53 protein-coding genes, 3 tRNA genes and 1 pseudogene (1 of these 57 running past the window's edge) are annotated in these 55,608 nt (G+C 68.7%); 22 read left to right on the forward strand and 35 right to left on the reverse strand.

The genetic code is table 11. The features are described 5' to 3' along the window. Positions 1–1,027 carry the 5' portion of an ice-binding family protein gene (locus tag ACZ4YY_RS08915; RefSeq protein WP_468285576.1) on the reverse strand. Its footprint begins 236 nt before the window's first position, so 1,027 of the gene's 1,263 nt are visible here — the first part of the coding sequence; its start codon is at positions 1,025–1,027; the stop codon falls past the left edge of the window. Positions 1,028–1,471: 444 nt separating this feature from the next. On the opposite strand from ACZ4YY_RS08915, the pseudogene ACZ4YY_RS08920 reads away from it, so the two are divergent. Beyond that, a pseudogene (locus ACZ4YY_RS08920) lies at positions 1,472–1,639 on the forward strand (site-specific integrase); the annotation flags it as partial. 284 nt (positions 1,640–1,923) lie between these two features. On the opposite strand, the gene ACZ4YY_RS08925 reads toward ACZ4YY_RS08920, so the two are convergent. From ACZ4YY_RS08925 to ACZ4YY_RS08935, 3 genes are all read right to left on the reverse strand, one after another. Beyond that, positions 1,924–5,502: a DEAD/DEAH box helicase family protein gene (locus ACZ4YY_RS08925; protein ID WP_468285579.1), complete on the reverse strand. Its 3,579-nt coding sequence runs from the start codon at positions 5,500–5,502 to the stop codon at positions 1,924–1,926. A 194-nt stretch (positions 5,503–5,696) separates the two neighbouring features. After that, positions 5,697–6,923 (reverse strand): restriction endonuclease subunit S, encoded by a 1,227-nt coding sequence (locus tag ACZ4YY_RS08930; RefSeq protein ID WP_468285581.1) that lies wholly within the window; start codon positions 6,921–6,923, stop codon positions 5,697–5,699. Then, entirely contained in the window at positions 6,920–8,440 is a 1,521-nt protein-coding gene (locus ACZ4YY_RS08935) for a type I restriction-modification system subunit M (RefSeq protein ID WP_468285584.1), read from the reverse strand. The genes ACZ4YY_RS08930 and ACZ4YY_RS08935 overlap by 4 nt, the downstream gene beginning before the upstream one ends. A 320-nt stretch (positions 8,441–8,760) precedes the next feature. Here ACZ4YY_RS08935 and ACZ4YY_RS08940 point away from each other — a divergent pair, with 320 nt between their 5' ends. After that, on the forward strand, positions 8,761–9,705 hold the full coding sequence (locus ACZ4YY_RS08940; RefSeq protein ID WP_468285587.1) for a DUF3800 domain-containing protein: 945 nt from the start codon (positions 8,761–8,763) through the stop codon (positions 9,703–9,705). A gap of 67 nt (positions 9,706–9,772) precedes the next feature. On the opposite strand, the gene ACZ4YY_RS08945 is transcribed toward ACZ4YY_RS08940, so the two are convergent. Further along, positions 9,773–10,243 (reverse strand): NUDIX domain-containing protein, encoded by a 471-nt coding sequence (locus tag ACZ4YY_RS08945; protein ID WP_468285589.1) that lies wholly within the window; start codon positions 10,241–10,243, stop codon positions 9,773–9,775. A 2-nt stretch (positions 10,244–10,245) separates the two neighbouring features. Then, complete coding sequence (locus tag ACZ4YY_RS08950; protein ID WP_468285592.1) at positions 10,246–10,989, reverse strand: XRE family transcriptional regulator; 744 nt, start codon at positions 10,987–10,989, stop codon at positions 10,246–10,248. A 107-nt stretch (positions 10,990–11,096) separates the two neighbouring features. Between ACZ4YY_RS08950 and ACZ4YY_RS08955 the strand changes: the two genes are divergently transcribed. The 3 genes from ACZ4YY_RS08955 (at position 11,097) to ACZ4YY_RS08965 (ending at position 12,937) form a co-directional block, all read left to right on the forward strand. Next, complete coding sequence (locus ACZ4YY_RS08955) at positions 11,097–11,339, forward strand: hypothetical protein (RefSeq protein WP_468285595.1); 243 nt, start codon at positions 11,097–11,099, stop codon at positions 11,337–11,339. A 247-nt stretch (positions 11,340–11,586) separates the two neighbouring features. Continuing rightward, positions 11,587–12,030, forward strand: a complete 444-nt coding sequence (locus ACZ4YY_RS08960) for a glycine-rich domain-containing protein (RefSeq protein ID WP_189818398.1) — start codon at positions 11,587–11,589, stop codon at positions 12,028–12,030. A gap of 70 nt (positions 12,031–12,100) precedes the next feature. Continuing rightward, positions 12,101–12,937 carry a protein kinase domain-containing protein gene (locus ACZ4YY_RS08965; RefSeq protein ID WP_468285599.1) on the forward strand — a complete coding sequence of 279 codons (837 nt, stop codon included), beginning with the start codon at positions 12,101–12,103 and terminating at the stop codon, positions 12,935–12,937. Positions 12,938–14,352: 1,415 nt separating this feature from the next. Here the strand turns inward: ACZ4YY_RS08965 and ACZ4YY_RS08970 are convergent. After that, positions 14,353–14,769, reverse strand: a complete 417-nt coding sequence (locus tag ACZ4YY_RS08970) for a GntR family transcriptional regulator (protein ID WP_468285602.1) — start codon at positions 14,767–14,769, stop codon at positions 14,353–14,355. A 181-nt stretch (positions 14,770–14,950) separates the two neighbouring features. Here ACZ4YY_RS08970 and ACZ4YY_RS08975 point away from each other — a divergent pair, with 181 nt between their 5' ends. From ACZ4YY_RS08975 to ACZ4YY_RS09000, 6 genes are all read left to right on the forward strand, one after another. After that, the gene (locus tag ACZ4YY_RS08975; protein ID WP_468285606.1) at positions 14,951–15,310 is read left to right on the forward strand and encodes an SCO3933 family regulatory protein; all 360 of its coding nucleotides are present in this window, start codon (positions 14,951–14,953) and stop codon (positions 15,308–15,310) included. Positions 15,311–15,512: 202 nt separating this feature from the next. Then, positions 15,513–16,925 carry an FtsK/SpoIIIE domain-containing protein gene (locus tag ACZ4YY_RS08980; RefSeq protein WP_019324612.1) on the forward strand — a complete coding sequence of 471 codons (1,413 nt, stop codon included), beginning with the start codon at positions 15,513–15,515 and terminating at the stop codon, positions 16,923–16,925. 52 nt (positions 16,926–16,977) lie between these two features. Continuing rightward, a complete protein-coding gene (locus ACZ4YY_RS08985) occupies positions 16,978–17,697 on the forward strand; it encodes a DUF2637 domain-containing protein (protein WP_468285609.1) in 720 nt (239 codons plus the stop codon). Between the two features lie 148 nt (positions 17,698–17,845). Further along, positions 17,846–19,330, forward strand: a complete 1,485-nt coding sequence (locus ACZ4YY_RS08990) for a replication initiator (RefSeq protein ID WP_468285612.1) — start codon at positions 17,846–17,848, stop codon at positions 19,328–19,330. Continuing rightward, positions 19,327–19,509, forward strand: coding sequence for a helix-turn-helix domain-containing protein (locus ACZ4YY_RS08995; protein WP_402593536.1), 183 nt, complete (start codon positions 19,327–19,329; stop codon positions 19,507–19,509). The genes ACZ4YY_RS08990 and ACZ4YY_RS08995 overlap by 4 nt, the downstream gene beginning before the upstream one ends. After that, positions 19,509–20,792 (forward strand): site-specific integrase, encoded by a 1,284-nt coding sequence (locus ACZ4YY_RS09000; protein ID WP_468285616.1) that lies wholly within the window; start codon positions 19,509–19,511, stop codon positions 20,790–20,792. The genes ACZ4YY_RS08995 and ACZ4YY_RS09000 overlap by 1 nt, the downstream gene beginning before the upstream one ends. Before the next feature lie 102 nt (positions 20,793–20,894). Here ACZ4YY_RS09000 and ACZ4YY_RS09005 read toward each other — a convergent pair. Together ACZ4YY_RS09005 and ACZ4YY_RS09010 are read right to left on the reverse strand one after the other, a co-directional pair. After that, a tRNA-Arg gene (locus ACZ4YY_RS09005) sits at positions 20,895–20,967 on the reverse strand. A 208-nt stretch (positions 20,968–21,175) separates the two neighbouring features. Next, positions 21,176–21,266: transfer RNA gene (locus ACZ4YY_RS09010), tRNA-Ser, on the reverse strand. A gap of 387 nt (positions 21,267–21,653) precedes the next feature. On the opposite strand from ACZ4YY_RS09010, the gene ACZ4YY_RS09015 reads away from it, so the two are divergent. Together ACZ4YY_RS09015 and ACZ4YY_RS09020 are read left to right on the forward strand one after the other, a co-directional pair. Continuing rightward, a complete protein-coding gene (locus ACZ4YY_RS09015; RefSeq protein WP_468285618.1) occupies positions 21,654–22,094 on the forward strand; it encodes an SSI family serine proteinase inhibitor in 441 nt (146 codons plus the stop codon). A gap of 477 nt (positions 22,095–22,571) precedes the next feature. Beyond that, on the forward strand, positions 22,572–27,296 hold the full coding sequence (locus ACZ4YY_RS09020; RefSeq protein WP_468285621.1) for a hybrid sensor histidine kinase/response regulator: 4,725 nt from the start codon (positions 22,572–22,574) through the stop codon (positions 27,294–27,296). Between the two features lie 93 nt (positions 27,297–27,389). On the opposite strand, the gene ACZ4YY_RS09025 is transcribed toward ACZ4YY_RS09020, so the two are convergent. The 5 genes from ACZ4YY_RS09025 to ACZ4YY_RS09045 all read right to left on the reverse strand — a co-directional run bounded on the left by ACZ4YY_RS09025 (position 27,390) and on the right by ACZ4YY_RS09045 (position 32,623). Next, a complete protein-coding gene (locus tag ACZ4YY_RS09025; RefSeq protein ID WP_468286553.1) occupies positions 27,390–29,033 on the reverse strand; it encodes a long-chain fatty acid--CoA ligase in 1,644 nt (547 codons plus the stop codon). Between the two features lie 154 nt (positions 29,034–29,187). Continuing rightward, positions 29,188–29,736, reverse strand: a complete 549-nt coding sequence (locus tag ACZ4YY_RS09030) for a SigE family RNA polymerase sigma factor (RefSeq protein WP_468285624.1) — start codon at positions 29,734–29,736, stop codon at positions 29,188–29,190. 330 nt (positions 29,737–30,066) lie between these two features. Beyond that, positions 30,067–31,233 carry a lipid-transfer protein gene (locus ACZ4YY_RS09035; protein ID WP_468285627.1) on the reverse strand — a complete coding sequence of 389 codons (1,167 nt, stop codon included), beginning with the start codon at positions 31,231–31,233 and terminating at the stop codon, positions 30,067–30,069. Further along, positions 31,230–31,691, reverse strand: coding sequence for a MaoC/PaaZ C-terminal domain-containing protein (locus ACZ4YY_RS09040; protein ID WP_468285630.1), 462 nt, complete (start codon positions 31,689–31,691; stop codon positions 31,230–31,232). The genes ACZ4YY_RS09035 and ACZ4YY_RS09040 overlap by 4 nt, the downstream gene beginning before the upstream one ends. Further along, positions 31,688–32,623, reverse strand: coding sequence for a bifunctional MaoC family dehydratase N-terminal/OB-fold nucleic acid binding domain-containing protein (locus ACZ4YY_RS09045; RefSeq protein ID WP_468285633.1), 936 nt, complete (start codon positions 32,621–32,623; stop codon positions 31,688–31,690). Before ACZ4YY_RS09045 ends, ACZ4YY_RS09040 begins: the two co-directional genes overlap by 4 nt. Before the next feature lie 396 nt (positions 32,624–33,019). Here ACZ4YY_RS09045 and ACZ4YY_RS09050 point away from each other — a divergent pair, with 396 nt between their 5' ends. Then, positions 33,020–33,928, forward strand: coding sequence for a bifunctional DNA primase/polymerase (locus tag ACZ4YY_RS09050; protein WP_468285636.1), 909 nt, complete (start codon positions 33,020–33,022; stop codon positions 33,926–33,928). 75 nt (positions 33,929–34,003) lie between these two features. Further along, complete coding sequence (locus tag ACZ4YY_RS09055) at positions 34,004–34,405, forward strand: hypothetical protein (RefSeq protein WP_468285641.1); 402 nt, start codon at positions 34,004–34,006, stop codon at positions 34,403–34,405. A 30-nt stretch (positions 34,406–34,435) separates the two neighbouring features. Here the strand turns inward: ACZ4YY_RS09055 and ACZ4YY_RS09060 are convergent, their stop codons facing one another. From ACZ4YY_RS09060 to ACZ4YY_RS09140, 17 genes are all read right to left on the reverse strand, one after another. Next, on the reverse strand, positions 34,436–35,161 hold the full coding sequence (locus ACZ4YY_RS09060) for a hypothetical protein (RefSeq protein ID WP_468285644.1): 726 nt from the start codon (positions 35,159–35,161) through the stop codon (positions 34,436–34,438). 361 nt (positions 35,162–35,522) lie between these two features. Further along, entirely contained in the window at positions 35,523–36,701 is a 1,179-nt protein-coding gene (locus ACZ4YY_RS09065) for a tyrosine-type recombinase/integrase (RefSeq protein WP_468285647.1), read from the reverse strand. After that, positions 36,701–36,919, reverse strand: a complete 219-nt coding sequence (locus tag ACZ4YY_RS09070) for a helix-turn-helix domain-containing protein (protein ID WP_468286556.1) — start codon at positions 36,917–36,919, stop codon at positions 36,701–36,703. The genes ACZ4YY_RS09065 and ACZ4YY_RS09070 overlap by 1 nt, the downstream gene beginning before the upstream one ends. Next, a complete protein-coding gene (gene repSA / locus ACZ4YY_RS09075; protein WP_468285650.1) occupies positions 36,913–38,301 on the reverse strand; it encodes a replication initiator protein RepSA in 1,389 nt (462 codons plus the stop codon). Before repSA ends, ACZ4YY_RS09070 begins: the two co-directional genes overlap by 7 nt. Before the next feature lie 4 nt (positions 38,302–38,305). After that, positions 38,306–38,539, reverse strand: coding sequence for a hypothetical protein (locus ACZ4YY_RS09080; protein WP_468285653.1), 234 nt, complete (start codon positions 38,537–38,539; stop codon positions 38,306–38,308). Positions 38,540–38,544: 5 nt separating this feature from the next. Further along, complete coding sequence (locus tag ACZ4YY_RS09085; RefSeq protein WP_468285656.1) at positions 38,545–38,727, reverse strand: hypothetical protein; 183 nt, start codon at positions 38,725–38,727, stop codon at positions 38,545–38,547. A gap of 91 nt (positions 38,728–38,818) precedes the next feature. Continuing rightward, a complete protein-coding gene (locus tag ACZ4YY_RS09090) occupies positions 38,819–38,995 on the reverse strand; it encodes a hypothetical protein (RefSeq protein ID WP_468285659.1) in 177 nt (58 codons plus the stop codon). Position 38,996: 1 nt separating this feature from the next. Beyond that, entirely contained in the window at positions 38,997–39,302 is a 306-nt protein-coding gene (locus ACZ4YY_RS09095) for a SpdD protein (protein ID WP_468285662.1), read from the reverse strand. Positions 39,303–39,320: 18 nt separating this feature from the next. Then, complete coding sequence (locus ACZ4YY_RS09100) at positions 39,321–39,476, reverse strand: hypothetical protein (RefSeq protein ID WP_468285665.1); 156 nt, start codon at positions 39,474–39,476, stop codon at positions 39,321–39,323. 14 nt (positions 39,477–39,490) lie between these two features. Then, a complete protein-coding gene (locus ACZ4YY_RS09105) occupies positions 39,491–39,679 on the reverse strand; it encodes a mobile element transfer protein (RefSeq protein WP_468285668.1) in 189 nt (62 codons plus the stop codon). Between the two features lie 5 nt (positions 39,680–39,684). Next, on the reverse strand, positions 39,685–39,870 hold the full coding sequence (locus tag ACZ4YY_RS09110; RefSeq protein WP_468285671.1) for a hypothetical protein: 186 nt from the start codon (positions 39,868–39,870) through the stop codon (positions 39,685–39,687). 19 nt (positions 39,871–39,889) lie between these two features. After that, a complete protein-coding gene (locus ACZ4YY_RS09115; protein ID WP_468285673.1) occupies positions 39,890–40,549 on the reverse strand; it encodes a DUF2637 domain-containing protein in 660 nt (219 codons plus the stop codon). A 78-nt stretch (positions 40,550–40,627) separates the two neighbouring features. Further along, positions 40,628–40,750: a hypothetical protein gene (locus ACZ4YY_RS09120; RefSeq protein ID WP_468286605.1), complete on the reverse strand. Its 123-nt coding sequence runs from the start codon at positions 40,748–40,750 to the stop codon at positions 40,628–40,630. A gap of 50 nt (positions 40,751–40,800) precedes the next feature. Next, positions 40,801–41,019, reverse strand: a complete 219-nt coding sequence (locus ACZ4YY_RS09125) for a hypothetical protein (RefSeq protein ID WP_468285676.1) — start codon at positions 41,017–41,019, stop codon at positions 40,801–40,803. 82 nt (positions 41,020–41,101) lie between these two features. Continuing rightward, complete coding sequence (locus ACZ4YY_RS09130) at positions 41,102–42,442, reverse strand: FtsK/SpoIIIE domain-containing protein (RefSeq protein WP_468285679.1); 1,341 nt, start codon at positions 42,440–42,442, stop codon at positions 41,102–41,104. A gap of 2 nt (positions 42,443–42,444) precedes the next feature. Next, positions 42,445–42,771: an SCO3933 family regulatory protein gene (locus tag ACZ4YY_RS09135; protein ID WP_468285681.1), complete on the reverse strand. Its 327-nt coding sequence runs from the start codon at positions 42,769–42,771 to the stop codon at positions 42,445–42,447. A gap of 187 nt (positions 42,772–42,958) precedes the next feature. Further along, entirely contained in the window at positions 42,959–43,696 is a 738-nt protein-coding gene (locus ACZ4YY_RS09140) for a GntR family transcriptional regulator (RefSeq protein WP_468285684.1), read from the reverse strand. A gap of 461 nt (positions 43,697–44,157) precedes the next feature. Between ACZ4YY_RS09140 and ACZ4YY_RS09145 the strand changes: the two genes are divergently transcribed. The 4 genes from ACZ4YY_RS09145 (at position 44,158) to ACZ4YY_RS09160 (ending at position 48,458) form a co-directional block, all read left to right on the forward strand. Continuing rightward, positions 44,158–44,331, forward strand: a complete 174-nt coding sequence (locus ACZ4YY_RS09145; RefSeq protein WP_468285687.1) for a hypothetical protein — start codon at positions 44,158–44,160, stop codon at positions 44,329–44,331. Positions 44,332–44,968: 637 nt separating this feature from the next. Next, on the forward strand, positions 44,969–46,153 hold the full coding sequence (locus ACZ4YY_RS09150; protein WP_468285689.1) for an S-4TM family putative pore-forming effector: 1,185 nt from the start codon (positions 44,969–44,971) through the stop codon (positions 46,151–46,153). 92 nt (positions 46,154–46,245) lie between these two features. Next, positions 46,246–47,079 carry an SMODS domain-containing nucleotidyltransferase gene (locus ACZ4YY_RS09155; protein WP_468285691.1) on the forward strand — a complete coding sequence of 278 codons (834 nt, stop codon included), beginning with the start codon at positions 46,246–46,248 and terminating at the stop codon, positions 47,077–47,079. Positions 47,080–48,272: 1,193 nt separating this feature from the next. Then, the gene (locus tag ACZ4YY_RS09160; protein WP_468285693.1) at positions 48,273–48,458 is read left to right on the forward strand and encodes a hypothetical protein; all 186 of its coding nucleotides are present in this window, start codon (positions 48,273–48,275) and stop codon (positions 48,456–48,458) included. Positions 48,459–48,636: 178 nt separating this feature from the next. Here the strand turns inward: ACZ4YY_RS09160 and ACZ4YY_RS09165 are convergent. Both ACZ4YY_RS09165 and ACZ4YY_RS09170 read right to left on the reverse strand, forming a co-directional pair. Next, positions 48,637–48,726: transfer RNA gene (locus ACZ4YY_RS09165), tRNA-Ser, on the reverse strand. 87 nt (positions 48,727–48,813) lie between these two features. Further along, complete coding sequence (locus tag ACZ4YY_RS09170; protein WP_468285694.1) at positions 48,814–50,388, reverse strand: trypsin-like peptidase domain-containing protein; 1,575 nt, start codon at positions 50,386–50,388, stop codon at positions 48,814–48,816. Between the two features lie 330 nt (positions 50,389–50,718). On the opposite strand from ACZ4YY_RS09170, the gene ACZ4YY_RS09175 reads away from it, so the two are divergent. The 3 genes from ACZ4YY_RS09175 (at position 50,719) to ACZ4YY_RS09185 (ending at position 53,773) form a co-directional block, all read left to right on the forward strand. Then, positions 50,719–51,558, forward strand: a complete 840-nt coding sequence (locus ACZ4YY_RS09175; protein WP_468285695.1) for a glycerophosphodiester phosphodiesterase — start codon at positions 50,719–50,721, stop codon at positions 51,556–51,558. Between the two features lie 189 nt (positions 51,559–51,747). Further along, positions 51,748–52,386, forward strand: coding sequence for an ATP-binding protein (locus ACZ4YY_RS09180; protein WP_468285698.1), 639 nt, complete (start codon positions 51,748–51,750; stop codon positions 52,384–52,386). Between the two features lie 421 nt (positions 52,387–52,807). Further along, positions 52,808–53,773 (forward strand): DUF5926 family protein, encoded by a 966-nt coding sequence (locus ACZ4YY_RS09185; protein ID WP_468285701.1) that lies wholly within the window; start codon positions 52,808–52,810, stop codon positions 53,771–53,773. A 275-nt stretch (positions 53,774–54,048) separates the two neighbouring features. Here the strand turns inward: ACZ4YY_RS09185 and ACZ4YY_RS09190 are convergent, their stop codons facing one another. Together ACZ4YY_RS09190 and ACZ4YY_RS09195 are read right to left on the reverse strand one after the other, a co-directional pair. Then, positions 54,049–54,627, reverse strand: coding sequence for a hypothetical protein (locus tag ACZ4YY_RS09190; RefSeq protein ID WP_468285705.1), 579 nt, complete (start codon positions 54,625–54,627; stop codon positions 54,049–54,051). 56 nt (positions 54,628–54,683) lie between these two features. Beyond that, positions 54,684–55,349, reverse strand: a complete 666-nt coding sequence (locus ACZ4YY_RS09195) for a bifunctional DNA primase/polymerase (RefSeq protein WP_468285711.1) — start codon at positions 55,347–55,349, stop codon at positions 54,684–54,686. Between the last annotated feature and the right edge of the window lie 259 nt (positions 55,350–55,608).

Here is a 55,608-nt window from a genome sequence, read left to right on the forward strand (position 1 = left end):
CGGAGGTGTTCCCGGCCGTGTTGCCCATGGTGTTCCCGGAGGTGGTGTTCCCGGCGGTGTTGCCCTCAGTGTTACCAGCGGTGTTGCCTGCGGTGTTGCCCGAGGAGGCGCCGGGCGAGAGGATCGGCCCGCCCAGGACGCCACCGGTGACGAGGCCGCCGTTGAGCAGCCCGCCGGTCGTGGCGCCTGCGACCGTTCCGGTCGTGGCGCCGGTGGTCGTTCCGGTCGTGGCGCCGGTGGTCGTTCCCGTCGTGGCGCCGGTGGTCGTTCCACCAGTGGTGGAGGTGGCGCACCCGCCGAGGAAGATCCTGTTGTTGTCGAGCGTCACGGAGCCGTTGCGGGCCAGCGCCCGCCCCTCGATGTTCGCCCCCGTCGTCACGCTGATCGAGGTCAGAGCCATGATGGTGCCCACGAACGTGGAGTTGGTGCCGAGCGTGGCCGAACTCCCGATCTGCCAGAAGACGTTGCACGCCGAAGCCCCGTTGGTGAGGAGCACTCGACTGGAGGACGCGGTCGTCAGAGCTTCAGGAATCTGGAACACCCAGACGGCGTTCGGGTTCCCCGCGGCGTCCAGGATCAGGTCACCGGTGAGTCCGACACCGGAGACGGCGGTGTGGACGCCCGGAAGCAGCGTCTGGCCGTTGCCGATTGCCGACGCGAGTGCGAAGTCCGTGGCCTGGCCGGCCGCATTGTTGTACGCCGTGACCAGGTCGGACTTGGCCTGGAGCGCGACAGCGTCCGCCGCGTGTACGGCGCCGAGTACCTGGCCGGGCGGGAATCCGGTGATGGACGGATTCGGGTGCGTCCCGAGGTCGTGGGAGATCAGCGAGGGGCCGGTATTGGTGACTCCCTGACCCGCCAGAACGGAGAAACTCGCGGCCGTGGCCAGAGGCACAGGCGTAGCGATGGCCAGCGCCTGCGTCGGCGTCAGGGCGACCATCACGGCGGCAACCGTCGCGGCAAGGGCCGAGGCCAGAATGCCGGACAAGGAACGACGGCGAGCCGCTTGAGGGATCTTCAGCTTCATCGAAAGCCATTTCCTGTGGGGGGCCGTGGCGTACCGGGCTACCGATAACCCGGGAAGCCTTGCTGCTGTTACTTCCGCCGCATATTACGCAGAAATATCTTTGAACCGACCCAGACAGGACAGGGGGAATTTCCCGCTCATTCGAACGGCGCACGGCGCTGGGAAAATAATTCATTCATAAGTCTGACTATCCCAATACATTCGAAAGGCGGACTCCCCAGCAACGTGATTTTCGAGCCACGCACCGCACAGTCGGGTACGTCAGTCGGGCGGTTGGGTGCGGTCTTCGTGATTGAGCCGGTTCAGGCAAGGTTGCCGCGCGGGCCGGAGAGGGAAGGACCGCCATGCCCACGCCAAGGGCCGTGGAACTCCTCACTTCGTCGCGGAGTTGCAGCCGACTGCGGATACAGCACAGCACCGAAGCCCAGCAACCACCCCGGCCACAGCCAACTGCTCGTCGCTCTCAAGGTCCACCCGAAGGTGGCTCAGCGCATCCTCCGGCACTCGCAGATCGCAATGCCGATGGAGGTCTACGCGGAAGCGAGCGAGAAGGAGGTGCGCGCCGCGCTCGCCAAGCTGTCGGCCGCTAGGAGTGGGAGCGCCACCGACTAGGCGAAAGCCTGTTGCTGTACTTCGCTGCTGTACGCCCCCGCAACGCAAGAGGCCCCGGATCTCTCCGGGGCCTCTCATCTGTGTGCACTCGGCAGGATTCGAACCTGCAACCTTCTGATCCGTAGGATCGGGCAGGCCGTTGGGCGGGGGCTCCGCTTTCTTCCCGGCTGATCGCTGATCGTCGCGATCAACAGCCTCTGTGTGCCGTCGTTGCCGTCAAGGTTGCCGTCAGCTTGGGCCAGTGGGACCGGCTCGCAGCCTAGGCTATCGCCGCGACGCCGCGCCTAGGCTGCCAAGGTGGTGGGCCTGGCTGTCCGCTCCAGTTCCTTGAAGATGACGTTGAGGACTTCGAGTTCTTCACCGGTGAACAGGTCGTCGGGACCGCCCGGGGCAAGATCGGCAAACGAATCCTCGTAGAGGTCACCCAAGCCCAGGATTCCGCGCTTTGTCACCGTATCGATGATCAACGTAAGGAAGTCGATCTGGCGGGAGCTGAGCTGCTTACCCGTGCAGAAGACCTCGAACGCCTTCTGTGCGGCCTGTCGATCCAGCCCGCACAGCCCGCGCACGAACAGGCCGAGGCCGCCCGAGGACCGAACCTCGTCGAGGTCCTCCGGGGAGGCGATGGCCTCTGACAGGAAGATCTCCTCCAGGTCCGCTAGATCGAGTTCGGTGATCTGCTCGTTGAGACGCAGTTTGCGCACCACCGGCTGGTTCTCGTGGCGCAGGAGGTAGGCGCGGGCCTTCTGCTTGAAGCGCTGCTCGTCCGTACCCTGAGGCATCCCCTGGATCTCGGCCTCGGTAATGTCGCCGAGCGTGTCGACGAAGTCGGTGTAGACGACGTTTCGCTTGATCTTGGGGTCGGTGAGACGGGCGAGGCCGCGCATACGGCGTCGCATGTCCTCCAGCATCGGGAGCGTCACGTCGTTCCACCACTCCTCGCCCGCTACCGCTTCCAGAAGCTCCATCTGTTCACCGACCACCCAGATGTTGGTCTTGGTGAGCAGGTTGGAAGCGATGTCCTGGATCTTCGCGCGCAGCTTGGCGAACTCCTTGCCGCCTTCCAGCGCGGCGAGCTGGAGACCGTACGCCATCAGATCGAACCGCTTGGCCTCCTCGCCCGTCTCCTCGTCGTCCGGGCGGTACTCGCTGGGCAGTCCAAGCAGGTGTTCACGGATCGTGGTGTCCGCCTCGTCGTCCACCCTGTGCCAGCTGCCGAAGTCGCTGAAGACCTCGATCTCCCGGCGGTGCGGGCGGACCAGGAAGTTGTCCAGGTTCATGCCGGTGACGGTGTGGTGCAGCCGATGGGTCAGCGACCAGCGGATCTCCGCCTCGGTGCCGATCGCGTCGGGGCCGGCGTCCCGTGCCGGGTCAGGCTGCTGCCGCTTGTCCAGGACGCGGACGAGGTCGAGCTGGCGCTGGAGGAGCTTTTCTGTGAGGGTGGCGGCCCTGCGCCCCTCCGACCGATCGAAATGACTGTTGAAGAAGTCGATGTTGCCGCAGAAGTCGAAGACGTAGAAGTTCTGCTTGCTGTGCTCGGGGTTGCCGGGGTCGGGGCCGTAGAGGGCGGGGCGCAGGCGGGTGCCGCGGCCGATCATCTGCCAGAACTTGGTTTTGGAGAAGACCGGCTTGGCGAAGACCAGGTTCACCACCTCGGGCACGTCGATGCCGGTGTCGAGCATGTCGACGGAGATGGCGATGTCGGGGGCGTTCGGCGGGTTCTTCGGGTTGGAGAAGTCGTCGATGAGGGACTGGGCGTACGTCTCCTTGTACGTGATCACGCGTGCGGTGTGGCCGGCGCCCTGCGGGTAGTTCGCGTTGTAGCGCTCCTCTATGTACCGGGCGTGGTCGTTGTTCTTGGCGAAGATGATCGTCTTCCCAAGCCGGTCGCCGCCCTCGACGCGGTGGCCGCGCGTCATCAGCGTCTCCAGCATCTTGTCCACGGTGTCCTCGTTGAAGAGGAACTTGTTCATGTCGTGGCGGCCGACCGCGTCCGGGATGTCGCCGTCCTCGGTCCACTCCTTGGCGTCCCACTCCGCCTTCTCCTCCTCCGAGAGGTCGGCGTAGCGGATGCCCTGCTCCATGAACTTCAGCGGCACCTTCACCGCCTTGGGGAGGACGAGGTAGCCCTCGGCGGCGGCTTCCTGAAGGTCGTAGGAGTCGGTCGGGACCCCGTCCTCCATGGCGAAGAGCTTGTACGTGTTGTGATCGATCTCGTCCTTGGGCGTGGCGGTCAGGCCGAGCAGCAGCGAGTCGAAGTAGCGGAACAGCTCGCCGTACTTCGCGTACACGGAGCGGTGCGCCTCGTCGATGACGATCAGATCGAAGTGACCCGGCCCGAAGCGGCGACGGCCCGCACCGTCGATGACGTCGATCTGTTTCATCATCGTCTGGTACGTGGAGAGGTAGACACGGGCCGAGGCGGCCTTGTCGTCGAGGAGGCTTGCCGCAGGAGTGTTCGGCAGGTTCTCCTTGAACGCCTTCATCGCCTGGGTGACCAGCGCCTGCCGGTCGGCGAGGAACAGCACCCTCTGCGCCCAGCCCGCCTTCATCAACTGGTCCACGAGGGCGACGGTGGTGCGGGTCTTGCCGGTGCCGGTCGCCATGACGAGCAACGCCTGGCGGCCCCGGTCCCGCTCGAAGGTCTCGCCCACCCGTTTGATGGCGCGGAGCTGGTAGGGACGGCCGGCGATCTTCTCGTTCACCGGTGTGGACGTGAGGGAGAGGCGTCCGGCGCGCTGGCGGATGCGCCAGTGCAGTTCGTCCTTGGTGAAGAAGCCCTGCACCTGGCGGGGCGGGTAGCCGAGGCCGTCGTCCCAGAGGTAGGTCTCGTAGCCGTTGGTGTAGAAGATCACCGGGCGGCGGTTGAACTGCTTCTCGAGCGCGTCGGCGTACAGCTTCGCCTGCTGCTGCCCGTCGCGGGCGTCCCGCTGGGTCCGCTTGGCCTCGACGACGGCGAGGGGCTTGCCGTCGTCGCCCCAGAGCACGTAGTCGACGTACCCCTTGCCCGTCTTGGTGGGCATCCCAGTCGTTATCGGGTACTCGGTGTCCTTGCCCCGGATGAGGAGGTCCCAGCCCGCTTCCTTGAGGAGCAGGTCGATGAAGGCGTCACGGGTCGCCTTCTCGTCGTAGTCGTGGGTGTCCCGCACGGCCTGGTTGGCAGCCTTCGCGGCGGCGATCTGCGCCTTGAGCTCTTCGAGCTGCCGAGCGAGGTCCGCATTCTGGGCACGCTCGGCGGCCAGTGCCTCGGCCTGCTGCTTGAAGCGTGCCTCGTCCTCTGCCTCCTTGGCCTTGAGCTCGGCCTGCTTCAGGGCGCGGGCCTGCGGCGAGAGAGGGCGCGGTACGGCGCTGGTGTCGAACTCCAGCCCGGCGGGCGGCAGCGCGGCGGCCTGGCGGGTGTAGGTGCGGGCGAACCAGTAGAGGGAGTGAAACAACTCCTTAACGCTGGCCTCGGCGACGGTCTTCGGGACCGGGGCGGCCTTGTGCACGGCGTTGTTGCCGTGCCGGCGGATGAGATCCATCTTGGCGTTGACCGTCGGCCCGACGAGCTGCCGGAAGCTCGGCTCGTGGAGCATCGCCGCGAGGTCCTTCTTGTACGGCTCGCTGAGGCTGCTGTCCTTGTCGTACATCCAGCGGGCCGTGATCTCGATGGCACGGCGGGCGTAGAAGCAGGCGGCGCGGGGGTCGTGGTGGATCAGCCGTTCGGCCCGGATCGCCTCGTCGTAGAGGGCGGGCCACTCTGCGCGCAAGAAGGCGAAGTTGCCGTTGGCGGTATGGCCCACGTTGCCGACTGCAGCGCGATCGCGGGCATGGTTGTCTTGGCTGCTCTGGCCCTGGTCGTCGCTGTTCTGGTCGCTGCCCATGGTGGTGCGGTGTCCCTCTCCCCTATGGCGACACTGTCGTACGAGTCCGAGACTTGGCGTCCCGGGCCCGACGAGGCCGACGTTCCTGTCCGTCTCCTACGGCAAGACCACCCAGGGACCGGGCTCCCCTGCCCGGCCCGCACGGGCGGCGAGTGGTGCGGTCGGTGCTGCGCACCGAGTATGGCGGGAACGGCTTACGCCGCGTCGCCGGTGGCCTCATGATCCCAGAGAGTGCCGGAAAAGGCACGGCGTTGCAGGGAAGTGAAGAGTTCGTCGAGGGTAGCGAGATGGGCGCGGTGGACATCTTTTTCCACTTCGAGGCCCTCGATGCGCTGCGCAAATTTTTGCTGCAACGCCAGTGGAGGCACTTCACACACGAAGTCCATAAGCTTAGACTTTGAAATATTGACCATAGAGGCAGCGCTTCCGGATGCCAGCTTCTGAAGCTTTCGACGCTTACCTGGATAAGTAAGCAGCGCATGCAAATACACCTTGTCGACCGATGCATTATCAGCCACGATGAGCCGAAACACTAGGTCCGGCATCAGCAACCTTGAGCGCGTGGAACGTACGTAGGCAGAAGCAGCCACAAGGTCAGGAGTATTCTTCCGTGTGAAAAGTAGATCTCCCGCCTTAACCTCCTTCCGAGTATCTGGAAGAACCCCAGGAGGCAGGGCCTTGTTTTCGTCTTGCAGATATACACATCGCGTAACGGCTCCGAGTTTTAGCACTCCCCATTCGTCACCTTCTGCTCGCCGGTCCAGGCACTGGGGACTCTTCCCACTCTCGATACCCGAAAGGAAATCACTCATCTTCACTCGGTTCCAGTTTCGACTGTTGACGATTGGATCGCCGAACATGTCGAAGAAGATGGACTGAGCAAGATCATCAAACAGGGAAATAGCCTCGCGGCGCTTCGCTCGAAGGATGTCCATCTGATCGAGGACAGCAGCGATGCGCCTCTGCTCCGCGAGCTGCGGAAGCGGGATGAGAAGCGGCGCGAGATCCTTCTTATTCAACTGCGGGATAGAGCTACCGTTTGCGAGCCGCCGCAGGTCAATCGTACGAAACCACTGATGCAGGTAGTCAAGATCCAACACTTCTTCTCGAGGTTTAACGGCCATAAGGTTCGGGTCCAGTACAGCTGCACGCCTCAATATGCGCTTTTTATTAGTTCCGATGGCACCACCTCGCTTAGGGAAGACGACTGCACCACCAGGACAAGTTGCCGACTTTTGACCAGGATCGGCACTCCAATGCTGAGCAGATTGGATACATCTCTCGTTCCCAGCACGATTCATATCTGACACTCGCGCCAGCAGGTAACCTCCTTTTTGATTCGCCCAAACCTCACCTGCCTTCAAAGACGCCCCGGCATAGAAATCCGCAACGTCTCCTAGAAGTGCTTGCGAAACCGTCACGCCAGCATCCCTTTCAGCTCCTCCGTACCCTTAGCGATCTCATCGTTCAACCGCTCTAGATCCGCCAGAATCTCAGCCGGAGAACGCGTCTTGATCTCTTTATGAACAGTCTCCTTGTAACTGTTCATAGACAGGTCGTAGTCCTGGGCTGCGATGTCCGCTTTGGGTACGCAGAAGCTCTGCTCAGTCCGCGCCCTGCCCCTCTCCGCGCCGTCTCGTTCCTGCCAGCGAGCCAGGACATCCGGAAGATTGTTCTTCGACAACTCCTCCGACGTCAGAGGATCGCCCTGCGGGCGGACTCCCAGGCGCTCCTCAGAAAGCAGCGGGCTGCGCTTGTCGTCCAAGCTGAGACCGTCCGCCTGCACGTCATAGAACCAGACGTGGTCCGTGCCGCCTGACTCCGTCTTCGTGAAGAACAGGATTGCCGTCGAAACAACGGCGTACGGCTTGAAGACTCCGCTCGGAAGCTTGACCACCGCCTGGAGCTGCTGGTCCTCTACCAGCATCCGACGCAGCTCTCTGTGTGCATTCGATGAATTGGAGAGAACTCCGTCCGGCACAACAACGGCGGCCCGCCCACCAGGCTTAAGCAGCCTCAAAAACAAAGCCAGGAAGAGGAGTTCCGTCTTCTTTGTCTTGACGATGCGCTGAAGATCTGCCGCCGTGGTCTCGTAGTCCAAGCTTCCTGCGAAGGGGGGATTGGCGAGGATCAGGGAGTAGCGCTCGGCCTCATCGGCCGCGTTCTCCGCGAGCGAGTCGCGGTAGCGGATGTCCGGGTTCTCAATGCCATGCAGCAGCATGTTCATCGAGCCGATGCGGAGCATCGTGGAGTCGAAGTCGAAGCCGTGGAACATGGACTCGTTGAAGTGCTTGCGCTGCTCTACCCCGAGCAGCGCGTCGCGGTGTACCCGCTGTACGTACGACGCCGCCTGCACCAGGAAGCCGGCCGTGCCGCACGCCGGGTCGCAGATTTCGTCGCGCGGCCCAGGCTGAGTCATCTCAACCATCAGGTCGATAATGTGGCGTGGTGTGCGGAACTGGCCGTTCTGGCCGGCCGTGGCGATCTTCGCGAGCAGGTACTCGTAGATGTCGCCCTTGGTGTCACTGCTGTCCATGGAGATGTCGTCGAGCAGGTCGACGACCTTCGCCAGCAGATTGGGCCCCGGAATGGTGAACCGGGCGTCCTTCATGTGGTGGGAGTACGTCGATTCGCCCCCGCCCATGCGACGCAGGTACGGAAAGACGCCGTCGGTGACGATCCCGTACATGATCTCGGGGTCCTTGATCTTGAAATGCTGCCAGCGCAGATCCTGCTGGCCGTCCGAGAAGAAGGGGTCCGGGTCAGGCTTGCCCGTTGCGGTCGCCTTGCGATCCTTGCGGGTTTGGATCTCGTCCAGCCGCTTGATGAAGAGCAGGTACGTGATCTGCTCCATCACCTCCAGCGGATTGGAGATGCCACCCGACCAGAACGCGTCCCAGACGCGTCCCACCTTGCTCTTCAGCTCGCCCGTAATCACACGGAGGATCCTACGGCCCTCGAACCCCGCGCCATCCAGACTCGACAAGTCTGAGACTCCAGCACCTTGCGGCTCAGGCGTCGACCTCTATGCACACCATCCAGCAGCTTCGCCATCGTGCCGTCCGCCTGGACGGCGTTCCTCGGCTTCGCCCGTCAAGGTTGACCGAAAGCGCTACCACCTAACGTGCTCTCGACTTGACTGACCGTAGCCGTTCTCGGCAGGATCGGACTCAGCAAGCAAAACATCGCGCATATGGCTGCGCAGACCCTGTGGCCGTCCCTTCGGGGGCGGCCACAGACGCGTCTCAGGGAGGTTCGGTGCATCTGTGCTACATCGACGAGGCGGGCAACGGGCAGACGCTCGATCCCATGAGGCCTGACGCCCCTCCAGCCCTCGTCGTCGGCGGATTCACCGTGCCTCGGGCTCAGGTCAAGTCGCTTACCTGGGCCTTCCTCGATGTCAAGAAGCACTACAGGCCGCAGTTGCGGAACGCTGACCAGCTCTCCGAGGTGATCCAGCACGAGATCAAGGGCTCAGACGTTCGCAAGAACCTCCGTGCCGGCAATCACGGCTGGCGACGTGCGGCTATGGCGCTGGTGGCTTCACTGCTCGACACATTGGAATCCCACGAAGCCCGCATCCTCGCCCGCGTGTGGATCAAAGAGGAGGGGCTGGCGTTTGACGAGTCCGGGGTGTACCCGGCCTCCGTCGCCGCACTGAACGAGACCTTCCAGGCTCAGCTCGCCCACGAGCACTCACGCGGCATGATGGTCCTCGACAGCCGCACGAAGGTGAAGAACGCTCCCAATGTGCACTGCGTGACCACCCGCAAGTACCGCACGGGCGGTGACAGCCTCCGCGGGGTCATCGAGTCGCCGGTCTTCGGCCACAGCGACACCCACACGCTGCTCCAGCTCGCCGATCTCGTGGTGTCATCCCTGCTGTTCCCCATCGCGTGCCACGCCTACCTGGGCGACGTGACGTGGAACGTGCACTGTGACGACGCTTACCGGCCATTGCGGGAGCAGTTCGGGGCGCGGCTGAAGAAGCTGCAGTTCCGGTACCAGGACCCGACGGGGAAGTGGCGCGGCGGGATCGTCGTGTCCGACCGGCGGACGCAGCAGCCGTCCAGCCTGATGTTCGAACCTAAGAAGACGGTCACCGTGCCGACTACTGCGATCCCTGGACAGCCGGACGCTTCAACCCCCGAGCGGCGCGAGGCCGAGCCGAACGGCAGCGCGGTCGAGTCGCCGGCAGGCTGACCCGGTGTTGAAGCCCCAGCTCTAGATCACGAGCCCTCTGTCGGTAAAGCTGGTGTCGCGGGTTCGATCAGCCGAGATACGGCCGCTCACGATGTTCCAGGAAGTGGCGAATCCGGAGCCGCTGCGTGTGGTGCATGGGCAGCTGATCCATCTCCTCCGGCTGGACGAACCGCAGCTCTGTGGACTCGTCCGAGATCGCGAGCCGGCCCCCGACCACACGGGCGGTGAAGCAGACGTTGAACTGCCTGCGCACCTCACCGTCCGAGTAGGCGATGACGTGGCGAGGGTCGGTGTACGTGCCCACAAGACCAGTGATCTCTACATCCAGACCGGTTTCTTCCTTCACCTCGCGGACGGCCGTTCCCGGGAGTGAGTCGGTCATCTCCATGCCGCCACCTGGCAGCGCCCAGAGACCGTTGTCCCGTCGACGCTGAAGGAGAATGCGCCCTTCGTCGTCGGTGACCACGGCGGACGCTGCGACCACCAGGCTGTTCGGCTCCGGTGCCGCTGGGTCGTCGTAGTACTCGGTTCGCGCCATGGTCACCCTTCTCGTACCGGCGTCGCGGTTTCCCACACCGCGTCGAAGCTGCTGGCGTAGGTGTCGAACATGCCGCCCTTGCCGCTGCGCCGGAGATGCCACACGGGAGCACCGTAGGCGTTCACGCCCCAGACATGGGCATTGACCAGTGCCTGGTCATCCGCACGATAGATCGAGTTGTAGAGCGTGGTGGCATGGGTCCGCACCTCGATGCCAGGTACCCCGGCAAGGGGGCGGTAGTGCATCAGGGCGAGTCGGCAACGAGACTCGATACCGTGGCCGAACCTCTCCTCCTGGCCGCGCTGTTGGACATGCGTACTGTCCGGGTCGCCGATCGCGATACGGACCGCACACCCGTCGTCCGCTCGCTCTCGCAACAAGTCGTTGAGCCGCGGGTACGCCTCGTGCAGGAAGACGGCGGCGTACACCAGCACGTCGATGCGCTCACGCGCCTGGGTCAGCATGTCCACGAAGGTGGACACGGGGATGTCCGCCCGTTGATCGTAGAGAGCCACAAGTTCCGGACTGACAGCGCGGGCAGGGCGTGCCTGCCGGAGCGCGGGCCATAGAGCGTGCACGTCTTCTCCTAGTATTTCCGCTGCCAGCATGGCCGTGGCCCGGCGCGGCGTACGCCCCAGATTGACCCATCGTTCAACGGACTTGGGGTCGACTTCGACCTTCTCCGCAAGGGCGGCGTAAGTCCAGCCGCCGGCCGCCATGGCAGCACGTAACCTCTCGTTCGGCATCCCAATCTCTCCTAACAGCCGGGGACGGCACTAGGGACGTTCTACCCGACGCGGGACGTCCCGAAGTGGGGTTTGTCGGAGGTTCCGACGTCCTGATGAGCGGCAGGATGCTCGTCCGCATGGCGAGCAATCAGCAGACCAGACCAGGCATCGGTGAACTGGCGAAGGACACTGCCAGTGGACGTATCGGCGTCGTCATGGGCGAGATCGGCGCCCGGGTGCAGATAAGGCCCGTCGGCGGCGGCGTCGCGTGGGATGCCCTTCCGGACAACGTGGTGGCCCCTACCGCGCGGGAAGAACTGAGCGCCCGCCTGGCCATCAAGAACGGCAACAGCCGGGACGGCCTGTGATGCGCGCCATCGGCCGGTATGCCGGGGTCCTGTTCATCATCATGATCAGCGGATCGTGTGGCCTGGTGATCGGCATGGCCCTCGGAACCAGCCAGTAGACCGGCCGCCCCGAACGGGGTGCCACCTTCCCTGGCTCCCCCTTCCCCGTTCGGGGTCGGCCTTCCATCCCCCGGTCGCCATAGGCCGTGCCTCGGCGACCGATGCGGGCGCAAGTGCCAGAGCACAGCGACACTCAAGGAGTATTCGCATGACGGCAACGGCCAACGACCAGAAAACCGGTCGCGCGGTGGCTGGTGAGGAGCTGTTCGACAGCCTCACCCACTTCGTGATCGTCCACAACGGGCAGTCCCGCGAACGGGCCGAGCGGATCGCGGACCAGGCGGTGGCCTTCGTGGTCACCGCCGCGACCGCGACCGTCCCCATGGTCCCGTCCGACGACGTGGACCTCGGTCTGCACGCACTCATCCTGCACACGAAGGAGTACGCCGCGCTCTGCGACCGGTACGCGGGCCGCTTCCTCCACCACAACCCCATGCCGGGCGGAGGGCCCCGTGACCCGAAGAAGGTCGCCGCGTCCGCACACGCGATGAAGGCGGCCGGGTTCATGGTCTTCGACGACCTCTGGACCGTGGACGGCACGAATCTCGCGCAGTGCGACGCGGACTGCGGCCGTCCGTACGGTCAGGCGTAGCGATACGACACCAGCGACGCGGCCGGCCTCGATGCGGGGTCGGCCGCGCCGCCCGGAAGGAGAACAGACGTTGTCCAGGACACCCCCTGAACTGCCGATCGTCGTGCTCGACGCACTGATGCCCAAGGCGCAGCGCCTGGTCGTTAATCGTCGGGGCTCGATGGTCTGGGAGGTCGAGAGCCATCGGGGGCAGTACGCCGTGAAGGTCGGTTACCCGATCGAGGCCACGGCCGACTGGCCCGCACAGCCCTGGACGGCACTTGCCCCCGCGCGCGAAGGGGCCGTGCTGCACCGACTCGGCCTCGATGACTTCGCGTACGGCGAATGGGAGCTGGGCACCTGGAACTTCCAGCCGTGGCACGAAGGGCCCGACCTGTACGAGCTGTGGAATCCCTGTCGTGAACCGGACTCTCGTACGGAACCTCATACCAGCGCGGCCCTCGGCTGCGTAGAGGCGCTGGCCGAGCTACATGGCAAGGGCTGGGCCCACGGCGACGTGCAACCCGCACACTTCATCATCGGCCCGGATCGCACGCACCTCATCGACCTGGCCTTGGCACGCGGCGGGCACGTCCCCGAGGGGTACGACTTCCCGTTCCGCGGCTGCCTCGTCCACTACGAGGCGCCGGAGATCGCGCGCAGCGTGCTTGCGACCGGAGAGGCGCAGCCTACGCAGGAAGCGGACATCTATGCGCTCGGCGCGTCCCTGCTCATCTCCGCCACGGGCTGGCGGGCCGTCGAGTACCCGGACGACGCACCGCGCCCCGAGCAGAGACAAGCCGTCGCGAGTGGCAAGCGCCGGCCTGTGAAGGTGCATGGCGAGCTGGGCGAATTGATCGACGCCATGCTCAGTCCGGCGCCCGAGGACAGGCCCACGATCTACGAGGTTGGTAAGGCCCTGAGCTGAGCCGCAGACCCACAAGCAGAAGACCGGACCACCCCTCCGCCTGGACAGCATTCAGGGTGGCCCGGTCGTGGAATCCCTGGTCAGGACCCCGGTGCCGATGGTACCGGGGCGGTTGGCGTGCTCGTATGCGGGTGCTGCTGGAACCCCGGTTCCTCGTTGTCGAGTTGGAGAGGAGTTCTGACCTGAGCCACCGAAAGTCAGCCACGACGGCGGGTGCGCCGAACGAACACCCGTCACGTGTGTTTCCAGCAACCACCCGCCGGCCTCGACCACGCTTCTTCAATGCGTCACGATCCTCGGTCCCATTCCGGCCGGAGCGTTGTCAGCGCTGCATGACGCATGGGCACCGCATGCGGCTCTGCGGCCCATCCGGCTTGGAGCGGTGGCCGGTTGGGCAGGGGGGTCACGCATGGTCGGCGTCGGCCTGGTCCTGGTGCTCGGGGAGGTCGGGTTTCCTCCTGGCCTGGTCGACAGCCTTGGCGTGCTGCGCGCTGAGCGGCGGGGGGCCGCCGGAGCGGTGGCGGAGACAGGGAGCGGCGGCGGCCACGGGCCGCCAGCGCGCGCGGCCCGCCGCAGGCGGGCCGCCTTGATCCAGTAAAGAAACTCTGAACAGCTCCGCTGCGCTGGGCCCCTGGCCGGGCGTGTGGTCACGCGGTCCCCGCCTACCCGCCCGTTCCACAGCATCGACGCCTCTATGGCGCTTATAGCCGCATTAATTCCTATTTGTTCTGGCGGTCGGCGGTCTCTATCCACGGGCAGGGGATTACAGGATGCCGTGTGTGCGGGTGGGCAGAGCTGACTTTTACCCGGCGCCTGTCACACCGACTGGCTATCCGGCACCTGTAGCAGACGAGGGCGGGCCTCCACCCTGCCCGGAGTCGAAGATGGAGGAGTGAGGTGGATCGCAGGATCGGCTGTCACACCGATGCGAATTCCGACACGCCTATAGGTGTTCCTCGGTGGATCGAGCGGCGGAACATAACACGCAAGTGCCGGTTACCCAAACCGGCGATTCTCCAGACTATTGATGCCCTGCCCGACGATTGGACGAATGAGCGGCGTCAGCTCACGCATGCACGAGCCCGCCCGGCGGGACGCGCAGGAAGGTTCTTGCCCGCCCGGTGGGAGCACAGCACCGCTCCGCTAGTAGGTGTCCGGTCTGACAGGTAGACCTAGCTGAACAGCCGCGATGACGGCTTGCCGGGAGGTACAGGCAAGCTTCGATCCGGCTGCGGATAGCCGCCGGGCGAGCCCCAGCGGTTGGCCTGAACGTATGAAGCAAAAACGGCACAGCAGCGAACGGGTGGACATGAACAAGCACGAGGCAGCACGTATAGCGGCGCGACTCAAGGAGGTGGAGGAGAAGGTGGCGCGGCTGGAGGATCTGGTGCGTCGGGCCGCCGAGAGGGGTCCCGCTACTTCTTCGGCGCCTTCTTCGCGCCAGTGACGCCGCCGAGTTGCTGGAAGACCCGCAACAGACTGTCCAGTCTCGCGTTTACGGCATCAAGCCGTTCGGAAAGTTCGACGTATTCCGGCGTGGGCATCCGCCCACCGTTCGCCGCCTCGGGAGCGCCAGCCTTCAGGTCGGCCTCTGGGGGCAGGGGATCAGCGACGAAGTTGCCTCGACCCGGCATGGTGTGGATCAGCCCTTCGTCACGCAGCATGCGCAGCGCGGAACGCGCGGTCATGTTCGCGATCTCGTAGGTCGCCTCCAGGTCGCGGGACGAAGGGACCCGCTCGCCTGGCTTGAGGCGGCCGGAGCGGATCTGTCGCCGCAGCTCCTCTGCCACCAAGCGGTACGGCGGAGTGTCGGAATCCTTGGGCAGCTTCATAGCCCGAGGGTAGCGGGCTTAGCTCGCCTATCGCAGTAAGACCCTGACACACCTTGGAATGCGCGCTAGCCCTGAACTAGGTGCGATGTGCGCTAGGCGGTTGACGCACCTCTGGGCCCTAGTGCACAGTTGATCTCGCTTCACCACCCGGTGGAGCACCTACCGAGAGGAGGTAACACCCATGCCTCGTATCCGTGTTGGCCTGCTCCCGTCCGCGTCGTTCATGGTCGGCAACATGCCGGTGCCGAAGTACGCGGACGCCGAGAAGACGCAGTTCGCCGTGGATCGTGAGACCGGCGCGAAGCTGTTCGTGGTCACCCTCTTCTTCATGGAGGACGACCGCGCCGAGGCCATGAAGATCACCGTCCCGGAGACCGGTCTCCCCAACGGCCTCAAGCCGGGTGTGCCGGTGATGCCAGTGGAGCTGTTCGCCACTCCGTGGGCCCGGATCTTCAACGGATCGCTCTCGGACGGCATCGCCTACCGCGCGGAGCGCCTGGACCTCGTCGGCGGTCCGGCTTCGGCCGCTGAGGCGGCGTGAGCGGTCCCGCGTTCCGGTCCGGCGTCGAGTGCAGCTACCCACTGCCTCACGCCGGGCCGGATGCCTGGCTCAGTGACTCCCTCATCAACTCGGTGGCGGCCGTGCTTGTCGGCTACGGCTTCCCCCGGCTCGCCGCCCCGGATCGGGCGGCCCTCGAAACGGCCCTTGCGGCCTTTCTCTACGACTCTCAGGAGAGCAACACATGAAGGACAACGACCCGACCGGAGGGGCCTTCGGCTACGGCCTCCTTGTCGTCGGCGTGGCGCTGGCCGTGCTGGTCGGCTGGTCGGTGTGGTGGGTGGTGCGCTACCTGCGGGCCGATGCGATGACCCGGCAGTCCATCCGGCAGGCCGTGCGGGTGCGGCGGACCTGGAAGCGGCTCGCACAGATGCTGAAGCTGTGCGCCACGGACAAGATGCCGACCGCGCTGGCCTCGCTGGCGAACACGGACGGCAAGCCCATCAAGCCCCGCATCCTCGTCCCCACGCTGAAGGTCACGCATGACGCGTACGGGGTGATCGCGCGGGCGGGCTGCCTGCCCGGCGTCGGCCTGGAGCAGTACCAGAAGGCGGCCCCGCATCTGGCGGACGCCTGGCGGTGCACACGCGTGGCGGTCACCCAGGACGAGCCCGGATCAGTCGTCATCCGCGGCGTGCGGCTCGATCCGCTGAAGTTCCCCACCGAGCACCGTCCCATCGGCACCGTGCCGGAGAAGGTGGCCCAGTGGGAGCTGGGCGTGGACGAGTACGCGCAGCCGGTATCCGTCGACCTGCGGCAGGTGCCCGGCGTAACCGTGGCCGGCCTTCCCGGCAAGGGCAAAACATCGCTGATCAACCGGCTTCTGTCGGACTGGGCACCCGCGCCGTGGGTTCAGTTCGCCTGCGCGGACGGCAAGGTCTCCGCCGCATACGAGGGTGACTACTACGCCTGGGTCAAGCGCATGTTCGCCTTCGTCGGCGATGACCTGGAAGAGGCCAACAAGCTCTTCAAGCACCTGGTGGACCTGCGCCGCAAGCGCTCCGCCCTGGTCCTCGATGTACTCGGGGTGAAGTCCATGTGGGACGTGGGCCCGTCCGAGAAGTGGCCGCTGGTCGTGCTGATCGTGGATGAGGCGCACACCTACTTCCGCGACCACAAGGGCAGCGACCCCAAGACGAAGAAGCTCGCGGCCCTCGCTGCCGAGAACGCCCGGCTCGTGGAAGACCTGGTCAAGAAGGGCCGCTCGGTGGGCATCCTCGTCATCCTCGCCACGCAGAAGAGCACGGGCGACGCTATCCCGACCTTCATCCGCGACGTGTGCCCCGTGGGCCTGAGCTTCGCGCAGAAGACCGCCGAAGCTGCCGTGGCCGCCCTTGGGGAGGACATCCGGGACTGGCCGGATGCCAACCCGATCAACCTTCAGGACCCGGCATATGTCGGCGTCGCCTCGATGAACCACCAGTCGCAGCCCGGTTTCACCCGCATCCGCACGCCCTACGTGCCGGACGCGTGGGCGGAGGAGATCGCGCAGACCACGAACCACCTGACCGCCGACCCGGCCGACCTGCTCCCGGCCGTCGACCTCACCAAGGAGGACCCGAACGACGACGGCTCTATGGCACCCGTGGCGGCCTGACCATTCACACGCCTGAGCCCACGCGAGCAACCGAAAAGGAGGTGAACCCCCAATGTCTGAGGACCGGATCACACAGCGCACCGTGACCGTGGTCATGGGCATCATCGCCGCCCTGGCGTTCGTCTTCTCCTTCGGCAACGTCTGGGCCCTGGCCCTGCGCCTCGGCGTCCCCGCCCCCATCGCACCCCTGATCGCGCCGATGGTTGACCTGTCCGTGGTCGGCCTCCTGGTCGCTCTCCGCTACCTCTCCCTGCGTGGCGTCCCACCCGAGCAGATGAAGGCGGCCACCCGCCTCATGCACGTCTCCGGACTGCTGACCCTGGCCCTCAACATCGCCGAACCCATCGTCGCCGAGCACTACGGCCGCGCCGCCGTGGACGCCGTGGCCCCGGTGCTGCTCCTCGGCTGGGGAGCGGTCGGCCCGCAGCTCCTGCGCTCTTTCCACGCGGTCCCCACCAATGCAGCCGCCCCGGCCCCGGCTGGCGAGACGGAACCCGCCCGAGGGCACGATTCGGCCTCCCCCAAACCGGATACCGCCCTGACGCCTGCACCATCCGTCACGCCGGAACCGGCTCCGGTCGCCATGCCCAGCACCCTGGCATTCTTCGCGCCTGTGCCTGCGGTCAAGGTGCCTGAGCCGCTGCTCGTCGAGGCACGCTCCATCGCCGCGTCCCACCACGCTGAGCACGGCGAACCCATCACGGCGGCCCAGCTTAAGAGGCGACTCGGTATCGGCCTGCCCATGGCCACCGCCCTCCACGCCGCCCTGTAGGACGCGTTCTCCCCGCCGGCCTCTCGGCATCTCCCCCCTCGCCCGTCCCTGGGCCCAGTCCGTCATGCCTGCGGGCAGCAGCCCGAGCGCACTGTTCGCTGCTGCCCGCAGGTCCCACCCTCGCGCCAGAGAGGAGACCCCGCTACTCATGCGCCGCCCCCTCGACCTGCGGCACGTCATCAGCCCCGGCCTGCGGGACCTGATCGAACTGGCCAACACTGACAACTTCGACCGAGTGCAAGAGCAGGTCCGCAACCTGCGCGGCTGCACCAACCCGGTCAACCTCCACGGCTGGACGATCACCACCGACCAGACCGCCAAGGAAGTGGTCCGTTCCTACCGCTCCGAAGACGAACCCACCGGACGCCTGCTGACCACCTGCGGCAACCGCCGCGCCTCCCGCTGTCCCGCCTGCTCCCGGGTCTACGCCGCCGACACCTACCACCTGATCAAGACCGGACTCTCCGGCGGCAAGAACGTCGCCGAAACCGTTTGCGACCACCCCCGCGCCTTCGTCACCCTCACCGCACCCTCATTCGGGCCGGTCCACAACCGCCCCACCACCGACGCGGGCAAGCCCCGCCCCTGTGCCTGCGGCGAGACACACGCCGAAGACGCCCCGAAACTCGGCACGCCGCTGGACCCGGCGACGTATGACTACACGGGTGCCGTGCTCTGGAACGCGCACGCCGGACAGCTGTGGGCACGCTTCACCACCTACCTGCGCCGCGCTCTGGCAGAGCACCTCGGTATGACGCAGAAGGCGCTGAACTCCGCCCTACGCGTCTCCTTCGCCAAGGTCGCCGAGTACCAGAAGCGCGGCCTGGTCCACTTCCACGCCGTGATCCGCTTCGACGGGCCCGACGGCCACACCACCCCGCCCCCGGCCTGGGCCACCTTCGACGCCCTGAGCACCGCCGTGGGCCTGGCCGTCGAGCGCGCCCGGCTCATCGTCGAGTCCGACGCCATCGGCGAGCGCGTCATCGCCTGGGGCCGTCGGTTCAAGGTGGACCCCATCACCGCCCTGGGCGATGGCGAACTCACCGACGCCAGGGTCGCCGAGTACACAGACGCCAAGGTCGCCGGCTACATCGCCAAGTACGCCACGAAGAACGCTGAAGGTGCGGGGACCGTGGACCGCACGTTGATGTGCCGCCCGTGCGCCGGGCGCGGCTACGTACGCGGACCCTCCCGCCTGCCAAACCGCTGCGCTGACTGCCATGGCACCGGACAAGCCGAACCCATCAAGGCCCTGCCCGTCCAGCAGCACGTACGGCAGATGATCCGCACCGCCTGGGACCTCGGCCACCTGCCGGAGTTCGCCGAACTCAAGCTCTGGAAGTGGGCTCACATGCTCGGCTTCCGCGGCCACTTCTCCAGCAAGTCCCGCGCCTACTCCACCACCCTCGGCGCCCTCCGCGACGTACGCCGCGCCTGGCGCATCGCCCAGGCCGAAGCCGCCCGCGCCCGCGCCGGCCTCCCCGCCACAGACGAGACCACCCTCGTCACCACCTCTTCCTGGACCTATCTCAGCAGCGGCTACCGCCCCGGCGAAGAACTCCTCGCTGCCCAGGTCCGCCATGACATCGCCCACACCCAACGCCTCAAGCAGGAAGGACTTGTGCCCGCATGACGACGGCCGTGCTCACCGTGGACCAGGTCGCGGAACGTCTCGGCATCAGCCGCTGGAAGGTCCACGACCTGATCCGCTCCCGCGAACTCGCCTCCTTCAAGATCGGCCGCTGCCGCCGCATCAGCGAAGCCGCCTTGGACGCCTACGTATCCCTCCGCATCGAACAGGAAGCCGCCTGATGACCAAGCCGAAGAAGAATGCCAACAACGAGGGCACCATCTACCAGCGGAAGGACGGCCGTTGGGAAGGCAGTGCCTACGTTCTGACGACGGACGGCACGTACAAGCGGCGCAGCGTCTACGGCAAGACCTGGGACGAGGCACACGAGAAGCTGACCAAGATCAAGGCTGATTCCCTCAGCGGGTTGCCGGTCGCCACCAGCAAGATGACCATCGGCGAATACCTGACGTACTGGCTGGTGAACGTCGCCCAGGGCAAGGTGCGCAGGACGACGTACGTCAACTATGAATCGCTCGTCCGCAACTACGTCACGTCCGAGTTCGGCAGGAAGAAGCTGGCCCGGCTCACCGCCCGCGACATCCGGGCCTTCCTGACCAAGACGGCGGCCACCTGCCAGTGCTGCGCGCAGGGCAAGGACAAGAAGCGGCCGGAGCATAAGCGGCGCTGCTGCGCTCTCGGCAAGTGCTGCAAGAAGCTCCCTTCTGATCGGACCGTGCGCTTCCTGCTCGTGATCCTGCGGGCCGCTCTCCAGCACGCCGTGCGGGAAGACGAGCTGCCGCGCAACGTCGCCCGGAACGTGCAGCTGAGCATGGGAACGAAGCGCGAGATCGAACCGCTCACCGCCAAAGAAGGGCGTCAGCTCCTGGCGGCGGCCCGTGACAACCGGCTTTGGGCCGTCTATGAGCTGGCCGTCCGCGTCGGCCTGCGTCGCGGCGAGCTGCTGGGGCTGCGCTGGTCGGACGTGGACCTCCACGAAGGCGTTCTCACCGTCCGGCAGGCCCTTCAGCGGGTCGGCGGCGAACTGCTGATCGTCGCGCCGAAGACTCAGCGCTCGGCCCGCCGCGTGGCTCTGCCGGCCGAATGCGTGACGGCGCTCCGTGCCCAGCACGCGCAGCAGGTAGCCGACCGGAAGGCGGCCGGTACCAACTGGAAGGGGACAGGGCAGGGCCTCGTCTTCACCACGAAGAACGGGACCCCCATCGAGCCGCGGAACCTGAACCGGTCCTTCGAGGCGCTGTGCGCTCGCGCCGGAGTCCGTAGGGTCCGCTTCCATGACCTGCGCCACACCTGCGCGTCCCTGCTCCACGAACAGGGCGCCGATGCGCGAATGATCATGGAAGTCCTGGGCCACAGCTCCATCCGCGTGACCATGGACATCTACACCTTCGTACGGCTCGACTCCCAGCGGTCCGCCTTCGACCGCGTCGGCGACGCACTGAGGGGTGACGGCAACGGGCCGGACGATGACGACGGCCCGGCCGGTGTCCTCGTGGCCGTCTGATCGGTCCCGTTACCGCCCTCGGCAGCGGTTGCCGTCAAACGCTGCCGTCAAGGCAAAAGCCAGAGGCCCTGTGGATCTCTCCACAGGGCCTCTGAACTGTTGTGCACTCGGCAGGATTCGAACCTGCAACCTTCTGATCCGTAGTCAGATGCTCTATCCGTTAAGCTACGAGTGCTCGTCTTTTGTTGTTTTCCTGCCTTCGCTCCCGGCCCTTCCGGCCCGGTCGCGGCGACAGGAAGAACATTACATGACTGCCGCCGCCATGTGAAATCCGATTCGCATACCCCTTGTGACCTGCGACAACGTCAAGATGGGGATGGTCGGGGCGGTGCGGGCGGGGAACGACGAAGCCCCGGTCGGGAGGACCGGGGCTTCGAGAGGGGCGGAGGCGGAGGGATTTGAACCCTCGATGGGCTTTAAGGCCCAAACCGCATTAGCAGTGCGGCGCCATAGACCGGACTAGGCGACGCCTCCAGCACAGCCGCTCGCGTGTGTGCGAGTGGTGCGTGCAGATGATGACACAGTCGAGCGTCGTGTCACCAATCGACCTCCACGGTACTAGGCAGGCGGGCCGCAGGGCAAAGGCGTTGCCGGGCGCAACGTCCTCGTCGGCCGGACGTTGGTCAGGGCATGTTCCAGGTCAGCCTGCTTCGGCGCGTCCTCGTCATCGTTGCCACCGCCTCCGCCGCCGTCGTCTCCGCCCCCCTCGCCGCTCCCGTCGTCGCGGCCGGCACCGAGGCGGTTCCGTCGCTGTCGTCCCTGCCGTCTCCTTCGTCCTTGCCGTCTCTTTCGTCCTTGCCGTCTCCGCCGCCGTCTCCACCGTCTCTGTCGTCCCTGGGGTCCCACGCGCCCGTCGGGTCCGTGTCCCGGCCGGAGCCGGATCCGGGCAGCGGGGACCGTCTCGTCGTCACCGTCCGCGGGGCGGGCGCCGGGGTCGACGGGAGGTTCGAGGTCTTCTGCCGTCCGGAGCGGGGGAATCACCCGGACGTGTCCGGGGCGTGCGGGGTCGTGGAGCGGAACACGCGGTGGGGGCGGGACGCCTTCGCTCCCGTGCCGCGGGGCAGCGTGTGCACCATGCAGCACGGCGGGCCGGCCACCGCGCGGGTGACCGGCCGGTGGGCCGGGCGGCCCGTCGACGCGACCTTCGAGCGCGGTGACGGATGCGAGATCGAGCGCTGGGACCGCTTCGTGCCCCTGCTGCCCGCGCTGCGCGACGACCACACCCGACCGGGCCGAGACGGCGACCGGCAGCGCCATGACGGCGGTCGGCAGCGTCTCGGTGGCGGCCCGACCGGGCCGTGACGGCGTCCGACGGCCTCCAGCCGCGTCGCGACGGGGTTCGCCGAGGACGGTTGCCCCGGTTCCGCCCGCCCCGTCCCGCCACCGTGACGGCGTCCGACGGCGTCCAGCCGCGTCGCGACGGGGTTCGCCGAGGACGGTTGCCCCGGTTCCGCCCGCCCCCTCCCGCCGGTGGTCGGCCCTGGACCCGGCCGTTCCCGTCCCGCCCTCCGCCGCGCCTCGTCCCGCTCGATCCCCTGTTCGGCCCGCGCACAGGTGGCGCACCACAGAAGCACCCGTCCCGTAAACCTCACGCGGAGGTCCCGCGAAGTCGGAACGTGCGCTCACATGTTCTGTGTCACTTCGTCGTGCGAGCTCCCTCTCATCCGGCGCCGCGAGAACGGACCCAGCCCTTAGACTCCCTCGCGTGACACGCTGCGGGACGGTTGGCAAGATGGCCCGAGCGGTCGGCAAGGTGCGGTAACAGGGAGGAAGCGACTCGTGAGCAGCAGGCCATCCCGAGGCGCTGCTCGCCTCGCAGCCATACTCGACGCGCTCCCGGACGCGTTGGTGCTGGTCAACGCCAACGGGACCGTCGTCAACGCGAACACCATCGCCCTGGAGGCCTTCGAGGCTCCGGGGACCGCGCTGGTGGGTCGGGGGCTGCTCGATCTGCTCCCGCAGTTCGACTCCAAGCTGATCCCGGGCTCCATGCGGCGGCCCGACCACATGGATCCGCGCGGGCGGACCAAGCCGACGCGGATGGTCGCCCGGCGGACGGACGGCAGCGAGTTCCCCGTCGAGGTCACCAGCGCCAACCTCGAGAACGGCCAGCAGGCCTACGACAGCTACGGCTACGCCAGCGACGAGCTGCTGATGCTGGTCGTGCGCGACCTGTCGGGGACCGTCGACACCGAGGCCGAACTCGCGCGGTCGCAGCGGCAGACCGAGATGATCCTGCGGGCCGCGGCCGAGGGCGTCGTGGGGACCGACACGGACGGGCGGATCGTGCTCGTCAACCCGGCCGCCGCGCAGATACTGGGTTACCGGGCGAGCGATCTCGGCGGCAAGGAGCTGCACACGCTCGTGCTGCACTCGCGTACCGACGGCTCGCCGTTCCCGTACGACGAGTCGCCGCTCGCCGACACCCTGCGGTCCGGACGCAAGCACCGGGTGCGCGGGCAGGTGCTGTGGTCGAAGTCCGGGGACAGGGTCTCCGTCGACCTGACGACCGCGCCCGTGCGGGACGGCGACCAGCTCGTCGGCGCCGTGATGACCTTCACCGACCGGCGGCCGTACGACACGCTCGCCGAGGAGAAGGCCGCGCTGGAGAAGCAGCACGCGGAGGAACTGGAGCGGCTCTCCGAGGAGCACGCCTCCGACCTCACCGCGCTGCGCCAGCAGCACGTCACCGAGCTGGAGGAACTGCGCGAGCAGCACGAGGAGGAGCTCGCGGCCGGCGAGGAGCGCTACGCGGCGCTCGGCGAGCGCGAGAAGGACCGGTACGAGGCGCTCGCCGCCCGGCACGAGCAACTGCTGACGCTGCTCGGCCGCTCCCTGCGCGGGCCGCTGGACGAACTGCGCCGCGAACTGTCCGCGCTCGCCGCCGACGACGCCGGTCAGCTGTGGCCGGAGGCCAACCAGGTGCTGCACCACCTGTCGGCGGGCTACGCGCGCATCACCACCCTCATCGACAACGTCCTCGGCTACCAGCGCCTCGACGCCGACGGCACGGAGATCCACCGTACGAAGGTGATGCTGGACGCCGTCGTCGCCGCCGGTGTCGACGGGGCCGTCGAGCTCGTCGGGCCCGGGCGGGTGCAGTTCGCCGTGCACGCGCCGCCCATCGAGGCCGAGGTCGACTCGCGTCTGCTCGCGACCGCGCTCGCGCACCTCGTCGCGGACGTGGCCGGCGTGGACGCCACCGGCAACGCGCCGGTCTCCGCGGGCGGTTACATGGACAACACCGTCGTGGTCGCGGCGGCGCAGCGCGGCGAGGTCGTCCGCATCGAGGTGCGCGGGCCGTACGCCGGCGGCGACCCCGTGCACGAGCCGATCGTGCGCGGGATCGTACGCGCCCACGGGGGCGTGCTGCAGACGCACGAGGTGCCCGGGATGAGCGGCAGCGCGTACGTCCTCGAGGTGCCGTTGGGGGGTGGCGCCGGGGCTGCCGCCGCGGTCGCCGCTCCGGAGGCGGTGCCGGGCTCGGCGTTCGCCCTCCCGGCGGGGTCGGCCGGGCCTGCCGGTCAGGCCCCGGCTGCGGCGTCGGAAGGCGCGGGCGGTGCCGACGGTGTCGCGGGCGGGCCGGCGGAGGACGGCGGAGCCGCCGAGTCGGGTTCCGGTGCGGGGCGGCGGCGGGCCCGGCGGTCCTCCGTGGACGCCTTCCTGGACAGCGAGGTGTCCGGCGCGGGTGACGGCGCCGAGGCGGAGGCAGTGGTTCCGACCGGACGGCGGCGCAGGCGGGCGGCCGCCGCGGAGGAGACGCCGGTCGTCGCGGTGCCGGCGGACGACGCGGAGGCCTCCGGCGGGACCGGCCGCCGACGCGGACGGTCGGCCGATCAGACCGGTGCGGCCGATCAGCCCGGTGCGGGCGTCGACGCGGGTGGCGCGACCGCCGGCGTGGCCGAGGGTGCCGTCGTCACGGCCGCCGAGCACGCGGCGGGGACCGCCGCTTCGGGGACGGGACTCGGCGGGACCGTTCCGCCGCAGGGCGTGCCCGCTCCCGGTGGCCGGCGCGCGCGGCGCGCCGCCGACGGGCCGCAGGCCCTGCCGGCCGCACTGCCCGCGGTCGCGGGGGCGGGGGCTCCCGCCCCGGCAGCCGCTGCGGGTGAGGGCGACGGCGGGGCGACGGGTACGGCGGAGGACGGGCAGCCGACGGGACGGCGTCGGCGTGCCCTCGCCGCCGCGACGGAACGTGCCGCCGCGCAGGAGGCGGGGCCCCGGACGGTGTTCGCCCTGCCGCCGGCCGAGGCGGACCGCGGCGAGCCGTCCGGTGACGTTCCGGGTGGGGACGCAGCGCAGGCCGTGGGTCAGGTTCCGGGGGCGGGGGCCGGTGCGGCTCCGGTTCCGGTTCCCTTCCCCGGGCAGCCGGTGCCTCCCCAGGCGCAGGTTCCCGGCCAGGCCACCCAGGTTCCGGGGCAGGCACAGATCCCCGGGCAAGCCCAGGTCCCCGGGCAGCCGGTGCCCCCGCAGGCGCAGATTCCGGGCCAGGACCAGATTCCGGGCCAGGCGCAGGCCCCCGGCAAGGCTCAGATTCCCGGGCAGGCTCAGATTCCCGGGCAGGCTCAGGGGGTCGTCCCCGGTCCGGTTCCGGTGCCCGCTCAGGCTCAGGCTCCCGGTCGGTCCCAGGTCCCGGTCCAGGGCTCGCCCGACGACGCCCAGGTCGAGCACGGTCGGCACGACGCCGTCCCGCACGACCAGGCCGACGATCACACCCCGCCGCAGCCGCACCCGACGAACGCGCCCACGGGCCGTCGGCGCCGGGCGGTCGCCCAGCCGCCGGCCGAGTCCGCCGCGCCGCTGCCCCAGGGTGCCGTGCCGGCTCAGGCGCAGGGCGCCCCCGTGGCGCAGGCCCCGGCCCAGCCCCTGCCGGGCCACACCCCGCCCGCGCAGCCGCTGCCCGCTCAGCCGCCCCTGCCCGCGCCGAACGCCGGGCCGGACGCCTCCGGCCAGGTCGGCCCGCCCGCCCAGGCGGCCGGCCCGGTCGTCGCGCCCGGTCAGCCGCTGCCGGCGGAAGCGCCTCCGGTCGCCGCCCCTGCCCCCGACGCCGGTGCTCCGTCCACGTCGTCGACGCCGGGCGGTGGCACCCCGCTGCCTCCCGAGACCGCCGTCGCCCATCCGAGGGCGGCGCAACCCCTGCCCGCCGAGGCCGCCGGGAGCGCCCCGAACGCCCCGAGCACCCCGGTGGATCCCGACTCCACGCAGGGGCGGGCCATCAGCGTGCGGACGCTGGGACAGGGCGTGCCCTTCACCCGGCAGGCCGCGCAGGTACAGCAGGCGCCGCAGGTGCCGCAAGTGCAGCCGACGGCATCGCGCGCCCCGCAGGTGCCGCAGGTTCCCGCGTCGCCCTCCGGCACCCCCGCGCCGCACTCGCCCGGCGGTTCGGGGCGGCGGCGCAAGCTGGGCACGCCGCCGGACCCGGCCACGCGACCGGAGCAGACGGCCCGTCCGCATCCGACGGCCGAGCAGCCCGGCGTACCGCAGGCCACCGTGCCGCAGCCCCCCGTGGCGCAGGCTCCCGCGCCTCAGCCCGTCGCGCCTCAGGTTCCGGCGCCGCAGGGTGCCGTTCCTCAGACGCCCGCCGCCGGCGTGCCGCACTCTTCGTCGGCGGGGCAGTCGTCGGCAGCGCAGGTGCGGCTCGCTCCCGGGACCGAGGGGGCCGGCCGTTCGTACGCCATAGGGGCGCCGGACGTGAACGCGGCCGAGGGCCCGGAGCCGCTCGACGGGCCCGGTGGCGCCGTCGAGGTGGCGGACCCGCCGCGGCCGCAGCCGATGGACGACGAGCTGCCGCCCGAGCCGCTCGACAACCCGCGCCGGCTGCTGGTGTGGCCGGCTCCGGACGTCCATACGCAGCAGGCGCTCAGCGACCGCGGGTACCGGCCCGTGATCGTGCACTCGCGGGAGGAGGTCGACGCGCAGATCGCCGCCTTCCCGGCCGCGCTGTTCGTCGACCCGCTGACCGGGCCGATCACCCGGACCGCGTTGCAGTCGCTGCGGCAGGCGGCGGTGGCGGCCGAGGTGCCGGTGCTGGTCACGGCCGGCCTCGGACAGGCCTCGCGGGACGCGGCGTACGGCGCCGATCCCGCCGTCCTGCTGAAGGCGCTGGCGCCGCGCGACAGCGAGCAGCATCCGCCGCGCGTGCTGCTCGTCGAGGAGCACGCGGAGATCGCGCTGGCGCTGACGGCGACGCTGGAGCGGCGCGGGATGCAGGTCGCGCGGGCGGCGAGCGACGCGGACGCGGTCGCGCTCGCCGGGCAGCTGCGGCCGAACCTGGTGGTGATGGACCTGATGCAGGTGCACCGGGGCCGGGCCGGGATCATCGACTGGCTGCGGGCGAACCAGCAGCTCAACCGGACCCCGCTGGTCGTCTACACCGCCGCCGTCGACCAGGCGGACCTGCCGCGGCTGGCCTCCGGCGAGACCGTGCTGTTCCTCGCGGAGCGCTCCACGAGCCCCGAGGTGCAGGGCCGGATCGTGGACCTGCTGGCGCGGATCGGCACCAACTGACGACGACCGGCCGGCCTCCCGAGGAAAGGGGGCCGGCCGGTCGTCGCAGTGCTTGGGCGGGCGGTGCGTGGAGGGCGGTGTCGCCCGGCGCGGTCAGAGCCGGGTGACGTCCAGCTCCCCCTCGGCGTACTGCCTGCGCAGCACCTTTTTGTCGAACTTGCCCACGCTCGTCTTCGGCACCGCCTCGATGATCGTCCAGCGCTCCGGGAGCTGCCACTTGGCGATCTTGCCGTCCTCGGCGAGGAAGGCGCGCAGGGACTCGAAGTCGGCGGTGCTGCCCTCCTTGAGGACGACCGTGGCCAGGGGGCGCTCGCCCCACTTGTCGTCGGGCACGGCGACGACCGCGGCCTCGGCGACGGCCGGGTGGGCCATCAGGGCGTTCTCCAGCTCCACCGACGAGATCCACTCGCCGCCTGACTTGATGACGTCCTTGGCCCGGTCGGTGAGGGTGAGGAAGCCGTCGGGGGAGATGGTGCCGACGTCGCCGGTCTTCAGCCAGCCGTCCTCGCTGAACTTGTCGGCGGGACGCAGGGGTTCGGCGCCGGGTCCGTTGTAGTAGGCGCCGGCGATCCAGTTGCCGCGGACCTCCAGCTCGCCGGCCGACTCGCCGTCCCAGGGGAGGCGTTCGCCGCCGGGGCCGGTCAGACGGGCCTCGACGCCGGCCGGGAAGCGGCCCTGGGTGAGGCGGTAGGCGAACTCCTCGTCCGTGCCGATGGCGTGGGCCGGCGGGCGGGCGATCGTGCCGAGCGGGGAGGTCTCCGTCATGCCCCAGGCGTGGCAGACCCGCATGCCGAGCTTGTCGAAGGCCTCCATGAGGGAGGGCGGGCAGGCCGAGCCGCCGATCGTGACCTGGCCGAGGGAGGAGACGTCCCGCGGCCTGGCGGTCAGTTCGGCCAGCAGGCCCTGCCAGATGGTGGGAACGGCCGCCGCGTGCGTCGGCTTCTCGCTCTCGATCATCTCGGCGAGCGGGGCGGGCTGGAGGAAGCGGTCCGGCATCAGCATGTTCACGCCGGTCATGAACGTGGCGTGCGGCAGTCCCCAGGCGTTCACATGGAACTGCGGCACCACGATCAGCGAGGTGTCCTCGTCGGTCAGACCCATCGACTGGGCCATGTTGACCTGCATGGAGTGCAGGTAGACCGAACGGTGGCTGTAGATCACGCCCTTGGGGTCGCCGGTGGTGCCGGAGGTGTAACACATGGCGGCGGCCTGACGTTCGTCCAGCTCGGGCCAGTCGTAGTGGGTGGGCTTCCCGGCGAGCAGCTCCTCGTACTCGTGCACCTGCGCGCCCGCGCCCGCGAGGAGGGAGCGGTCGCCGGGGCCAGTGACGACGACGTGCTCGACCGTCTTCAGGTGCGGGAGCAGGGGCGCCAGCAGCGGCAGCAGGGAGCCGTTGGCGATCACGACCCGGTCGGCGGCGTGGTTGACGATCCAGGCCAGCTGCTCGGGGGGCAGGCGGAGGTTGAGGGTGTGCAGGACCGCGCCCATGGAGGGGATCGCGAAGTAGGCCTCGACGTGTTCCGCGTTGTTCCAGGCCAGCGTCGCGACACGTTCGTCGCCGACGACCCCGAGGTCATCGCGCAGGGCGTGCGCGAGCTGGGCGGCACGGGCGCCGATCTCGGCGTAGGAGCGGCGCTGGGGCTCGCCCTCACCGGTCCAGGTGGTCACCTGCGATGCGCCGTGGATCGTCGACCCGTGGGTCAGGATCCTCGAGATCAGCAGCGGTACGTCCTGCATGGTGCTCAGCACGGCGTCCTCCCGGATGCGGCGACATTGCCTGCGCGGTGGTAACGGTTGCGCTGATTCTGCGCACATACCGCGCGGTATGTCACTAGGGAGCGATGATCGATCAGGTTACGTTAAAGCGCAGCCAAAACCGCACTTCAGCGCGTTATCGAACAACGGCCAGCTCAGGGTCGTCCCGGAGCTTGCCGAGGGCCCGGGAGACGGCCGACTTCACCGTCCCCACCGAGACGCCGAGGACCTCCGCCGTCTGGGCCTCGCTGAGGTCCTCGTAGTACCTGAGGACGACCATCGCCCGCTGCCGGGCGGGCAGCTTCATGATCGCCCGCCACATCGCGTCGTGCAGCGCCTGCCGCTCGGCCGGGTCGTCGTGACCGGGCTGCGGCTCCGGCTCGGGCAGCTCGTCGCAGGCGAACTCGTCGACCTTGCGCTTGCGCCACTGGGAGGTGCGCGTGTTCAGCAGGGCGCGGCGGACGTAACCGTCGACCGCCCGGTGGTCCTCGATCCGCTCCCACGCGACGTACGTCTTGGTGAGCGCGGTCTGCAGCAGGTCCTCCGCGTCGCACGGGTTCGCGGTCAGCGAGCGCGCGGTGCGCAGCAGCACCGGCTGACGGGCCCTGACGTACGAGGAGAAGGAGGGGTACGGAGCGGGCCGCGTCATGCCGTGGGAAGCGCTGGTGCAGACGGGTGTGGTCATGGCTCCACGCTAGGAGCGGCCCCCCGCACAGCGGATCGGCCGCAGGTGCCGAAGGGGAGTCCGCCTCAGGTTGTAGGGGTGGTACCGCCTCCACCTCCTGAAGGTGGACGGGGGGAGGGCTCCTACTGCGGGATGACCCTTGGGGGGCGGGAGCGGCCCCGCCCGGCCGGCACCCGTGCGAGCCCCTCGCCGAGCCCTCGTCGGCCCCTCACCGAGCCCTCGCTCATTCCTTACTCGGACGGCAGGCTCCCATACGGCCGCGGCTGCCACACGGCCGGCTCCCACACGGCGGGCTCCTCAGGCCGGCCCTGGCGTGCCCGGCTCCGCCGCTCATCCGCCGGACGCCAGCACCAGGCCCGACGTCGGTACCCCCGTGCCCGCCGTCACCAGGGTGCGGGACGCGCCCGGGACCTGGTTCACGGACGTGCCGCGCAGCTGGCGTACGGCCTCCGCTATGCCGTTCATGCCGTGGAGGTAGGCCTCGCCGAGCTGGCCGCCATGGGTGTTGAGCGGCAGGCGGTCCTCGGCGACGAAGTCCGCCGCCTCCCCGGGCGCGCAGAAGCCGAACTCCTCCAGCTGCATCAGCACGAACGGCGTGAAGTGGTCGTACAGGATCGCCACGTCGATGTCGGCGGGCCCGAGCCCGGAGGTCCGCCACAGCCGACGGGCGACCACCGCCGACTCCGGCAGGCCCGTCAGGTCGCCGCGGTAGAAGCCGGTCATCTGCTCCTGGGCCCGCCCGGCGCCCTGCGCGGCCGCTACGACGACGGCGGGAGGGCGCGGGAGGTCGCGGGCCCGCTCCACCGAGGTGACCACCAGCGCCTGCCCGCCGTCCGTCTCCTGGCAGCAGTCCAGCAGCCTGAGCGGCTCGGCGATCCAGCGCGAGGCCGCGTGGTCGGCGAGGGTGACGGGCCTGCCGTGGAAGTACGCCGCCGGGTTGGTCGCCGCGTGTCTGCGCGCCGTGACCGCCACGGGCCCGAACGCCTCCGGCGTCAGCCCGTGCACGTGCAGATAGCGCTGTGCCGCCATCGCCACCCAGGAGGCCGGGGTGAGCAGCCCGAACGGCATGGTCCAGCCGAGTGCCGCCCCCTCCGCCGAGGGCTCCCGTCGCTCGACGCCCGAGCCGAAGCGGCGGCCCGACCGCTCGTTGAAGGCGCGGTAGCAGACGACGACCTCGGCCACGCCCGTCGCGACGGCGAGCGCCGCCTGCTGGACGGTCGCGCAGGCCGCCCCACCGCCGTAGTGGACGCGGGAGAAGAAGGAGAGCTCGCCCATGCCGCATGCCTGGGCCACGGTGATCTCCGGGCTGGTGTCCATGGTGAACGTCACCATCCCGTCCACGTCCTGCGGCCCGAGCCCCGCGTCGTCGAGCGCCGCCCGCACCGCCTCGACCGCCAGCCGCAGCTCGCTGCGTCCCGAGTCCTTGGAGAACTCCGTCGCCCCGATCCCCACGATCGCCGCCCGCCCCCCGAGGGCGTCCCGCCCGCGCGCACTCATCCGACGCCCCCCTCCGTCAGTCCGGGCGGCACCCGTACCCCGACGTCGGCCCCGACGTCGACGTCGGCCCCGGCCCCGGCGGGGACGGTGACCGTGACCGTGCCGCTGACGTGCCGGCCGGTGTCGCTGTCCCCGGAGACCCTCACCACCGCCGTGTCCCCGTCGACCTCCTCCACCGTCCCCGTGAACACCAGGGTGTCGCCGGGGTGGGCCGGCACGCCGAGCCGGATGGCGACCCTGCGCAGCACCGCCGTCGGCCCGAAGTGGTCCGTGATGAAGCGGCCGACCAGGCCGTTGGTGGTGAGGATGTTCATGAAGATGTCCGGGGAGCCCTTCGCGCGGGCGGCCTCGGCGTCGTGGTGCACGTCCTGGTAGTCGCGCGAGGCGACGGCGCCGGCGACGATCAGCGTGCGGGTCACCGGGATCTCCAGCGGCCGCAACCGCTCCCCGGCCCTCACACCGCCACCGCACGGAACACCGGCAGCACCAGTTCCTCGTCGTACCGCCGGAAGTCCAGCCGCACCGGCATCCCGACGCGGACCTCGTCGTACGGCACCCCCACCACGTTGCTCACCATCCGCACACCCTCCGCGAGCTCGATCAGGCCGACCGCGTACGGCGGGTCGAAGGCCGGGAAGGGCGGGTGGTGCACCACCACGTACGAGAAGACCGTGCCCTCGCCGCCCGCCTCCACCGTGTCCCACTCCTGGGCGCCGCAGGTGTTGCAGCCCGGCAGCCAGGGGAAGCGGAGTTCGGCGCAGGCGGTGCAGCGCTGGATGAGCAGGCGGTGGCGGCGCACGCCGTCCCAGAAGCCGGCGTTGTCGCGGTTGACGACCGGGCGGGGGCGGCGCTCCTTCGGTCCCCGGTGCGCCGGGGCGTACTTGAGGATGCGGAAGCGGTGGGTGCCGACGAGCTCCCCGGCCACGCGGACGTCCGTCCGGGTCGTGACGAAGTAGCCGGTGCCGAGCCTGGTCGTCTTGCGGCCGGAGACCGACTCGATCACCGAGTCGAAGGCGATCTCGTCACCCGGTCGCAGGAGCCGGACGTACTCCTGCTCGCAGTCGGTGGCGACAACGGCGGTGCAGCCCGCCTCGTCGAGGAGGGCGAGAAGTTCCTCGTAGGCCGGGGCACGCCCCGCGTGGCCGCCCGGTGCGCCCTGACCTCCCCGTCCGCCCGGTCCGTTCAGTCCGGCCATGGTCCAGGCCTGGAGCATGGTGGGCGGGGCGACGGCGTCGGGCCCGGAGTAGGCCGGGTTGCCGTCGCCCATGGCCTCGCACCAGTGCCGGATCATGGGGGCGTTCACCGGGTCCCGGCCGGTGCGGGCGACGGCGGACGGCCGCCCCTCGTAGGCCTTGAGCCGCGCTTCCAGCCCCTCTGGCTCCGCAGTCACTCCGGTCGCCCTCCCGCCGTTGCGTCCGACGGTTTCTGACTGTCCGTCAGGTGAGGGGTGGTGTCAAGGTCGCCGGATCGAGCGGGCGAGAACGTCCGGGCGGCGATGCCGAAAGCATCACCGCCCAGACGTCGTCACCCCACACCTCACACCCGGTGCACAGGGAAGGGGCCGGCACCCCGGCCCTCAGCTCACCACCACAGCGGGGGAAGGCGACCGCCACACCGTTGTCCTCCTGCTCGACGGCCCCGGACCGCGAGCCGTCGAGTTGCGCGGTGCCACTCTGGTTCGAGTGTCACCCCGGTTCGAGGCGCCGGAGCCGGCCGGCACCCCGTACCGGTGCTCCGCCGACCACTCCCCCTTTCCCTATTCGAACGCAAGTACGAGAATGGGGGCATGGCCACCACCGACCGGTCCACCCGGCCGGCCACCACGCCGGCCCTCGCCCACGCCCTGTCGGCCGCCGCACACGGCCTGGCCGTCCTCCCCCTGTCCCGGACGAAACTCCCGGCCCTGCGCTCCCCCCACCGCGACACCCCGGATCCGGCCGGCCCGCCCTGCCGAGGCGAGTGCGGCCGCCCCGGCCACGGCGTGTACGACGCCTCCACCGACCCGGCCCGCATCCGCGAACTGTTCGCCGCCGCCCCCTGGGCCACCGGCTACGGCATCGCCTGCGGCAGACCGCCGCACCACCTCATCGGCGTCGACCTGGACACCAAGTCCGGCACGGACTCCTCGGCCGCCCTGCGCGAACTGGGCCTGCGCCACCTGTTCACGATCCCGCCCACGATCGTCGTCCTCACACCGTCCGGCGGACGCCACCTCTGGCTCACCGGCCCTGCGGACCTCGCCGTCCCCAACTCCGCGGGCCGTCTCGCCCCCGGCATCGACATCCGCGGCACCGGCGGCTACCTGGTCGGCCCCGGCTCCCGCACCCACCGCGGCCTCTACACCACGGCACCCGGCACGGCGCACCTCGCCCCGGCGCCCTGCCCGCGAGCCCTGCTGCGCCTGCTGCTCCCGCCGCCCCGCGGCCACCGCTCCTCCACCCCTGCGACGGCTGGCGGCGCGCACGGCAGTGGCCTGGTCCAGTTCGTCCTCGCCGCCCGCGAGGGACAACGCAACACCCGCCTCTACTGGGCCGCCTGCCGCGCCTACGAGGACGGCATCGGCCCCGCCCTGTCCGACGCCCTCGTCGACGCCGCCGTCCACACCGGCCTGACGCCCCACGAGGCCCGCGCGACCCTCGCCTCGGCGGCGCGCAGGTCCCGGTGGCTCGAGCCGCGGAACCCCACCGGCGGATGACCCCGCCGCAGCCGTTATGGTGTCCTGTCCCACAGGGAGCGGGTGCGGGGAGGGATCCGATTGGGCTGGAGCCCGATGATCTTCAAGTTCGTCGACGGCGAGGAGACGCCCGTACCGCTGGACCCGGACGTGATCCGCGCCGTTCTGGAACCTCACGAAGTGCGCAACCCTCGGCACACGGTGAGCGACGACGGAACCCTCGACTTCTGGGTCCGCGCTCGCGACGGCAGCGAAGCCGAGATCTTCGCCTACGAGCGGAGTGTCACGGTGCACCGCCCCGAGACCGGAGGCGTCTTCGACATCGTCGCGGAACTGGTCTCCCGGCTCGGGGCGGCCCTCGTCGACCCGAGCAGTCCCGCGGTCGTCTGCCGCGCGGAAGAACGCGAACACCTGCCGGCGTCCATGCGGGCCGACGCCCGGGTGATCGAGATGACGGGTGAAACCCTCGAAAGGACACTCACGGGACGACGGCCCTGACCGCCACCGGGTTCACCTGACTCAGGTGACTCAGGCAGCCTCACGGCCGACCCATTCGTCCCCCGTCCACACGTGCTGGTCGAAGCCGTTGACTCCGTAGGTGACGAACGGCGACCCCGTATCGTCGACGCGCACCATCTGCCGCTTTCCATCGACGAGGATCGGCAGATCCAGATGCCACTTGTACCGCCCCTCGTCTGCCGCGGCGAACAAGTAGAACTGCTCGACATCTCCTGGTTGCAACACCACACTCAGAGCGTCGATGGATTCACCGTCGGCACCCACCCACATCGTGGTCCCGAAAGCCAGGTCCACCTGAATGCGGCGAGGCTCCACCGCGGCTCCACCGACCGGGTAGGTCGCCACCACTCCCTTCGGCGGATCGCCGAGGGGAAGGCTTTCACGCCTGAGTCGCGGTGGGTCGATCACCACGGTCGCGAGTTCCCTCGAAGTGACCGTGATCTTCAGGACGGTCATGCAGGCGTCCGCTCCGCCGAGCCCCTTCGCCCACGTGTGCCAGTCCGTCGGGTGATCCGGTGCGGTACCAGGCAGTTCCGGGAGCCACACGGACGCCCCGATCCAGTTGGGGAACCCGGACCACACGATGGACGGGTCGCGTTCGATGTGGATACTCATCGGCTTGATCCGATGCAGTCTCCGCGAGAGCTCTTCCAGGCGCTTCGCCAGCGGATGAATCAGCGGAGTAAGGAAAAGCATCACGAACCCACCCGCGACTGCGGCGTAGAACTTGTCCAAGCTGACCCCCGTGCCGCGCCCGTACTGACGTCGGAGAGTAACAGCGGCCGACGAAGCGATTCCAGACGCGCTTCGCCCCGAAGATCGATCGCACCGACATCTCTGCGCGTTTCCGCAAAAGGGCGAGCAAAAGAGCTCGACAAACGGAAGCGCTCATCATGCAAGGGCCCTTAGGGTGCCCGGACCGCGGCCGCACCGTCGACAAAGATCACCGGGCTGAACCCGGAAGGGGCGCCCCTCCGGAGAGGAACACCCCTTCTGACGTGCGCGGTGGGTGTGGGATTTGAACCCACGGTGACTCGCGCCACGACGGTTTTCAAGATCTCTCGGCGGTGAGGCGAACGGACCGCTCAGCCGCAGGTCAGACGGGTACGAGTGCCCCGGCGGAGCCGTCGGCATCGTCGTCGTGCCCGCTACGTGCCCCACCCTCGTGATCGTGTCCGCTGAGCCAGGCGTCGGCAGCTTCTGCCACCTGGTCGTCACGACCGGCGACCGGCCGGGCGTAGTGCCGGGTCGTGACGCTCGCGTTCGAATGACCTAGGCGGTGGGCGGCGGTCATCACGCCGTACCGGTCGGCGACCCACGTTCCGTGCGAGGCGCGGAGATCATGCGGAGTCACGCCTGTCAGCCCGGCCCCCGACACGGCGGGGTCGAAGTACGCCTTGCGCCACTGGTTGTAGCGCAGCGGCTTCCCCGCGGGCGTGGTGAACAGTAGCGCGTCATCCCCGCCGGGCAGCGTCTCCAAGTGCCGGCCGAGCCGCTTTGCGAGCGACGGGCCGACGCGAAGGAGCCGCTTCTGATGCGACTTCGGTGTGTCGAAGACCAAGGCGCCGTTGGCTTCGGCCAGGTTCTCGTCGACCAGGACGAAGCCACCGGACACGTCGATGTCGACCCGCCGGAGGGCGAACGCCTCACCGACTCGCAGGCCTGCGTAGGCGAGAAGCGCGATCAGCAGGTCATGCGGCTTGGCGGCACTCCGCACAATCCGGGAGGCTTCTAGCGGGGTGAGGATGTGCGGCTCCGTCTGCGGCATCCGGGGCAGCTTCACGCCCCGGCAGGGTGTCTGCGGGATCATGTCGTTGTCGACAGCGGACCGCATGATCTGGGACAGGACCCGGTAAGCCTGCCGGATGCGGGACGCGCTGAGTCCCTTGGTCTTCATCTCGCCGACCCACTCGGCAACCGTGATCGGCCGGAGGCTCGACAGCTCCTGATCCCCAAGCGTCGGGTTGATCAGTGAGTTGATCAGGGACCGGTACGTCGCTTGGGTCTTGTGCTTGAGCTGCGGGGAGACGGCAGCGAGCCAGCGCGCCGCCCAGTCGCGTACGGTCGTCCGTCCTTCGGCCGGGTCGAGCCAGCGCCCTTCTTCGATCTCGATGCGTTTCCGCATGAGCCATCGGTCGGCGTCCGTCGAGGTGGCGAACGTCCGGTCCGCTGGGCGCAGCACACCATCAGGCCCGGGGTAACGGGCTTGGAAGCGGCCGGAAGGCAGTTTGCGGACACGGCCGAAGTTCCGGCGGGACTTGCGCTTGCCAGCCATTAGGCAGCCCTCCTCAGGCCCACGGGCCGCAAGACGATCGGCTGCACGATGTTGGCGTCCACGTACGCCTCTACGGCGCTCTCAGGGATGCGGACGTGGCGGCCGACCTTCACGAAGGTGATGCGGCGTTCCTCGATGAGGCGACGCGGGAAGCGGACGCCCGCACCGAGACGTTCGGCGACTTCCTGCACAGTGAGCAGTCGGTCCACGGTTACCAGTCCTCCCCTTCCGAGCACATTTCGGCGAGCGCTTCGCGTGCGATCTCGCGGCTTTCTTGCAGGTCCCGGCGGATGTTGGCGGCGAGCCAGGATTGGCCGGGGGTGTGGCCGTGGCCGGCATAGGTCCAGTGGGCGAGGGTCAGGGTGGTTGCCTCCGGGTCGTCGGGGTCGGGCAGGCCGAGGGCTTCGCGCTGCTGCTGGGCGCGGTAGTCGGCGCGGGTCTGGCGCAGGGCGCCGAGGGTGGTGGAGTAGCGGCGGGACTTGGTGGAGAAGTGGCCGCGGAAGCCGAGCATGTGCGCCCAGTCCCGCAACTTGCGCTCCGGGTAGAGCGGGTGGAGGTCGAGGCAGGCCTCAATGAGCCGCCGGGGGTGCTCGGGCACCTCGAGCAGGACCAGGGCTTCCCTGTTGCCGACGCGGCGGTCGACGGTGCCGGTCGTCTCGGCCGCTTTGGTGGAGTACTTGGCGACGTAGGAGGCAACGGCCTGCTCTGTGATCTCCTCGCCGTGGCCGAAGGCGCCGATCGGCTGCACGTCGAGCTGCGTGCCCCAGCGCAGGGTGCGAGCGGGCTGGTCCCCGGCCGGGTCGACGTCGACCGCGACGCGGGCGGCGGCGGCTCGGATCGCGTCGGTGAGGAGGGCGAGGGTGGCCCAGGCCGGCGGCGGATCGTCGGGGCCGTCTGGTCCGTCGAAGCGGATCACGGCATGGAAGTGCACGGCCCCGCGCTTCTGGTACTCGGCGACCTTGCCGAAGGAGACGCGCGACTGTTCGCGGGCGTCCTTCTGCGTAAGGCCGGCGCGGCGAGCGATCTCACGGCGCAGGTAGATCGTGAAGTAGCGCCACAGCTCAGAGGCGTGGTTGTTCCACAGCACCGCGCCCGCGTAGTCGTAGGTGTCTGGGTCGAGCGGGGTGCCGAGTTCGGGCGCGTCCTCACCATGGCGGGTGCCGCAGCGGCAGAGGCGGTTGCCGGGGCGGTTGTGGACCGGGCCGAACGACGGTGCCGTGAGCGTGGCGAAGACGCGGGGGTGATCCCGGACGGTGTGCGGGGTGCCCTTGTCCGGGTCGCCGACAAGGCCGGCACGGATGAGGTGGTAGGTGTCACCCGCGTACGTCCAGGCGCAAGACGGGCAGCGGCAGGCCCGGCGGTTGCCACAGGCCACGCGCAGCCGCCCGCCGGGCTCGGTGTCCGTCGAGTAGGAGTGCAGGACGTGGCCGGTGGCCTTGTCGCGGGTGACTGTGGAGCCTTGCAGGTGGATGGGGTCGGAGCAGCCGCCGGTGCGGCGGATCTGGTCTTGGATGCGGTCGAAGCCGTCAGACCCGGCCAGCCTCAGCACATCGGCGAGGGTGGCAGGGTCCAGGCCCGCCACGGTGGCGGTGTCGGTCAAGAGGTCACCTCCTGCCGTGAGCGGGGCCGTGGTTGGCGGTGTAGTCGTCTGCCAGGGCACGGACGCCGTCGGTGCCGCGGGCGGTGTCGGACTTGCCGCAGGTGCCGCAGTGGTAGGAGCCGGTGGGGGTGGAGCCGTTGGACTTCCACCAGCGGGCCGGGTCGTCGTGGTGGCGGTAGATTGGTTCGGCGACGACGTGCAGCCCGGGCGTCTTCTCGTCCGGGGTCAGGTCAGCCATTGCGGTCACCGCCCCGTGCGCGCGAGGTCTGCGGTGGGGCGGGTGTGGCCGGTGCCCTTGCAGGTCGGGCAGGTGACGGTGAGGGTGGCGCGGGTGCCGTCGGCGTGACGGGTGCCGGTGGTGATGGCGGCGGTGGCGAAGCCGTCGCAGTCTCGGCAGACGCGCGTGCTCCGGGCGCGCTGGGGCATGATGGGGTCTCCCTTTCGGGTCCGTTGGATCAGGAAGGTGGAGCCGTCCGGGGCGGCGGATACTTGGCGGTAGAGGCCGCCCCGGAAGGCGTTACTTGATGCGGCCGGAGCGCTTGCGCCCGGCGTTCCAGATGCGCTTGTCGTCCTTCGTGGCGGTGCCGTCCTTGATTCGGCTGTAGATCTCCCTGTTGAGCTGTGCGCCGCGACGCTTGCCCTCTTCGATGTGCCGGTCCTCGTCGGGGTGGGGACGCTTGCTGAAAATGCCCATGTCAGTGGCCTTTCTGGTTGTTGAGGAGGGATCGAAGGACGACCGCGCACACGGCCACGGACATGGCGGTGATCGCGACGGCAAGGAGCATGGACACCAGGACCGCGCCGACGACGAGGACCACGGCGCCTCCGCCGGCCGCGAGGGCGAGCGCGCTGCCCGGGGTGAGCTGGATCGTGGGCCGGTTGGAGACCGGCGCGGGCACCGGAGCCGGGGTCGGCGTCATGGGCACCGGGGTGTGGACGGTCGGGGCGGTGGTCGCCGGGGGCGGTGCGGTGTCCTTGGGCGGGTACTTCGGCGTGAACACGAGACTGATCCCTTCGGGTTACTTGACGACGGTGCTGATCGCGGGGGCGAGGAAACTGTCCGCGACGAGGTAGCCGCCCAGGAGGAGCACGGCGACCAGCCACCACGGCGGGCGGGCGAGCTTGATACCCAGGGCGCCGACCGCGAGGAGGGCGAGCCACAGCGGAACGTCCATGACGGTGACCTCCCTCAGGCCTTGCAGCGGTGGGTGCGGGCGGCGAGTTCGGCGGCGGAGCGGTCGCGGTAGTCGGCGGAGAAGCCGCAGCCGGGGGCGGTGCAGGCGGCGGTGTGCATGTCCCGGCCACGCCCGTCGTAGTAGGTGGCGACCTCGACGGGGCCGATGCGGATGCGGTCGCGGAAGCGGCGGCGCACGGCCATCCGAATCAGTCCTCCTGCCTGAGGCTGTGGCCGGGGAATTCGGCGAGGATGCGGGCCGCCGCATCGGGGTTCGGGGTGCGGTCGGCGGCTTCCTCGGCGAGGAGGCGGGCCAGGGTCGGGCGACCGGTGTCGGCCATCTCGCGGGCCGCGTCCAGGAAGTCGGAGGGGCGGTTGAAGTTGAGCAGGGCCATCGGTGGATCTCCTTTCAGCTCAGGTGAGTTGGAGTTGTGCGGCGATCGCTGCGGTGGTCGGTTCGGGCAGGCCGAGCCGGGAGGCCAGAACCTCAACAGGCATCGGGGCGCCGGTGGACGCCTCGTGGGCATCGGCGATCTTCCGGGCGTGATCCAGCAGCGCGGATGGCACCGTGGGGGTGACCGGGGCGGACTGCTGTGGTGCGGAGGCCAGTTCCGGCACGGTCGTAGCCGGGGCCGATGCGGGTTGGCCGCCGCGGTGCATCTCGACTTCCGGCGCCGCCGGTTCGTCCACAGCCTGTGCAGGAGCAGCCGGAGTGGCGGGGGTGTGGACCAGCAGCGTTCCGCCCAGGAAGGCCAGGGCCGGCCAGCCAGCGACAAGGATGCGCAGCCAGGCCGGGACGTGGTCGAGGTCGAGAAGTCCGGCGGTCGCGACGTTCGCGCCAAGCGAGGCGACCAGAGCGATCACGAACCAGGTCCAGGCGGAGCGGTCCCGGCGGGCCGTGCGCAGTCGGCGCCAGGCGGCGACCAGCAGCAGGTCGACGGAGACCGGGTAGGCCCAGGCCTTCCAGCCGGTCTGTCCGGCGGCTTCGGCCAGGTCGTGCAGGTGGGCGAAGGACAGCGCGCCAGCGATGACGGCTTGGATCAGGACCGCGTCGAGGCGGATCGAGCGGGACATGTGCAGCACCTCCCTTCGAAGGGGAGTCGGGCCGGGGCGGGAGGGTAGTGGTGTCCGGCCTCCCGACCCCGGCGGGATTCAGTCGGTGGGGGCCTCGCCGGAACCGAGGCAGTTGAGGCACAGGCCGGACTGTTCGCCCACGGCACGGCGCTTGCGGCCGACGTGGACGGTCCGGGAGACCTCGCCCGTTCCGCGGCACACCTGACACGGCGTGACAGGCGGCTCTTCGGTCCTCTTCGCGGCCATGGCGGTCAGACCTCCAGCCGGGGGTAGCCGTGGCCGGCGGGCGGGTAGACACCGGCCGCGCGGTGGGTGAACTCCGCGTCGAAGGCGTTGCTCAGGGCCGTGGTGAAGGCGTCCCGCTCGGGGTGGCAGTGAAGGTGGTCGAGGAAGGTCTCGAACAGGATCCCGAGCCGGTTGGCGTCGTCGCGTTCGGCCGGGTCGTACTCGTACCAGTGATTGCGGACCATGACGGTTCCTCCCAGTTCCAGACATGGCGGGGGTAGGGACCTGGCGCGAAGGGCGGTCACGCCGACCGTCGAGCAGGGGGTGTTACTCGGTCACCGGTCGGGGCTTGACCAGCGACGGACCGGACGCCGGCGACTCGGTGGGCACGAACGGCCGGAACGGGTCGAGGAACGGCAGGTCGGGGACCAGGTGGGCGAACTCCCGGCAGACCGCGACCACTTCGGTCTTGGACACTTCCGGAGTGCGGATCTTCGACCAGCCGCCGGAGGCATCCGCCGCAACAGCCGTGCCGGGGCGTTCCATCGGGATCAGGCTCGCCGCGGGGACCGCGTCCGGGGCCACGTCGCCGAGGCCCATCTCAGCGGTCTGCTTGTCGTTGACGCGGTGCACCACCCGGCCGGAGAGCTGAGCACGCAGCATCGTGGCGCCCTTGCCGAGCTCAGAGCCGAAGCGCTGCCCGCAGATCTCCAGGTAGATACCGACCGCACGGGCCATCTGCGCCAAGCGGATCAACGCGGTGACGATCCGCTCGCGGCGTTCCTCGTCCTTGCGCGAGGCGATCAGGAACAGTTCGGAGACCTCATCGACCAGGACGACCACCGGCGCCGGCCGGACACCCGCGGGCAGCTCCCACAGGTCCGAGGCACCGTGCAGACTCAGCAGGTCGAAGCGGTCCTCCATCTCCGCGACCAGCACCGCCAGCAGCGAGGCAGCCTCATCCGGGGTCGTGGCCAGAGCCGACAGCCGGGGCGCGAAGGCTGACTGTTCCACCCCGCGCTTGCAGTCGACACCCACCAGCGCCACCGGCAGTTGCGCCAAGCCCTTGATCAGATTGCGCAGATACATCGACTTGCCCGACTCCGTCGCGCCCAGGGTGAGCGCCATCGGAGCCTTTCGGTAGTCCCGCTCGAACGCGGTCGCATCCTCCCGAAGCGCCACCGGCACGACCATGCCGTGCGGGCGAGCGTTGCGCGGCATCCGCACCCGGCGCAGCACGTCATAGCCAGTCATCCGCAGTTCCACGAACCCGGGCCTGATCTCGACGACGATCACCGAGTGCACACCCCAGGCGTGACGCAGCCGCTCAGAGGAAGCCATCAGGTCGGCGGGCTCCAGGCCGGCCGGGAGCCGCAGGGTCACCCGCAGCCCGGTCGCGGTGGGCCGGATCCGGCGGATCTTCGGCGGTACCGGCTGCACCTCACGGCGGGCGACGTTACGGGTCATGAACGCCCGCAGACCCGACGGCTGCACCGTCAGCCCGCACACGTCCATCGTCGACCGGTACGAGAAGGTGAACCGGCCCCACGTCACCGGCAGGCCCACCAGCGACCAGTACACGCGCGGCGCACGGTACTTCGCGTAGCCGAGCCCGCCAGCGCCCGCTAAGGCTCCTGTGGCCTCCAGCCACATCGTCAGGTCGGGCATGGTCAGGCCGCCGGGGTGATCGCGACCGCGCTGAACGAGATGCCCGAGCGCTTTTCGCCCTTGATCACGTTCTCCCAGTCCCTGGCCTTCAGACCGATGACCTGCACCGGCATGCCCGGCACGAGGCCCTCCGGAAAGCCGTTCTCGGGAACGTTGACCTTGAGGAGGTTGCCCTCCCCCTCGTCCGAGACCAGCAGGCCCACGACGGACATGGGCTTGCCCTCGGCGTTGACGGCCCGCTCGCCGGTCGCGAAGTTCTTCACCTTCGGCTCCGGCGCGGTCGCCACGAACACCATGGCGGTCGACGTGTCGATCTTGAAGGACGGCATGAAAGCACTCCTCACAGAAACGGGAGCGAGAGGCCGAAGAACCTCCCTAGGGAGATTGAATCCTATCTCCCTAGGGAGGTCAACGGGTTTCCACAATGAGAGTGGACGCGAGGGCGACTTCCCGGCACAACAAAAAGGCCCACCGAAGTGGGCCTTTGTCTCACGTGGTCGAATTTCTGACGCGCCGTCAGCTTCCGAAGCTATACCGCAGAGCGTACGCGCCGGCGTCGAGCAACATCCTGTTGACCTCAACTGCCTTGCCGTCTGAGGTGTACGCCGTGCGACAGATCTCGATGACGGGCGTACCGGGCGGGATCGACAACGCGGCCGACTCCTCCGAACTTGGCATCCGGGCGCGCAGATCCTCGCTGAAGTGCACGGGTTCCGCACCCAGCTCTGCCAAGCGCTTGTAGATCCCACCCGGACCTGCGTCCGGCAGGGCGATGCGCGAGTCACGCGCCAGGTCGGCCGAAAGGTAGGAGGTCGCCATCTGTACCGGCTCACCGTCGACGAGGTAGCGCCGGCTGCGGATGATGACGCGCCCGACCTCCCCCAGGCCGAGGATGCGAGCAACCCAACGGGGGGCGTCGTCCTCATAGACCTCAAGGTCTGCGGGAGTCATGGGCCGCTCACCGACGTCCGCCGACCAGATCGACTTGCCAGCCGCCCATTGCTCACGAGACAGGCGTTTCGTTGCGTCCCGCAAGATAGGCTTGAACTCCCGAACATACGTTCCAGAGCCGGGGCGTGACACCGCGACTCCCTCAGCCACGAGCAACTTCAACGCACCGTTTGCCGTCATCTTGGCTACGCCGTAGTCCCTGACGAGCGCGGGTTCCCCGGGTAGTCGGGCGCCAGGCCCAAACTCACCGTCGTTGATCCGTGCCCGCAGGTCATCGGCGATCTGCCGCGCCGTTTCGGGCATCGATCAGCCTCCAGTTCCCTAGGGTGGTCACCAGGCTAGTGGGTACCCACGACACGCGCGAACCCTGGCTCGATCATTGAAGACGGGTTGTTACAGGTTTCTCTACCTCATCAAGCCCCGGCTGCGCTCCGCTCCGCCGGGCGCGCTTCCCGGCTCCGCTGCGGGCGCCGCTCCTGCCTTCGGCCCGCTCCGCCCGCGCTGCGCCGACGCGCGCCCACTGGTGGATAGGGCCGGTGGCCATGAGGCGAGTACTGCATAGAGCGCGGCCTGCGGCCAAGACAATGCCTCCGGCGGGGGATCGGCCGGCACCGGGATGGAGGGGGCGCCGTTCCCGACAGCGGGTCCGTAGTGGCGTGCGCGGGGAGCTCCCATCCCGTCCACCGCCGACCCAGGCAGAGCCGAGCAGACGCGGCCCATGGCGTCCAGGTCGTTCGTACAGTGGCGCGCTCCACCTGGACGCCATGAACCACGCCCGCTCCACGGTGTGTGGGTCGACGGCGGACGGGATGGGAGCTGGGGTGGATGGTGGCTTGGGTGGGGAAGACGAAGCAGCGGACCGCGTCCTTGCCGAGATGAAGCTCGACGCCGAGTGCATCAACGTCACGGTCAACGTGTCATGGACAATCCTGCCGTGAAGAGTTGGTAAGTCGCCGCACGCTGTCATTTGTGCACGTCAGGAAGCTCGGCGCCGCCAGTGTCCGTGGGCTTGTTTCACGTGAAACGATGCTCCGTTGGTGTCAACGTGCCCCGCACGAAACGGAATTGGGCCACTCGTTTGTCAGTGTCGTGCCGTAGAAAAGCGGAGACCGCATAAGACACGGGGCGCGCCCGAGCACTTTGGCGAGAGGCGGGCGCGCCCCGGAGAGAATCAGGAGACACGGCGTGTTCGTCCCGACCCTCAGCACCCCACTTCCGAACGGCAGCGGTGGCACTACTGGCACTGTTCCACAGCCCACTGACAATGCCCTATGGATCATGATTGGCGCTGTCGCTGGTTGTGTGATCAGTCCAGATGCCATAGCGGCTACGCTCGACTCAGCATCGCAGTTGATCACTGTGATCATCGTGCTGATTCTGGTTCGGTCGCAAAGGGGAGGACCCTTGTATCCTCCGACCCGCCACCCGTCAAGCGTTCGATTGGTGTCTGACACCAGCGCCTGACACCAACACAGGCGGACGATCGCGGATCGACGCGGACTCAGACGGCCACGACACCACTGCATGACGGGCGGTTTCCAGCATCGACAGTCCGCCGTGACGGTGGGGGCCGGGATGACCATCTGCAGCATCCCCGACCTTGCTCAACGACCCCGGCTCCGTCCACCAAACACATCACCGACCTCATGCATCACAGGTGTCCCACAAAGCCTGGAAAGCCCTCGGAAAACACGTTCAGCTCAGGGGACACTCTTCCCGATCCTGAGTAACCTCGGTTCATGGCAAGCACAACATGTGGTCGGCGTAGCCGTCGTATCTACGCACCTGCGACAACAGAGCTATGTAGCACTGCTCAATCGCAGTGCCTGTTGCCCACACAAGCGGAGACACACAGTGACGGCGACGCCGACCTCCCCTAAGATCTGGGACGCCCAGAACACAACAGACAGACGACGCATGGTTTCCGCGTTCGCTCGCCTCTACACCGATGCCAAAGTTGTGTTCGCCCTCCGCGTCGCCACAGTCTTCGTACTGGCGGTAGCCAGCGCTGTCGTCGCGCTCACCCAGCCCGATTTAAGGACCTTGATCGGCGGCGGCGGCGGAATTCTTCTACTTGTTCTCTCATTCGTCGTTGGGAGCATCGAAAAGTGGTATCGAATGCGCGCATCGGCCACCCAAGAGAAGTTCGACACTGAGATTTTTCAGCTACCGTGGAACGGCCTTCACGCCGATCGACCACCCCAACACGTCATCTCAAAGGCCGCAGCACGCTACAAGGGAAGCCGCGACAAGGACTGGTACACCGACACAGGAATGACCCATCGCCCGTTTGATGTTCTTATCTGTCAGGGGTCCAGTTTCGGCTGGGGAGCCACGATGCACCTCATTTGGGGATGGATACTTGTGGGAGCGTGCGTAGTCATGGCGGCGAGCGTCCTAATAGTCGGGAAACTCGTCGACCTATCAGCCGGAGAAATCTTCGTCTCCCTCGTTATCCCCTCCCTGGCCCCATTCAAAGAAGTCGGCGAGCAGATTAGAGCCAACTTCGAAGCAGCGAAGACCAAGGAATCAATCGAGCGCAAGGTCAACGACATGTGGGCGAGCGGCATGGACGGCTCACACATCATCACAGAGGAAGAATTGCGTGCGGTGCAGGACAAGATTCTGCTCCTGCGACAGAGCAATCCATACATTCCAGACTGGCTCGACGATGCTCTTCATGAGAAGAACGAGGCTGCAATGCGATCCAGTGTCGCCGACAAGGTTGCACAAGCCGAACGGCACGGCCATGCAGGTTGAAGAACGTCACGATTCAGTAGACACGTAGGATCACCGCGAGCACTCTCAAAAATTGAAAGAATGCACCACTCGAATCACAGAAAAGACAAAAAATGCCAGAGACCACGCTTTCCTACCTTAATGGTTTGATTTCAAAATACACTCCTTCCAGCACCTATTTTGATGCAGCCCGGGCTCACCGCTGGAGCATCCAGACTCGGCTGGACCTACGACTCGGTGTGAGAGAGATGTTCGAAACCGGCTCCCTAAAGCACGGCACTGGCGTTTGGTTCTACAGCGACGTGGACTACATCGTCAGCCTCAAAGGGACGCGCCCGACTTCAACAACAGCACTCAACAATGTCCGCGACGCCCTCAAGGACAGATACCCCGACACCACGGTGCGCGTCAGCCGGCCCGCGGTAGTCTGCGAGTTCGCCAAAGGGAAAGAGACGGTAGAGGTTGTCCCAGCTTTTGACGCGATTGGAGGCGGCTACTGGATTCCCGACCCTAAAACTGGCGATTGGATGAAATCTCATCCTAAAGATCACAATACATACGTCAATGAGGCCAACAAGAAGCACTCTGGCGGAGCTAAGAAACTAGCTCGCCTCGCCAAGACGTGGAAGTACAAGCGCAACGTTCCCGTATCATCCTGTTACCTCGAAATGCGAGCAGCAAAGTATGCGGACGGTGAGACGAATTGGGTACTACCCATCGACATCCACCGATACCTAAAGCATCTCCGCGACATCGAGCTCGCAGCGATGAATGATCCGACAGGATCGGGTTCCCGCTTCAACGCCTACTCGTCTGAGTCCAAGAAGATCGACGCCATCTCCAAACTCGACTCCGCAGTCAGCCGGGCCTCAAAGGCCCAGAGCTACTATCAAGCCGATGACCACGCGCGAGCAATCGACCAGTACAAGTTGCTCTTCAATCAGTAAGCCAGCGCTTTCACATGCACAGGATCATCGCGTGCCGTTACTCAGGGCCGCCCCCAAAGATTCGACGGAGCACGATGCCACAATAGTGCTCTGCGCTGGGAGAGTCAGAAGCCCTCGTCTCTCCCGGGAATGGCGGGTACGTATTCGCTGGTCAGACATCTGAATGGCATTTCGGCAGCAGGGACGAGGGGTTGTTTTGTCTCTCCGGTCGGGGTGCCGGGATGCCGTCGGTGATGGGAACAGGCAACAGCCCGCCTGATCGGGCGAGGACGACAACACCAAGGCCCACGAGCAGCTCGGACATGGCTCCCACCAGGTCGCTCCGCCTCGGCCACTCCGTATCGGCCCTGCGAGTCTGCATGTACCGGACCCTGACTTCCTCCAACACATCTTGATCGACGACCCCGTCCTGAACTGCCTTCCCTGCTTGGAGGACGACGTCAAGGTGCATCAGGAGCGATTCTGGCTGCCCTGGGATTGGTCCGCGGTTGATTGACCGGAGCACGTCCCGGAATGCGCTTTTGTCTTGGAACTGAGGGGCGCACTTCGCAATTAGGTCCTCCCGGTTGTAGGTGCCCGTGTAGAAGGCTGCGGTGAAAGCCTTCAGGAGTTCGCGGCGACTACAAGCGGTTCCGAGTCTCGAGTCGCACAGCGGATGCACGAACTGAGTAGCCCTACTCTTCGCCCACGCTCGGCTACCCCGAGGATCACCGATGTACGTGCGGAGAGCACGGAGAGCCTGTCGCGTGCTCACCACATCGTCATCACCGAGGAACAGCCAACACACAAGCACGAATTCAGCCAACGGCTGGACGGATGACGGCTGCCTTCTGCGTAACAAGTCAAGGAAAAGGGTCCGTTGAGCACCAGCGTGCAGCGCCTTCTCTGAGCCTCGTTGTCCCGTCCGCCGGCGCTGGGGTTGAGCCAGCAGCCCCCTGGCCACCCAGTCATGGACGAGGCGCTTGGTCACTTGGTGACCTGCCGCCGCAGCATCGGCGACCAGATCGTCGATCGTGCCCGGTTCGCTAATCACCTCTGGAAATTACATCGGATCCGAGCGGTCTACCTGTACTTCTCGAGACCTCCAATTCGTAGGCTCAGCAGTGAAATCAGGGGATCACCAGCCACCTGAGCTTGCTGGCATCGCCGCGGGCAGGTCCCTGATCATGCGACGCCACATTCAGGAGAGAACCATGAGCGCCGACCGCAACGACCCTGAGCCTGCCACCGGGCAGCGCGCCACCTCCCAGCCGCCGAAGCGGCAGTCTCGACGGTTGAGCCCCCTGCTCCGGCTCATCTTTCGAAACGCCGTCGGCGGTGCCTCCTCGGCAGCAGGGGCGGCGATCATCGGTTGGCTGATCTGGCTGATTCAGCGATGAGCCGTCCCGTCCGCTGGGACAATCGCCGTTGAGCAGCCGGTCTAGGTCAGAAGCCGTTAGGTGCACGTGCCCCATCCGTGCCCGATCCAGCGGGAATCCACGGGGAACCACGGTGTTGAGCGGGAACCGGGCACGACGACGGCCCCTGACCAATCGCCTGGTCAGGGGCCGTTTCATCTGGCGGTGGGTGTGGGATTTGAACCCACGGTGACATCGCTGCCACGACGGTTTTCAAGACCGTTCCCTTAGGCCGCTCGGGCAACCCACCCCGCGCCGCACGCTCACATGACGGGCGGCGCGGGGACAAGAGTAACGGGTGGGCGCGGGCGCGCGTGGTCACTCGGGGGCGAGGCGGTCAGCCGTCGCCCTTGCGGGAGCCCAGGGTGAGGTCGACGGTGTGGGACCTGCCGTCGCGCTCGTAGGTGAGCGTGACCTTGTCGCCGGGTTGGTGGGTCCAGATCTCGCCGATGAGGGTCGGGCCGCTGTCGATCACCCGGTCGTCGAGCTTGGTGATGACGTCGCCGGGCTTGAGGCCCGCCTTGGCGGCCGGGCCACCCGACTCGATCGCGGCGGCTCCGCCCGCGCCCTGGTCGGTGATCTTCGCGCCGTTCGTGGACTCCTCCAGGGAGACGGACGCGCCGATCTTGGCGTACACCGGCTCGCCCGTCTTGATCAGCTGCTGGGCGACGAGCTTGGCCTGGTTGATCGGGATGGCGAAGCCGAGGCCGATCGAGCCGGACTGGCTGGTGCCGCCCAGGCCGCCGCTGCCGGTGGACTGGATCGCGGAGTTGATGCCGATGACGTTGCCCTGGGCGTCCAGCAGCGGGCCGCCGGAGTTGCCCGGGTTGATGGAGGCGTCCGTCTGGAGGGCGCTCATGTAGGAGGCGTTGCTGCCGGTGCCGTCGGAGGAGGCGACCGGGCGGTTCTTGGCGCTGATGATGCCCGTGGTGACCGTGTTGGACAGGCCGAAGGGCGCGCCGATGGCGATCGTGGAGTCGCCGACGGCGACCTTGTCGGAGTCGCCGAGGGTGAGCGGCTTCAGGTCGGAGGGGGCGCTCTTCAGTTTGATGACGGCGACGTCGTAGCCCTGGGCGTGGCCGACGACCTCGGCGTCGTACTTCTTGCCGCTCGCGAAGGTGGCCGTGACCTTGCCGCCGTCGACGGCCTCCGCCACGACGTGGTTGTTGGTGACGATGTGGCCCTGGGTGTCGAAGACGAAGCCGGTGCCGGTGCCGCCCTCGCCGTTGCTGGACTCGGCCTCGATGGTGACCGTGCTGGGCAGCGCCCGGGCGGCTACGCCCGCGACCGTGCCCGGGTCGCGCTTGACGGAGCCGCCGCTGTCGGAGGCGGAGACCGTCGTGGAACCTGTGTCGTCGTTCTTGGCGAGGGTGTAGCCGAGGCCGCCGCCCACGCCGCCGGCGGCCAGCGCAGCGATCAGGACCGCGGCGACGAGACCGCCGCGGCCTCGGCGGGCCTTCGGCGGGCTGGGCTGCTGGTAGGAGGCGCCCCAGACGGGCGGCTCCCCGCCGGGGTGGCCCCCGAAACCGGGGGTCCCGAGATGGCCGGCCCCGCCGTGGCCGGGGGTCCCGGCCGGGTCGGGTGCGGTGCCGCCGAACCCGCCGGCGTAGGACGGGGCGGCGGGCGGCGGCCAGGCGCCGTCGGCCGGGGCCACGCCCTGCGCCGCGGCGCCCTGAGGGGCGCTGGGCGGCGGCCACGCGGCGTCGGGCGCGCCGCCCGGACCGGCGTGGGGCGGCGAGTCCGGGGCGTTCTGGGGCTGCGGGGGCGCGGCCGGAAGCGGGGTGGTGGGCGTGCCGGCCTCGGGGGCGGCCGTCCGCGGGGAGGCCGAGGGAGATTCCACCGGCACGGGGGGTGCGGACGGGGCCGGCGGGACCGGGGTGCCCTCGTTGGTGCCCTCGTTCTCGGTGCTCACAGCTCTTCTCCTCGATCCACGGCTGTTGCTCGGTCGCACTGGGTCAGGCGCGTGCTCGTTGTCGTCGACCCTGGCGCGCTGCAGCTGTGCGTGTGCTTTTGTACGTCTCAAGCTTTTCCCACGGGCCGTCAGAGCACCATAAGCGCTGGCTGTGGGTCCATGGCCATTCTTTACATGGGGCATTGTTCTGCAATCCGGACACTTTCCCGGAACATCTCAGAGGGTTCTCAGACTCCCGCGCCTCTCCGTCCCGCTGCCTGCCGGATTTCCGCCCCGTTCCTTCGTCCGCTCCGACGGACGCGTACCCCGCCCTGGTGGCACCATGACGCGGTGACCCACGCACGGCAGCAGCACCCGATCCAAGTCGTCGCCCACCGCGGGGCCTCCGAGGAGGCTCCCGAGCACACCCTGGCCGCGTACAAGAAGGCGATCGAGGACGGTGCGGACGCCCTCGAGTGCGATGTGCGGCTGACCGCGGACGGTCATCTCGTCTGTGTCCACGACCGCCGCGTCAACCGTACGTCGAACGGCCGGGGGGCCGTCTCCGCACTGGAACTCGCCGACCTCGCGGCGCTGGACTTCGGCTCCTGGAAGTCCCGTGAGGCCCGGGACGCCTGGAACGTGCGGGACGAGGAGCCCGACTGGGAGGTCCGCCCCGAGGACCGGGAGGCGACCTCCGTCCTGACGCTGGAGCGGCTGCTGGAGCTGGTCGCGGACGCGGGGCGGCGGGTGGAGCTCGCCATCGAGACGAAGCACCCGACGCGCTGGGCGGGGCAGGTGGAGGAACGGCTGCTGCTGCTCCTCAAGCGGTTCGGCCTGGACGCGCCGGCCACGGGCGCCGAGTCACCGGTGCGGATCATGAGCTTCTCGGCGCGGTCGCTGCATCGCGTGCGTGCCGCCGCGCCGACGCTGCCGACCGTCTACCTGATGCAGTTCGTCTCACCGCGCCTGCGGGACGGACGGCTGCCCGCCGGGGTGGGGATCGCGGGTCCCTCGATCCGGATCGTGCGCAGCCACCCCGCCTATGTGGAGCGGCTCAAGCGGGCCGGTCACCAGGTGCACGTGTGGACGGTGAACGAGCCCGAGGACATCGACGTGTGCGTCGAGCTGGGCGTCGACGCGATCATCACCAACCGCCCGCGCGCGGTGCTGCGCCGGCTCGGCAGGTGAGGTCTTCCGGACATCCGGTGAGGCGCGGGAAGTCACAGAAGTCCCAGAAGCCCCATCCACACCTCTTGACCACAGCGTCCACCTGAAGCATCCTCCATTCTCGGCCATATCGAAGAAATCAAGCCACATACCGACCGTTCCGTCACGGGGAGTGCCCCGGCGCGTTCGTTCCGTATTCGATCGTTGTGAATGCGTCGTCGGACCTGGATTGGCCGGTTTCCGGTACAGGCCAATGGGGCATCCACACCGTGGCGTGGGGCGAAGGAGGTCTCGGGGGTGGCGTTGGTGGTGGCACAGGAGGTGCCCACGTCGTCGAGCATGGCCGTACCCCATGGCCCTGCGGGCGTGGGGAAGGCGAGACACCGCATGCGCGACCAGTTGCGCAGCGGCGGGGTCTCGGAAGCGGTCATCGACGATGCCGTACTGATCCTTTCCGAACTCTTGAGCAACGCGTGCAAACACGGCAGACCGCTCGGCGACGCTCTCGCCGGCGACGGTGACGTGCTGGCCGCGTGGCGCGTGGACCCGGGCGGCCGGCTGGTCGTCGAGGTGACCGACGGCGGAGGCCCGACCCGTCCGGCCCCGGCCACCCCCTCGGTGACGGCGCACGGCGGCCGTGGCCTCAACATCATCACGGCGCTGGCCGACGACTGGGGCGTGCGCGACGACGCCCGGGGCGAGGTCACGGTGTGGGTCGTCGTCCACGACGACGTGTACGACCCCGACGCCGGATGCCGCCGTGACGACTTCGCCTCCCGGATCACCGCCCCGACGGTGTCGTCGATGCCCGACCTGGACTTCTCGGACGCCTTCGACGACCTGAGGTAGGGGCCCCGCCGCCCGACCGTCGACGAAAGGCCGGGTGCGTCCGTCCACCCCGGGACCGTCCGGCCTCTGCGCGTCCGTCCACCCCGGGGACCGTCCGGCCCCTGCGCATCCGTCCGTGCCGATCCGGGCCGGGCGCCTCACGTCCACCCGGAGACGCCGCTTGTGGCTCGGGCGCCTGACGTCCACCCCGGAGACGCCGCTTGTGGCTCGGGCGCCTGACGTCCACCCCGGAGACGCCGCTTGTGGCTCGGGCGCCTCACGTCCACCCCGTGGACCGTGCGGGCCGGGCGCCCGACGTCCACCCGTCCGGCTCCCTCCGTCGTCCGCATCGCCGTCGGTTGTCCACAGGTTCCCGTGACTCCCGGTGCGAACGGCTAGGCTCCCGCCCGTACCAGACGAGCCGTACCCGGGAGACACCCAGATGGCCAAGAAGCGACCGCAGACGAAGGCCGGACGGCCTCAGACCACCGACGGGGAGATCCCGGTCGTCGGGGCCCGGGAGCCGTGCCCCTGCGGTAGTGGCCGCCGCTACAAGGCCTGTCACGGCCGGGCCGCCGCGCACGCCGTGACCGAGCTGGTGCAGCGTCCGTTCGAGGGGCTGCCGGGCGAGTGCGACTGGGTGGCGCTGCGCGAGCTGGTCCCGGCGGCCACGGCCGAACTGACGCTGAAGGGCGGCCTGCCCGAGGGCGTCCCGTCGGTCACGCTGGCCACGGTGCTGCCGATGGCCTGGCCGGCGCTGCGCCGCGACGACGGCTCGGTCCTGCTCGGCCTGCAGAACGACACGGCGTCGGGCGACCTCAGCCGCGACCTCGCCGACACCCTCCAGCGCGCCCTGGAGGCCCGGCCGGGCACGCCGATCCAGGGCCGGCGGGCCCCGTCGGACGGTCCGCGGATGCAGGACCTGCTCGACCCGGAAGGCGGGTTCGAGCCAGTTGTGCACAGCGGTTTCGAGTTCTGGGTGCCGGACCCGGAGAACGCGACGCCGGAGGTGGCCGCCTCCCTGGAGCGGGCCAACGCGGCGGCGATCCCGACCGTGAAGCTGACCGGTGTGGACTCCGCGTACTGGTGCGAGACGCCGGAGAAGAACCACCTGCGCTGGGTCATGCCGCACCCGGAGGAGCAGCTTCTGGACGCCCTGGCGCGGCTGCACGCGGCGGGTCGTGCCGGCCTCGGCGAGGGCACCCGGCTGGTCGGCTCCTTCCGGGCGCACGGCCTGACGGTGCCGGTCTGGGACCTGCCGAGCGGAGTGTCCGCGGACGACGTGGAGAAGCCGGCCGCCGAGTTCGCCGAGCGCCTGGCCGCCGCGCTGGCCTCGGACGCGCCGCTCACCGCGGACGAGCGACGCGCGCGCGGCGGCCTCACCAACCGGCAGGTGACGCTCAGCTGACACAGGGGTCCGGACGGCACCCGGGCTGACCCGGAAGGTCAGCACCGGGACCGGCCTCCGGCGTGACTCCGCTCACAACTCCCTTATGTGCAAGGGGAGTCGGCGCCGCAAAGCGGCCAACTGCCGGTGTCCGGAAAGCCGATGAAAACAGGAGATCGAATTTGCTTGGAGCCGATCTCTTGTTACCGTTCGAGTAGCCCGGTTGCTGGTGCATCCCCCGTCGCCAGCAACCGGGTTTTCTCCTGCCCGCCTCGCCCACACTCCGACGTGGGACGTCAACTGTCGGTGTCGGCGCCCGAGTCGCTGCCGGATCGCAGCAGCAGCGGTCCGTCACCGGTCGCTGCCGCGAACTCCGCGACCGCCGTGTGGGCATCCGGTGCCCCCCGGCCGCGCTCGCGGGGCGTCTCGCAGGTTCCCGGCTCGTCGTCGGCGCCCACCGCGCACCGCATCTGCACCGTGTGTCCCCGCGGCCCCATGAAGCTCAGGACGGCCTTCAGGGCGCGGCCGGTGGCGTTGCGGTAGTAGGTGCGGGCCCAGGTGTCCTCGCCCTGCGTGAGCACGCAGGTCTGCGCTTCGACGCCCTCGGGGGAGGTGAGTTCGGGGCCGCAGCGGGCGGCGGTGGCCAGGCCCAGCCCGAGCGGCAGGAGCGCGCCGGACGGGTGGGCCGACGGCGCCTTGGGATCCGTGCGGGGGGTGGTCGGGGCGAGCGGGAGGCCAACCGAGGGCAGCGGGCGCCCGGCCGACGAAACGGGCGATCGTTCGTCGTCGCCGCCGGGCCCCGCGGACGCCATGGCCAGAGGCAGCGCGATCGCGCACACCACGGCGCCCCCGAGGGCGACGAGACGAAGGTTCATGGATCGGAAGATAACGAGCGGACGCGGGCATCCGGCCCGGCGCGCGCCCGACACCCCTACAACTCGGGCGCGCTCACACCCGTACGAGTGAGGGCGTCGACGACCGCATCCACCACGGCCTCCACGTCGGGCACCCAGGGGGAGGCCGAGCCGGGCAGCGGCGCGCGCTCCCAGCGGATCTCCCCCAGGCCGGTCTCGGAGGGGGGCAGGGCGATGTAGCCGCCCTCGCCGTGGAAGCGCAGGGAACCGGGGACGAAGTCCTTGGCGTAGAGCAGCTCGCCCAACTGCTCCATGGAGTAGGGCCGGACGAGGATCGACCAGCGGGTGGGCGAGGCGACGACCGGGCCGAGCCGCATGCCCTGGCGGTCGAGCGCGGTGAGCGCGCGGGAGGCCGCGAGGGCCGGCAGGCTGACCGCGCAGGGCGCGCTGTCCCCGGTGGCCAGGACGATCGGGGAGGCCGGGCGGTTGGTCCACCACCAGCGCACCATGCGCGCGTCGGTGGTGGCCGCGAGAAGGCCGGGGTCGAAGGGGTGGGCGCCGGGCACCGAACACTCCGGGTCGGGGCAGCCGCAGCGGGAACGCCCCTGCGGATCCGCCGTCACGCCCGGGAGCACGGGCCACTGCCATTCCGTCGCGAAGGCCAGGGCCGCGTCGATCAACTCAGGCCCCCCGTCGCTGCGCTGGGACAGGAGCCTGCGTCGCCTTCCGAGGATCTCGCGCATGAGCGCTCGTTCCTTTCCGTTGCACCGCTGGCAACACCGTGGGTCACATCACATCATGTGTCGATCACTTCACTGTGCGTACCTGTTGGCGCATCACACCCCTGTCACGGACAAGGGGAACCCCAGGGGTTCGATCGTCGGCTGCTTGCGCGGCCACTCCGTCCATACTGCGCCCATCTCGTGCATGGGCATGGCGTGGGGTGGCGAAGTCTGGCGTTTTGCCGTGCGCGTGGTTCTCTCCGCCTCCGCCACGGGAGGA

It is taken from the genome of Streptomyces sp. NPDC030143, from assembly GCF_055573695.1.

Excerpts from the sequence above, each read along its gene's own strand:
- ACZ4YY_RS08925 (WP_468285579.1), bottom strand. The coding sequence starts at position 5,502 with ATGGGCAGCGACCAGAACAGCGACGACCAGGGCCAGAGCAGCCAAGAC.
- ACZ4YY_RS08960 (WP_189818398.1), top strand. The coding sequence starts at position 11,587 with ATGACGGCAACGGCCAACGACCAGAAAACCGGTCGCGCGGTGGCTGGT.
- ACZ4YY_RS09050 (WP_468285636.1), top strand. The coding sequence starts at position 33,020 with ATGGCCACCACCGACCGGTCCACCCGGCCGGCCACCACGCCGGCCCTC.
- ACZ4YY_RS08950 (WP_468285592.1), bottom strand. The coding sequence starts at position 10,989 with ATGCCGAACGAGAGGTTACGTGCTGCCATGGCGGCCGGCGGCTGGACT.
- ACZ4YY_RS09000 (WP_468285616.1), top strand. The coding sequence starts at position 19,509 with ATGACCAAGCCGAAGAAGAATGCCAACAACGAGGGCACCATCTACCAG.
- ACZ4YY_RS09065 (WP_468285647.1), bottom strand. The coding sequence starts at position 36,701 with ATGGCTGGCAAGCGCAAGTCCCGCCGGAACTTCGGCCGTGTCCGCAAA.
- ACZ4YY_RS09155 (WP_468285691.1), top strand. The coding sequence starts at position 46,246 with ATGCCAGAGACCACGCTTTCCTACCTTAATGGTTTGATTTCAAAATAC.
- ACZ4YY_RS08985 (WP_468285609.1), top strand. The coding sequence starts at position 16,978 with ATGTCTGAGGACCGGATCACACAGCGCACCGTGACCGTGGTCATGGGC.
- ACZ4YY_RS09180 (WP_468285698.1), top strand. The coding sequence starts at position 51,748 with ATGCGTCGTCGGACCTGGATTGGCCGGTTTCCGGTACAGGCCAATGGG.
- ACZ4YY_RS09150 (WP_468285689.1), top strand. The coding sequence starts at position 44,969 with ATGACCATCTGCAGCATCCCCGACCTTGCTCAACGACCCCGGCTCCGT.
- ACZ4YY_RS09085 (WP_468285656.1), bottom strand. The coding sequence starts at position 38,727 with ATGCCCCAGCGCGCCCGGAGCACGCGCGTCTGCCGAGACTGCGACGGC.
- ACZ4YY_RS09140 (WP_468285684.1), bottom strand. The coding sequence starts at position 43,696 with ATGCCCGAAACGGCGCGGCAGATCGCCGATGACCTGCGGGCACGGATC.
- ACZ4YY_RS08980 (WP_019324612.1), top strand. The coding sequence starts at position 15,513 with ATGAAGGACAACGACCCGACCGGAGGGGCCTTCGGCTACGGCCTCCTT.
- ACZ4YY_RS09030 (WP_468285624.1), bottom strand. The coding sequence starts at position 29,736 with ATGACCACACCCGTCTGCACCAGCGCTTCCCACGGCATGACGCGGCCC.
- ACZ4YY_RS09135 (WP_468285681.1), bottom strand. The coding sequence starts at position 42,771 with ATGCCGTCCTTCAAGATCGACACGTCGACCGCCATGGTGTTCGTGGCG.
- ACZ4YY_RS09185 (WP_468285701.1), top strand. The coding sequence starts at position 52,808 with ATGGCCAAGAAGCGACCGCAGACGAAGGCCGGACGGCCTCAGACCACC.
- ACZ4YY_RS09080 (WP_468285653.1), bottom strand. The coding sequence starts at position 38,539 with ATGGCTGACCTGACCCCGGACGAGAAGACGCCCGGGCTGCACGTCGTC.
- ACZ4YY_RS09130 (WP_468285679.1), bottom strand. The coding sequence starts at position 42,442 with ATGCCCGACCTGACGATGTGGCTGGAGGCCACAGGAGCCTTAGCGGGC.
- ACZ4YY_RS09145 (WP_468285687.1), top strand. The coding sequence starts at position 44,158 with ATGAACCACGCCCGCTCCACGGTGTGTGGGTCGACGGCGGACGGGATG.
- ACZ4YY_RS09025 (WP_468286553.1), bottom strand. The coding sequence starts at position 29,033 with ATGCAGGACGTACCGCTGCTGATCTCGAGGATCCTGACCCACGGGTCG.
- ACZ4YY_RS09195 (WP_468285711.1), bottom strand. The coding sequence starts at position 55,349 with ATGCGCGAGATCCTCGGAAGGCGACGCAGGCTCCTGTCCCAGCGCAGC.
- ACZ4YY_RS09100 (WP_468285665.1), bottom strand. The coding sequence starts at position 39,476 with ATGGACGTTCCGCTGTGGCTCGCCCTCCTCGCGGTCGGCGCCCTGGGT.
- ACZ4YY_RS08945 (WP_468285589.1), bottom strand. The coding sequence starts at position 10,243 with ATGGCGCGAACCGAGTACTACGACGACCCAGCGGCACCGGAGCCGAAC.
- ACZ4YY_RS09105 (WP_468285668.1), bottom strand. The coding sequence starts at position 39,679 with ATGGCCGTGCGCCGCCGCTTCCGCGACCGCATCCGCATCGGCCCCGTC.
- ACZ4YY_RS09190 (WP_468285705.1), bottom strand. The coding sequence starts at position 54,627 with ATGAACCTTCGTCTCGTCGCCCTCGGGGGCGCCGTGGTGTGCGCGATC.
- ACZ4YY_RS09125 (WP_468285676.1), bottom strand. The coding sequence starts at position 41,019 with ATGGTCCGCAATCACTGGTACGAGTACGACCCGGCCGAACGCGACGAC.
- ACZ4YY_RS09090 (WP_468285659.1), bottom strand. The coding sequence starts at position 38,995 with ATGGGCATTTTCAGCAAGCGTCCCCACCCCGACGAGGACCGGCACATC.
- ACZ4YY_RS09160 (WP_468285693.1), top strand. The coding sequence starts at position 48,273 with ATGAGCGCCGACCGCAACGACCCTGAGCCTGCCACCGGGCAGCGCGCC.
- ACZ4YY_RS08995 (WP_402593536.1), top strand. The coding sequence starts at position 19,327 with ATGACGACGGCCGTGCTCACCGTGGACCAGGTCGCGGAACGTCTCGGC.
- ACZ4YY_RS08970 (WP_468285602.1), bottom strand. The coding sequence starts at position 14,769 with ATGAAGCTGCCCAAGGATTCCGACACTCCGCCGTACCGCTTGGTGGCA.
- ACZ4YY_RS09115 (WP_468285673.1), bottom strand. The coding sequence starts at position 40,549 with ATGTCCCGCTCGATCCGCCTCGACGCGGTCCTGATCCAAGCCGTCATC.
- ACZ4YY_RS09035 (WP_468285627.1), bottom strand. The coding sequence starts at position 31,233 with ATGAGTGCGCGCGGGCGGGACGCCCTCGGGGGGCGGGCGGCGATCGTG.
- ACZ4YY_RS08990 (WP_468285612.1), top strand. The coding sequence starts at position 17,846 with ATGCGCCGCCCCCTCGACCTGCGGCACGTCATCAGCCCCGGCCTGCGG.
- ACZ4YY_RS09110 (WP_468285671.1), bottom strand. The coding sequence starts at position 39,870 with ATGGCCCTGCTCAACTTCAACCGCCCCTCCGACTTCCTGGACGCGGCC.
- ACZ4YY_RS09055 (WP_468285641.1), top strand. The coding sequence starts at position 34,004 with ATGATCTTCAAGTTCGTCGACGGCGAGGAGACGCCCGTACCGCTGGAC.
- ACZ4YY_RS08955 (WP_468285595.1), top strand. The coding sequence starts at position 11,097 with ATGCTCGTCCGCATGGCGAGCAATCAGCAGACCAGACCAGGCATCGGT.
- ACZ4YY_RS08975 (WP_468285606.1), top strand. The coding sequence starts at position 14,951 with ATGCCTCGTATCCGTGTTGGCCTGCTCCCGTCCGCGTCGTTCATGGTC.